Origin of the sequence: Nonomuraea sp. SBT364 (genome assembly GCF_001083785.1) — a bacterium.
In the GTDB taxonomy this organism is placed as follows: Bacteria; Actinomycetota; Actinomycetes; order Streptosporangiales; family Streptosporangiaceae; genus Nonomuraea.
Genome location: NZ_LAVL01000051.1, coordinates 1 through 51050, shown reverse-complemented (window position 1 = coordinate 51050; position 51050 = coordinate 1). Strand labels below are relative to the sequence as shown.

General features: G+C 73.3%; 44 protein-coding genes. 13 read left to right on the top strand and 31 right to left on the bottom strand.

The window, feature by feature from the left end:
* Positions 1-2181 (bottom strand): AAA family ATPase (locus ADY59_RS23145; protein ID WP_049565396.1); only part of this gene is annotated, 2181 nt, incomplete at its 3' end.
* Positions 2182-3303 carry an exonuclease SbcCD subunit D gene (locus ADY59_RS23140; RefSeq protein WP_049565394.1) on the bottom strand — a complete coding sequence of 374 codons (1122 nt, stop codon included), beginning with the start codon at positions 3301-3303 and terminating at the stop codon, positions 2182-2184.
* Between the two features lie 259 nt (positions 3304-3562).
* On the opposite strand from ADY59_RS23140, the gene ADY59_RS23135 reads away from it, so the two are divergent.
* Positions 3563-4891, top strand: coding sequence for an alpha/beta hydrolase family protein (locus ADY59_RS23135; protein ID WP_231618843.1), 1329 nt, complete (start codon positions 3563-3565; stop codon positions 4889-4891).
* Here ADY59_RS23135 and ADY59_RS23130 read toward each other — a convergent pair.
* Positions 4864-5790 (bottom strand): alpha/beta hydrolase, encoded by a 927-nt coding sequence (locus ADY59_RS23130; protein WP_053175063.1) that lies wholly within the window; start codon positions 5788-5790, stop codon positions 4864-4866. The genes ADY59_RS23135 and ADY59_RS23130 overlap by 28 nt on opposite strands.
* 1 nt (position 5791) lies before the next feature.
* A complete protein-coding gene (locus ADY59_RS23125) occupies positions 5792-6655 on the bottom strand; it encodes a crotonase/enoyl-CoA hydratase family protein (RefSeq protein WP_049565388.1) in 864 nt (287 codons plus the stop codon).
* Positions 6656-6797: 142 nt separating this feature from the next.
* On the opposite strand from ADY59_RS23125, the gene ADY59_RS23120 reads away from it, so the two are divergent.
* Positions 6798-8264 (top strand): LCP family protein, encoded by a 1467-nt coding sequence (locus ADY59_RS23120; RefSeq protein WP_231618842.1) that lies wholly within the window; start codon positions 6798-6800, stop codon positions 8262-8264.
* On the opposite strand, the gene ADY59_RS23115 is transcribed toward ADY59_RS23120, so the two are convergent.
* The 4 genes from ADY59_RS23115 to ADY59_RS23100 are packed head-to-tail and all read right to left on the bottom strand — an operon-like array spanning position 8239 to position 11552.
* The gene (locus ADY59_RS23115) at positions 8239-9195 is read right to left on the bottom strand and encodes an asparaginase (RefSeq protein ID WP_049565387.1); all 957 of its coding nucleotides are present in this window, start codon (positions 9193-9195) and stop codon (positions 8239-8241) included. The two genes, ADY59_RS23120 and ADY59_RS23115, sit on opposite strands and share 26 nt — an antisense overlap.
* Positions 9188-10009, bottom strand: coding sequence for an amino acid ABC transporter permease (locus ADY59_RS23110; RefSeq protein WP_049565385.1), 822 nt, complete (start codon positions 10007-10009; stop codon positions 9188-9190). Before ADY59_RS23110 ends, ADY59_RS23115 begins: the two co-directional genes overlap by 8 nt.
* A complete protein-coding gene (locus ADY59_RS23105) occupies positions 10006-10650 on the bottom strand; it encodes an amino acid ABC transporter permease (RefSeq protein WP_049565384.1) in 645 nt (214 codons plus the stop codon). The genes ADY59_RS23110 and ADY59_RS23105 overlap by 4 nt, the downstream gene beginning before the upstream one ends.
* The gene (locus ADY59_RS23100; protein WP_049565381.1) at positions 10650-11552 is read right to left on the bottom strand and encodes a glutamate ABC transporter substrate-binding protein; all 903 of its coding nucleotides are present in this window, start codon (positions 11550-11552) and stop codon (positions 10650-10652) included. Before ADY59_RS23100 ends, ADY59_RS23105 begins: the two co-directional genes overlap by 1 nt.
* Positions 11553-11668: 116 nt before the next feature.
* Between ADY59_RS23100 and ADY59_RS23095 the strand changes: the two genes are divergently transcribed.
* On the top strand, positions 11669-12808 hold the full coding sequence (locus tag ADY59_RS23095) for an ROK family transcriptional regulator (protein ID WP_049565379.1): 1140 nt from the start codon (positions 11669-11671) through the stop codon (positions 12806-12808).
* Positions 12809-12974: 166 nt separating this feature from the next.
* Here the strand turns inward: ADY59_RS23095 and ADY59_RS23090 are convergent, their stop codons facing one another.
* From ADY59_RS23090 to ADY59_RS23065, 6 genes are all read right to left on the bottom strand, one after another.
* On the bottom strand, positions 12975-13358 hold the full coding sequence (locus ADY59_RS23090) for a VOC family protein (protein WP_049565413.1): 384 nt from the start codon (positions 13356-13358) through the stop codon (positions 12975-12977).
* Positions 13359-13425: 67 nt separating this feature from the next.
* Positions 13426-13977 carry a TOPRIM nucleotidyl transferase/hydrolase domain-containing protein gene (locus tag ADY59_RS23085; RefSeq protein ID WP_231618844.1) on the bottom strand — a complete coding sequence of 184 codons (552 nt, stop codon included), beginning with the start codon at positions 13975-13977 and terminating at the stop codon, positions 13426-13428.
* 112 nt (positions 13978-14089) lie between these two features.
* Complete coding sequence (locus ADY59_RS23080; RefSeq protein WP_049565375.1) at positions 14090-14746, bottom strand: class I SAM-dependent methyltransferase; 657 nt, start codon at positions 14744-14746, stop codon at positions 14090-14092.
* Positions 14747-14895: 149 nt separating this feature from the next.
* Complete coding sequence (locus ADY59_RS23075; protein ID WP_049565374.1) at positions 14896-15900, bottom strand: enolase C-terminal domain-like protein; 1005 nt, start codon at positions 15898-15900, stop codon at positions 14896-14898.
* Between the two features lie 10 nt (positions 15901-15910).
* Positions 15911-17284, bottom strand: coding sequence for an MFS transporter (locus tag ADY59_RS23070; protein WP_049565373.1), 1374 nt, complete (start codon positions 17282-17284; stop codon positions 15911-15913).
* Between the two features lie 62 nt (positions 17285-17346).
* Positions 17347-18066: a TetR/AcrR family transcriptional regulator C-terminal domain-containing protein gene (locus ADY59_RS23065; protein WP_049565372.1), complete on the bottom strand. Its 720-nt coding sequence runs from the start codon at positions 18064-18066 to the stop codon at positions 17347-17349.
* A 100-nt stretch (positions 18067-18166) separates the two neighbouring features.
* Here ADY59_RS23065 and ADY59_RS23060 point away from each other — a divergent pair, with 100 nt between their 5' ends.
* A complete protein-coding gene (locus ADY59_RS23060; protein ID WP_049565371.1) occupies positions 18167-19612 on the top strand; it encodes an MFS transporter in 1446 nt (481 codons plus the stop codon).
* Here the strand turns inward: ADY59_RS23060 and ADY59_RS23055 are convergent.
* From ADY59_RS23055 to ADY59_RS23035, 5 genes are all read right to left on the bottom strand, one after another.
* Positions 19581-20729 (bottom strand): vWA domain-containing protein, encoded by a 1149-nt coding sequence (locus ADY59_RS23055; RefSeq protein ID WP_049565369.1) that lies wholly within the window; start codon positions 20727-20729, stop codon positions 19581-19583. The two genes, ADY59_RS23060 and ADY59_RS23055, sit on opposite strands and share 32 nt — an antisense overlap.
* Complete coding sequence (locus ADY59_RS23050; protein WP_049565364.1) at positions 20722-22935, bottom strand: DUF5682 family protein; 2214 nt, start codon at positions 22933-22935, stop codon at positions 20722-20724. The genes ADY59_RS23055 and ADY59_RS23050 overlap by 8 nt, the downstream gene beginning before the upstream one ends.
* 472 nt (positions 22936-23407) lie before the next feature.
* Positions 23408-24472: an ATP-binding protein gene (locus ADY59_RS23045; protein ID WP_049565363.1), complete on the bottom strand. Its 1065-nt coding sequence runs from the start codon at positions 24470-24472 to the stop codon at positions 23408-23410.
* The gene (locus ADY59_RS23040) at positions 24469-25851 is read right to left on the bottom strand and encodes a DUF5691 domain-containing protein (protein WP_082310335.1); all 1383 of its coding nucleotides are present in this window, start codon (positions 25849-25851) and stop codon (positions 24469-24471) included. Before ADY59_RS23040 ends, ADY59_RS23045 begins: the two co-directional genes overlap by 4 nt.
* Entirely contained in the window at positions 25848-27167 is a 1320-nt protein-coding gene (locus tag ADY59_RS23035) for an SWIM zinc finger family protein (protein ID WP_049565362.1), read from the bottom strand. Before ADY59_RS23035 ends, ADY59_RS23040 begins: the two co-directional genes overlap by 4 nt.
* A 142-nt stretch (positions 27168-27309) precedes the next feature.
* On the opposite strand from ADY59_RS23035, the gene ADY59_RS23030 reads away from it, so the two are divergent.
* The 3 genes from ADY59_RS23030 (at position 27310) to ADY59_RS23020 (ending at position 29924) form a co-directional block, all read left to right on the top strand.
* Complete coding sequence (locus ADY59_RS23030) at positions 27310-28710, top strand: hypothetical protein (protein ID WP_156325671.1); 1401 nt, start codon at positions 27310-27312, stop codon at positions 28708-28710.
* A gap of 43 nt (positions 28711-28753) precedes the next feature.
* The gene (locus ADY59_RS23025; RefSeq protein WP_082310334.1) at positions 28754-29299 is read left to right on the top strand and encodes a cupin domain-containing protein; all 546 of its coding nucleotides are present in this window, start codon (positions 28754-28756) and stop codon (positions 29297-29299) included.
* 133 nt (positions 29300-29432) lie between these two features.
* A complete protein-coding gene (locus tag ADY59_RS23020; RefSeq protein ID WP_197093801.1) occupies positions 29433-29924 on the top strand; it encodes a sigma-70 family RNA polymerase sigma factor in 492 nt (163 codons plus the stop codon).
* A 5-nt stretch (positions 29925-29929) separates the two neighbouring features.
* Here the strand turns inward: ADY59_RS23020 and ADY59_RS23015 are convergent, their stop codons facing one another.
* Both ADY59_RS23015 and ADY59_RS23010 read right to left on the bottom strand, forming a co-directional pair.
* Positions 29930-30586 (bottom strand): sulfotransferase family protein, encoded by a 657-nt coding sequence (locus ADY59_RS23015; protein WP_049565360.1) that lies wholly within the window; start codon positions 30584-30586, stop codon positions 29930-29932.
* A complete protein-coding gene (locus ADY59_RS23010) occupies positions 30583-31614 on the bottom strand; it encodes an alpha-hydroxy acid oxidase (RefSeq protein WP_082310333.1) in 1032 nt (343 codons plus the stop codon). The genes ADY59_RS23015 and ADY59_RS23010 overlap by 4 nt, the downstream gene beginning before the upstream one ends.
* A 111-nt stretch (positions 31615-31725) precedes the next feature.
* On the opposite strand from ADY59_RS23010, the gene ADY59_RS23005 reads away from it, so the two are divergent.
* Entirely contained in the window at positions 31726-32943 is a 1218-nt protein-coding gene (locus tag ADY59_RS23005; RefSeq protein WP_049565358.1) for a hypothetical protein, read from the top strand.
* Here the strand turns inward: ADY59_RS23005 and ADY59_RS48930 are convergent.
* Positions 32930-33223, bottom strand: a complete 294-nt coding sequence (locus tag ADY59_RS48930; RefSeq protein WP_049565356.1) for an AMP-binding enzyme — start codon at positions 33221-33223, stop codon at positions 32930-32932. The two genes, ADY59_RS23005 and ADY59_RS48930, sit on opposite strands and share 14 nt — an antisense overlap.
* Positions 33220-34461 carry a class I adenylate-forming enzyme family protein gene (locus ADY59_RS22995; RefSeq protein WP_049565354.1) on the bottom strand — a complete coding sequence of 414 codons (1242 nt, stop codon included), beginning with the start codon at positions 34459-34461 and terminating at the stop codon, positions 33220-33222. Before ADY59_RS22995 ends, ADY59_RS48930 begins: the two co-directional genes overlap by 4 nt.
* 147 nt (positions 34462-34608) lie before the next feature.
* Between ADY59_RS22995 and ADY59_RS22990 the strand changes: the two genes are divergently transcribed.
* Positions 34609-34974 carry an STAS domain-containing protein gene (locus tag ADY59_RS22990; RefSeq protein ID WP_049565352.1) on the top strand — a complete coding sequence of 122 codons (366 nt, stop codon included), beginning with the start codon at positions 34609-34611 and terminating at the stop codon, positions 34972-34974.
* A 3-nt stretch (positions 34975-34977) separates the two neighbouring features.
* On the opposite strand, the gene ADY59_RS22985 is transcribed toward ADY59_RS22990, so the two are convergent.
* From ADY59_RS22985 to ADY59_RS22975, 3 genes are all read right to left on the bottom strand, one after another.
* On the bottom strand, positions 34978-35460 hold the full coding sequence (locus ADY59_RS22985) for a MarR family winged helix-turn-helix transcriptional regulator (protein WP_049565345.1): 483 nt from the start codon (positions 35458-35460) through the stop codon (positions 34978-34980).
* 25 nt (positions 35461-35485) lie between these two features.
* Complete coding sequence (locus tag ADY59_RS22980; protein WP_053175057.1) at positions 35486-37105, bottom strand: arylsulfatase; 1620 nt, start codon at positions 37103-37105, stop codon at positions 35486-35488.
* 94 nt (positions 37106-37199) lie between these two features.
* Positions 37200-38093: a sulfotransferase family protein gene (locus tag ADY59_RS22975; RefSeq protein ID WP_049565344.1), complete on the bottom strand. Its 894-nt coding sequence runs from the start codon at positions 38091-38093 to the stop codon at positions 37200-37202.
* Positions 38094-38214: 121 nt separating this feature from the next.
* Between ADY59_RS22975 and ADY59_RS22970 the strand changes: the two genes are divergently transcribed.
* Positions 38215-39204, top strand: coding sequence for an LLM class flavin-dependent oxidoreductase (locus ADY59_RS22970; RefSeq protein ID WP_049565400.1), 990 nt, complete (start codon positions 38215-38217; stop codon positions 39202-39204).
* 1 nt (position 39205) lies between these two features.
* Here ADY59_RS22970 and ADY59_RS22965 read toward each other — a convergent pair whose 3' ends face one another.
* The gene (locus tag ADY59_RS22965) at positions 39206-40810 is read right to left on the bottom strand and encodes an FAD-binding oxidoreductase (protein WP_049565343.1); all 1605 of its coding nucleotides are present in this window, start codon (positions 40808-40810) and stop codon (positions 39206-39208) included.
* Positions 40811-41169: 359 nt separating this feature from the next.
* Here ADY59_RS22965 and ADY59_RS22960 point away from each other — a divergent pair, with 359 nt between their 5' ends.
* Positions 41170-42783: an ABC-F family ATP-binding cassette domain-containing protein gene (locus tag ADY59_RS22960; RefSeq protein ID WP_049565342.1), complete on the top strand. Its 1614-nt coding sequence runs from the start codon at positions 41170-41172 to the stop codon at positions 42781-42783.
* Positions 42784-42817: 34 nt separating this feature from the next.
* Positions 42818-44353 carry an aldehyde dehydrogenase family protein gene (locus ADY59_RS22955; RefSeq protein ID WP_049565341.1) on the top strand — a complete coding sequence of 512 codons (1536 nt, stop codon included), beginning with the start codon at positions 42818-42820 and terminating at the stop codon, positions 44351-44353.
* A 67-nt stretch (positions 44354-44420) separates the two neighbouring features.
* Here the strand turns inward: ADY59_RS22955 and glnII are convergent, their stop codons facing one another.
* The 3 genes from glnII to ADY59_RS22940 form a co-directional block, all read right to left on the bottom strand.
* Positions 44421-45440, bottom strand: coding sequence for a glutamine synthetase (gene glnII / locus ADY59_RS22950; RefSeq protein ID WP_049565340.1), 1020 nt, complete (start codon positions 45438-45440; stop codon positions 44421-44423).
* 113 nt (positions 45441-45553) lie between these two features.
* Positions 45554-48424, bottom strand: coding sequence for an AAA family ATPase (locus ADY59_RS22945; protein WP_231618841.1), 2871 nt, complete (start codon positions 48422-48424; stop codon positions 45554-45556).
* A gap of 11 nt (positions 48425-48435) precedes the next feature.
* Positions 48436-49113, bottom strand: a complete 678-nt coding sequence (locus ADY59_RS22940; protein WP_049565336.1) for a hypothetical protein — start codon at positions 49111-49113, stop codon at positions 48436-48438.
* Between the two features lie 220 nt (positions 49114-49333).
* On the opposite strand from ADY59_RS22940, the gene ADY59_RS22935 reads away from it, so the two are divergent.
* Positions 49334-49660: a carboxymuconolactone decarboxylase family protein gene (locus ADY59_RS22935; protein ID WP_049565334.1), complete on the top strand. Its 327-nt coding sequence runs from the start codon at positions 49334-49336 to the stop codon at positions 49658-49660.
* Here the strand turns inward: ADY59_RS22935 and ADY59_RS22930 are convergent.
* The gene (locus ADY59_RS22930; RefSeq protein WP_231618840.1) at positions 49620-50786 is read right to left on the bottom strand and encodes a PQQ-dependent sugar dehydrogenase; all 1167 of its coding nucleotides are present in this window, start codon (positions 50784-50786) and stop codon (positions 49620-49622) included. The genes ADY59_RS22935 and ADY59_RS22930 overlap by 41 nt on opposite strands.
* Positions 50787-51050 lie beyond the last annotated feature (264 nt).

Below are 51050 nucleotides of genomic sequence, written 5' to 3'. Positions count from 1 at the left end.
GGGGTGGCGGGCGCGTTCGGCCAGCAGGGGGGTGGTGTGGGATCGGTGCGCGGCCAGCGCCTCGCCGATCTCGCGGGCCCGGTCCCTGACCGAGTCACGCTCGGCCTCGACCCGCTCCACCTCGGCGGCCAGCGCCGGCTCCCGGTCGGCGACCGCGTGCAGGCGCGCCAGCTCGGCCTCCGCATGAGCCGCCGCCGCCTCCGCGTCGGGGACGTCGAGGCCGCCGGTGGCCTCCTCGGCGTCGGCGAGCCGCGACTCCAGCGACGCCAGCGAGCGCTCGGCCGCCTCCCGGTCGGCGAGCGCGACTTCGTGATCGCGTTCGGCCGCCAGCTCGTCGTCCGGGGAAGGCGCGCTGGCCGCCGGGGAGGCCGGATGCGGGTGGTGGTCGGAGCCGCACACCGCGCACGGCAGCCCGTCGGACAGGTCGCGCGCCAGCTCGGCCGCCATGCCCTCGATCCGCGCCTGCCGGATGTCCAGCCACCGCTCGCGCAGCCCCTGGGCGCGGTCGACCAGCGTCTGGTGGTGGGCCGCCGCCGACTCCAGCTCCGCCGCCAGCGCGTCGCGCCGCCGGGCCGCCGCCAGCGTCGCCGTGGCCGCGTCGAGCGCGGCCGAGGCCGCCGGGATCGCCGCCGTCCCGGCCCGTACGCCATCGAGCCGGGCGGCGGCGTCGGCCAGCCGGCCGGGCAACTCGGCCTCGGCGGCGGCCACCTCGGCCTCCAGCTCCGTCAGGCCGTCGAGCTCCGCCGCCAGCCGGGCCAGCTCGCCGTCGACGCCGATCAGGTCGGCGGCGGCGTCGCGTACGGCCTCGACGGCGGGAATCCTGGCCGCGTCGGCCCGGGCCCGCGCGAGCTCCGCCTCGGCCTGTCCGGTGAGCCCCGGCAGCTCGGCCAGGCGCGCGCCGGCAGCCTCGTCGTCGCGCGCCAGCGTGGCCAGGTCGGCCTCGACCCTGCTCAGGTCACGGCGTACGACCAGGAGCCGGGCCTCCTCGGTGAGCAGCTCCGACAGGCGGGCGCTCTCCGCCTGTCGCTGCCTCTCCAGTAGGGCGAGCCGCTCGGGCTCCACCCACGTGGGGGCGCCGGGATCGGTGGCCGCCAGGAGAGGGTGGGCGCGGGTGAGGGCGTCGGCGGCCATGGTGCGGGCCTTGGCGGCGGCCTCCGCGCGTTGCCGGGCGGCCATGATCAGCGGAACGACGCGGTCGGCGCGGGCGGCGTCGTCGAGGATCGCCTGGAGCTCGGCGCGTTCCTCGGCGCGCTCGTCCAGGGTGCGGCGCAGGGTGAGGGCCTCGGCGTGCCGGCGTTGCCGGTCGGCCAGCGCGGACGCCTCCTCGAAGCGGGCTCCCGCCGCCCGCCACGCCCGCTCCGCCTCCGCGTGCCGCTCACCGGTGTCACGCACCGCGGCCTCCGCCGCCCCCAGCAACGCACCGGCCCACTCGACCGGATCGTCCTCCGGCGCAGGCGGGCCGCCTACGGCGGGCGGATCAACCGCGGTGGGCGAACCGGGCGGGCCGGGGAGGTCGCCGGCGGCTTCGTGGAGGCGCTGCACCGAGTAGGCCACCTGCTGGTGCAGCTCCTGCTGCGCGCGCCAGGCGCGTTTGCGGTGGTCGGCGAGCCAGGACTCGGCCTGGGTGAAGACCTTGACGGTGAAGAGCCGGCCGAGCAGCTTGTGCCGATCGTCGCCGGAGGCGCGCAGGAAGCGGGCGAAGTCGCCCTGCGGCAGCATGGCCACCTGGCAGAACTGGTCGGCGTTCATGCCGAGCAGCCCGCCCACCAGGTCGCCGGCCTCGTCGGCGCGGGTGGTCAGGCCGTACCAGGCGGCGCCGGTGCGCTCCTCGACGATGACCTTGGCCTTCTCCTCGGTGTGGCCGCTGCCGCGCAGCTTGGGCCGCAGCCAGGCCGGGGAACGCCGGATGCGCAGCAGGCGGCCGCGGAGCGTCACCTCCAGGGTGACCGACGGCCCGGTGCCGGCCGGCGCGTGGTCGCAGCGCAGGCTGCGGGCGCTGTTGCGCTGCCCGGGGACCTGGCCGTACAGGGCGAAGCAGAGCGCGTCGAGGACGGTCGTCTTGCCCGCGCCGGTCGGCCCGTGGATGAGGAACAGGCCGGACTCCGCCAGGGAGTCGAAGTCGACCGTCTCCGCCCCGGGGAAGGAGCCGAACGCCGTCAGCGAGAGCCGGTGCGGCCGCATCTACGCCATCGTCTCCTTTGCCCGGGATGCTTCGATCGCCTGTCTTAGCAGCTCTTCCTCGTCCGGTGCGGCAGGCTCGCCGCGCACTTCCCTGACGAAATCGAGCGCGACCTCCGCCTCGGGCCGCCCGCTGAGGCGCACCGGGGCGGGGGCGGCCCGGTCGCCCTCGGGGTCGAAGGAGAGGGCCAGCGTGTGCGGGAAGCGGGCGCGCAACCGGTACATGGCGGAGCGGGGGCGTACGGGATCGGTGAGGACGACCTGCAGCCAGTGATCCTCGCGGTCGACGTAGCGGGGCGAGGTGAGCAGGTCGTCGAGGCGGCCGCGGAGCACGGCGACCGGCCGGGGCACGGGCGCGGGCACGAACTCGGCGCCCGTGAAGCCAGAGTCTTCGAACGTGACCAGCCACATGCCCTTGACCTGGCCCGCCTCGGAGAAGGAGTAGGCCAGCGGGGAGCCGGAGTAGCGGACGGTCTCCGACATCCGCTGGCGGCCGTGCAGGTGGCCGAGCGCGACGTAGCCGACCCCTTCGAACGCCGTGAGCGGGACGTGCGCGACGCCGCCCACGCTGATGTCGCGCTCGCTGTCGCTGGCCTGCCCGCCGGTGACGAAGGCGTGGGCCAGGACGACGGAGTGGCGGTGGCGGGCGGCGTCGGCGCGGACCCGGTCCATGGCGTGGGCGATGGCCGCGGTGTGGCCGCGCGAGGCCAGCTCCCACGGCCCGCGCACCAGCTCGGGCTCCAGGTAGGGGATGCCGTAGAAGGCCACGTCGCCGACCGGCACCGGCTCCCACGCCCGGTCGGGGTCGGTGCGCAGGTGGACCCCCGAGGCGTCGAACAGCGACGCGCCGAACCCGAGCCGCCGGGCCGAGTCGTGGTTGCCGCTGATGAGGATCGTCCGGGCTCCGGCGTCACGCAGCCGGCCGAGCGCCTCGTTGCACAGCGCCACTGCGTCGACCGGCGGCAGCGCCCGGTCGTAGACGTCGCCCGCGACGGCGACCACGTCGACCTCCTCGGCGCGCACCGTGTCGACCAGATGGTCGACGAACGCCGCCTGCCCGGACAGCAGGCTCTCGCGGTGGAACGAGCGCCCCAGGTGCCAGTCGGAGGTGTGCAGGATCCGCATTCCCAGGAAGCTAACAGGCCCCACCGACACATGGAGCCACACCGGCTGGGAGTAGGCTGGAAGATCAGCGGGCAAACCAACGCACATGGGGAGGCCGATGCGGTCTGGCCGTGGCACTTTGAGCGTTGCCGCCGGTCTGTTACTGGTGGTTCTCGCATCGGTGGGTTACGTGTTGCCTCCCGCGTTCGACCCGCCGCCGCTCAAGGTAGACGCCGCTTTACGTGCGCTGCCGCCGCAGCCCTCAGGGGAGCTGCGCCGCGTGAACGCCTCCTCGCTCTACGGCGAGGAGGAGATCTCGATCCCGGCGGAGGGGCAGACGCTGGAGGGCACCGTACGGGCGCCGCTGACGCCGGGGCGTTATCCGGCTCTGGTGTTCGTGTCGGGGTCGGGCAACGGGTCGCGGACGGAGTTCGAGCCGCAGGCGGAGTTCCTGTCCATGACGGGCGTGGTGACGCTCGCCTTCGACAAGCGCTCGGTCGGCTACAACTTCCGCGACCGTGACTTCGGGCTCCTGGCCGACGACGCGCTGCGCATGGTGGAGTACCTGAAGACGCGCCCCGACGTGGATCCCTCCCGCATCGGCGTGTGGGGCGTCAGCGAGGGCGGCTGGGTGGTGCCGATCGCCGCCGCCAAGAGCGACAGCGTCGGGTTCGTGATCCTGGTGTCGTCGCCGAACGTCTCCCCCCTCAGGCAGGTCGCCTGGGCGCTGAACGAGCAGCTGCTGCGGCTGCGCGCGCCGATCGGCGTGCGCGACCTGCTGACCCGGGCGATGGGCGTGGTCGGCTTCGACTTCCTGCGTTACGACGCCCAGCCCGCGCTCGACGGCATCACGCAGCCGGTGCTGGCCTTCTACGGCACGACGGACCCGTCGATCCCGTTCGTGGAGTCGACCAACGCGCTCATGAAGGCCATGAAGGAGGCGGGCAACGAGCAGTACACGATCCGCTTCATGGGCCGGGGCGACCACGCCATGCGGATCAACGGCGGCGATTTCACCGCCGGCTACCTGGACACGATGGCCAACTGGATCCTCGGCCTGCCGGGCACGGCGGTCCCGTCGGTGCACGTGGCGGGCGCGACGCCGGTGCAGCGGTTCGAGGCGAGCGACGTGCCGGCCGCGCCGTGGTACGCGGGCGGCACCATGCTGGGGCTGACGATCTGCCTGGCCGCCGTCGGGTACGTGGCCGGGCCGGTCGCGGCGATGGTGGTGCGGCTGCGCGGCCGTCACCACACCCCGGAGGTCAACGCCCGGCTGTGGCCGCCGATCCGGCGCAGGCTGGCGAAGATGGTGTGGACCGGGGTCGGGCTGCTGGCCTCGGTGGTGGCGTTCATCACGCTGCTGGTGCTGTTCTCGATCAACCAGGCCGGGGCCTGGCCGGCGGTGCTGGCCGGCTGGCTGGTGGTGCGGGTGCTGGCCGTGCTCATGCTCATCCAGGAGGTCACGGCCGTGGCGGCGGTGGTGTGGGGGCTGCGCGAGGGCATGCGGCCGAGCCGCTGGCAGCACGTGGCGATCGCGGGCGTGCTGGGCGGCACCGGGCTGCTGCTGGTGGCGGCCGCCTACTACGGCCTGTTCTCGTTCCCCTGGTAGACGAAGGCCGTCATCCAGCGGTCGATCTCGGCGAAGACCTGCTTGCGGACCGGCTCGGCCGACAGCACCAGGTCGTGCACGCCACCGTCGAAGCGTACGCAGGTGACGTGCGGGCCGAGCGCGGTGGACCAGCGGGCGATCTGCCGGGGGTCGAGGACGATGTCGGCCGACTGCGCCTCCGGTACGAAGTCGCGTACGCGCAGACCTGAGGCGGAGGCGAGCACGAGCACGGGCACGTCCACCGAGAGGCCCGCCTGCAGCCGCCGCTGCGCGCGCCGGATCGCGGCCAGCCACATGGCGTGCACGTGGAAGCCGCCGTGCGGCTTCAGCTCCAGGTCGTAGTCCCATTCGCCGTGGTGGTCGCGGTGCAGGGAGTGGCCGTAGGCGCTGCTGGAGCCGAGCGGCAGCGGCCGGCCGATGTAGGACAGCGGGGTCTTGAGCAGGTCGGCGGCCAGCCGGAGCGGGGCGGGCACGTTGAGGTCGAAGAACGGGCTGTTGAGCACGAGCCCCTGCAGCAGGCCGCGGCCGCGGGCCCGATCGGCCCACAGCGAGGTGATGAGGCCGCCGGTCGAATGGGCGTTGATCGTCAGCTCGTCGTGGTCGCGCCGGATGATCCGGACGGCCTCGTCGATCTCCGGGAAGTAGTCGGTGACGCTCCTGATGAGCCCCCGGGTCTGGTGCGGAAGCAGCGATCTTCCGTATTTACGCAGGTCGAGGGCATAGAAGTCGATGCCACGGGTGACGTAATGATCAGCCAGGTGGTCCTGGAAGAAGTAGTCGGTGAAACCGTGCACGTAGAGCACCGCCCTGCGGGACGACTCGGCGCGCCGGCACAACAGCGTCGCGACGACCTCGCCTTCGAAGTCGGGCGGCATGGGGAGGACGGTGGTCTCGTACATGCTAGACACCATAGAGATCGTCGGGCCAGGACGGGAGGCCCGGGGGCAGGTCGCGGCTGACCTTCATCGGGAAGTCGGCGGGCCGCTTCTCCAGGAACGCGGTGACGCCCTCGGCGGCGTCGGCCGACGGGCCGAGCTCGGCCATCAGGCGGGAGTCGGCGGCGTGCGCCTGCCACGGGGAGGCGGCCGACAGCCCCGACCACATCAGGCGGCGGACGGCGGCGACGGAGACGGCCGAGGTGTGGTCCGCGATCTCGCGGGCCAGCGCGTAGGCGGCGGGCAGCAGCTCGTCCGGCGGGTACACACGCGACACCAGCCGGCCGCGCAGCGCCTCCTCCGCGTCGAAGACCCGGCCGGTGGCGGCCCATTCCATGGCCTGGGCGATCCCGGCGATCCTGGGCAGGAACCAGCTGGAGGCGGCCTCGGGCACGATGCCGCGGCGGGCGAAGACGAAGCCGAACCGGGCGCTGCCGGCGGCCAGCCGGACGTCCATGGGCAAAGTCATGGTGACGCCGACGCCGACGGCCGCGCCGTTGATCGCGGCGATCACGGGCTTGAGCGAGCGGGCGATCCGCAGCGCGACGGTGCCGCCGCCGTCGCGCGGGTGGCCGTCGACGAGCTCCTGTCCCTCTCCCGACCTGCCGAACGTGCCGCCGCCCGAGCCCAGGTCGGCCCCGGCGCAGAAGGCCCGGCCGGCGCCGGTGACCACGACCGCGCGGACCTCGTCGTCGGCGTCGGCCAGGTCGAACGCCTCGATCAACTCACCGCGCATGGTCAAGGTGAAGGCGTTGAGCCGTTCGGGGCGATTCAATGTGACAGTCGCGATCCGGTCCGTCACCTCGTACTCGATCTCAGAGAACGCCATGGACCGAATCTTATTCGGTCGAAGAAGTTCACTCATTCATAAACGTAGATTTCGTATTTTGTCCGTAGGCTGCCGCCTCGATCTCGGCCTACGGTGAGGCCGTCGGGGAAGCGGGGATGGTGTGGTCCAGGGAGGGATTCGGGTGGGTGCCGTCAAGGTTCTCGGCTGGCTGGCGCTGTCCGCGCTGGCTCCGGGAGCAGCGCACCTGCGCGCGGGCTGGCGCAGGACGGGCCTGGTGCTGCTCAGCTGTTACGCGGCGCTGCTGCTGGGCCTGCTGTGGACGGTGCTGACCTCCGGCAGCCTGGCGAGCCTGGCCGGCACGCTCGTCGACGACGCCTCGCTCACCACGGCCGCGGTCGGCTCCGCGGTGCTGGGCGTCGCGTGGTTCGCGATGATGGTGCACTCGTTCGTGGTGCTGCGGCCCGGCTCGCTGCGCCAGGCCGAGCAGATCGTCACCGGCACCGTCGCGGGGCTGCTGACCGTGGCCGTGCTCGTGCCGTTCGGCGCGACCGCCCAGTACGCCTGGACCTCCCGCGACCTGATCAACAGCATCTTCAAGAACCCCACGACCGACCCCCAGGCGCGGCAGGGCGAGCCGGCGCCCCGCCCCGAGGACCCGTGGGCCGGCCGGGAGCGGGTCAACATCCTGCTGCTGGGCGGCGACGCCGACGACCACCGCCCCGGCGTGCGCACCGACAGCATGAACCTGGCCAGCGTCGACGTGGCCACCGGCAGCACGGTGCTGATCAGCCTGCCGCGCAACCTGGAGGAGGTGCGGTTCAAGCCGGGCACGCCGATGGCCGAGCGCTTCCCCGGCGGCTTCCGGCTGCCTCCCGACCCCGGCGGCGGCCGCAGCGACCTGCTCAACAGCGTGTGGGAGTACTCCGACGCGCACCCGGAGATCTTCGGCGGCAGGCGGCACCAGGGCGCCCGGGTGCTCATGGAGACCATCGGCTACACGCTCGGGCTGGACGTCGACTGGTACGCGCTGGTCAACATGTGGGGGTTCGCCCGGCTGATCGACGCGATCGGCGGCGTCACGCTCACCGTCGAGCGGGACGTGGTGTTCGGCAGGTACAACGAGGGCCTGGTCAAGGCGGGCGCGCGCAAGCTGAAGGGCGCCGACGCGATGTGGTACGCCCGCTCGCGCACCAACAGCGACGACTACACCCGGATGCGCCGCCAGCGCTGCGTGCTGGGCGCGCTGCTCGACCAGGCGGACCCGGCCACGGTGCTGACCCGGTTCAACCAGGTCGCGGCGGCGACCAAGGAGCTGATCCAGACCGACATCCCGCGTGACATGCTCACGCACCTGGTGCCGCTGGCCATGAAGGTGCAGCAGGCCGAGGTGACGAGCATCCAGTTCGTGCCGCCGCTGATCAACACCGGCAGCCCCGACTGGGACAAGATCCGCACCCTGACGCGCAAGGAGATCCGCCAGTCCACGGGCGCCGCCCCGGTGGTGGCCTCGGCGGGCCCGACCGCGACCTCGACCGCGACCTCGACCGCGACTCCGACCCCGACCCCGACGAAGTCCAGGAAGAAGGCCGCCCAGCCTCAGGAGGACGACCCGGCCAGGGCCCTCACGGACGGGTGCGGTCAGCTGTGACGATCCGGCCCACGGGCACGCCGCCGCCGAGCACGTCCACGGTCGCGAAGGCGGCGGCGGGCGTCACGTCGCAGCCCATCCGGCGCAGCACGTCCAGGGCGATGACGGTGGTGGCGCGCGGGCTGCCGTCGATCACCTTGACCGCGGCGGCATGACCCGAGGCGAGCGCCACGACCAGCACGCCCTCCGCGCCGCCCTTGACGACGGCGCCGGGCAGGGCGCGCATCAGCTCGGTGTTCTGGTGCCCGGTGCCGCCCACGTACTCGGGGTGCTCGCGCATCGCGTCGGCGACCTGGCGCGGGGCGCTGCCGGGCGCGGCGCTCACCAGCGCCCGCACGGCCCGCGCGAGCCCGGTCAGCGACAGCCCGAACAGCGGCGCGCCGCAGCCGTCCACGGCGACGTGCGCGGCCTTCTCCCCCGCCAGTTCCTCGGTGACGGCGCGAACGGCCTGCTGCAGCGGGTGGGCGGCAGCCAGGTAGGAGGCGGTGTCCCAGCCGTTGGCGACGGCCGAGGCCAGCATCGCGGCGTGCTTGCCCGAGCAGTTCATCCGCTCGCGGGACGGCGTCCCACCTGCCCTGACGAGCGCGTGCAGGGTGGCCTCGTCCTCCGGCCAGGACGCCGGGCAGGCCAGCGCGCCGAAGCCGAGTCCGTACTCGGCGAGCAGTTCGCCGACGAGCCGGACGTGGAAGTCCTCGCCGGTGTGGCTGCCCGCGGCGATCGCCAGGCTCGGCCCGCTGAGCGCCGCGCCGGCGGTCAGGCAGGCCAGAGCCTGGAACGGCTTGGCGGACGAGCGCGGCAGCACCGGCGCGTCCACCGGGCCGAGCGCCACCTCGGCGCGGCCCGACGGGTCCAGCCCGACGGCGGCGCCGTAGTGGACGCTCTCGGTGAAGCCGGAGCGTACGACCTCGGCGAGGACGGCGAGTTCAGGCACGGGAGAGTCTCCTCTTGGGTACGGCGAGCCGCTGACGGGCCTCCAGCGTGCGGGCCAGCTTGGACAGCGACAGGTTGACCAGCAGGTAGATCAGCGCGACGACCAGGTACGTCTGGATGAGCAGCCCGTTGTAGGCGGCCAGCACCTTGCCGCTGTAGAGCAGCTCGGCGTAGCTGACGACGAAGCCCAGGGAGGTGTCCTTGAGCAGGCCGACCGACTGGCTGACGATCGACGGCAGCACGCGGCGCGCGGCCTGCGGCAGCACCACCAGGCGCATCGTCTGGAAGCGCGTGAGGCCGACGGCCAGGCCCGCCTCCGTCTGGCCGCGCTCGACCGACAGGATGCCGGCGCGGAAGATCTCGGCGAACGCCGCCGCGTTCGACACCGCCAGCGGCACCACCAGTTTCCAGAACAGCGGCAGGTCCAGCCCGTACCGGGGCAGCGCGAACAGCACCACGTACACCAGCAGCAGCGCCGGGATGGTCCTGACCACCTCGACGTAGGCGGCGGCGGGCAGCCGCACCCACCGGCGGTGCGACAGCCGGCCGAGCGCGAGCATGATCCCGGCGGCCATGGCGAGCGCGGCGGTGACGACGGCGGCCAGCGCCGTGGACCACAGCCCGTCCAGCAGGTAGCGCCACATGGGCCAGGTCGCGTACGGCTGCCAGCGGGCGGCGTCGAGCTGCCCGTTGGCGGCGAACTGCCGCACGGCCAGGGCGGCGAGCGCGATCGCGGCGACGGCGCCGAGCACGGTGGCGACCCGGATCCGGCGGCGTGCCCTGGGGCCGGGCTCGTCGAAGAGCGCGGTACTCATCGGAGGATCACCAGCCTGCGTTCGAGCCGCCCGGTGACAAATCCGGCACACGCGGCGATCAGCGCGTAGGCCAGGCCCGCGCCGACGAAGATCGGGATGGGCTGGGCCTCGGCCAGGTTGACCCGGTTGGCCGCGGCGGTCAGGTCGACCACGCCCACGGCGGCGGCCAGCGAGGTGTTCATGGCGGTGGCGATGAAGATGTTGCCGATCGGCTGCACGACCGTGCGCAGCGCCTGCGGCAGGATGACGTGCCGCAGCGACTGGGAGAACGTCAGCCCGATCGCCCGCGCCGCCTCGCCCTGGCCCTTCGACACGGCGTTCACGCCGGAGCGCAGCGCCTCGGCCAGGTAGGCGGCCTCGTACACGGCGATGACCACGATGGCCGTGGGCAGCAGGCCGGCCTGGATGCCGATCTCCGGCAGGCCGAAGACCGCCAGCACGAGCAGCACCAGCAGCGGCAGGTTCTGGAACGCCTCCACGTAGGCGGTGCCGATCGCGCGCAGCACCCGCACCGGGCTCACCCGCAGCGCGGTGACGAGCACGGCGAGCACCGCCGCGCCCGCGAAGGACGCGGCGGTGAGCTGCAACGTGACGATCAGGCCCTGCCAGAGCTCGGGCAGGTGATCGAACAGGACGGACATCAGGACCCCGGCACGGAGCCGATCTGCGGCGGCGCGGGCGCGTCGCCGGTGACGACGGTGCCGATGGAGTTCTTCCAGATCCGCTGCCAGACCCCGGTGTCCTGGGTCTTCTTCAGCCAATCGTTGAGGAACTTCTTGAAGTCCTCGTCACCGTGCTTGAGCCCGATCCCGTACGGGTCCGAGGTGAACGGCTTGGTGACGATCTCGATCGACGGGTCCTTCTGCGCGTTGGCCACCAGCAGGGTCTCGTCCTGCACGTAGGCGACGCCGCGGTCCTGCTTGAGCGCCTGCATGCACTCCGGGTCGCTGCCGAACGTGATGATCTCGGCCTGCGGGGCCAGCTTCTTGATCGCGGGGATGGCGGGGGTGTTCGCGCCCGCGAGCACCTTCTTGCCGTTCAGGTCCTCCGGCTTGGTGATGCCGGTGGTGCCCTTCTTCACCGCGATGGTCAGGCCCGAGGTGTAGTACGGCCCGGCGAAGGAGACCTGCTCGGCCCGCTCCGGCGTGATCGTGTACGTCTGGAAGACGACGTCCACGGTGCCGTTGGCGAGCAGCGCCTCCCTGGTCTCCGACGCCGAGTTGACGATCTTCACCTTGGGCTCGCCGATGATGTACGTCGCCAGCGCCTTGCCCAGGTCCGCGTCGAGCCCCTCGACCTCACCGGTGACGGGGTTCTGCTGGGACAGCAGGGGCGCGTCCAGCGAGCCGCCGACGATGAGCTCGCCGCGCTGCTTGATCTTCTCCATGGTGGAGCCGGGCAGGATGTCGGCCGCGGCGGCCACGGGCGCGCCGGCCAGCACGTCGGCCTTCTTCGACGCCCCCGGCACCGCCGGGCTGCTCGCCTCTCCGCAGGCGGCTAGTCCTAACACGGCCACGGCGAGCGCGGCGACCATCCTCTTCATGTCCAACTCACTTCCTATCTTCGTTCGATATCGAAGACAAGGCGGACGCTAGTGGCCTTTTTCGGAGCAAGTCAAGCGATTGTCGAACTTAGACGACACGTGATATTCATCTGCTCATGGACCAGCGGCTGCCCGTACACGGGGCGCAGGGCGACCTGCTGAGGCTCGTCGCCATCGGCGAGGCCGAGTCGCGCGCCGACCTGGCCCGGTTATCGGGGCTGGCTGCCTCCAGCGTGTCGCTGCGGGTGGAGGAGCTGATCGAGGCGGGCCTGCTCGCCGAGGAGGGCTCCGGCGCCTCGCGCGGCGGCCGGCGGCCCCGGCGGCTGCGCCTGTCCCCCGGCGCCGGCGTGCTGGCCGTCGCCGACCTGGGCGCCCATCACGCCCGGCTCGGCCTGCTCGACCTGAGCGGCGTGCCCTTCGTGGTGGAGGAGCGGCCCTGCGAGATCGCCAAGGGGCCTGAGCACACGCTCGGCTGGCTGGCGGACGCCTTCGACGACCTGCTCACCTCGCACGTGCCCGCCGCCGTGCCGCTGCGCGGCGTCGGCACCGGCATCCCCGGCCCCGTCGACCCCGCCACCAGCCGCGTCGTCAACCCCTCCCGCATGCCCGGCTGGAACGACTACCCCGTGGCCGAGCGGCTGTCGGCCCGGTACGACCTGCCGATCCTGGTGGAGAACGACGCCAATCTCATGGCCGTCGGCGAGGCCCGCTCCTGGCCGGGCAGCGAGAACCTGATGGTGCTCAAGGCCGGCACCGGCATCGGCTGCGGCATGATCGTCAACGGCCGCCTGCACCGGGGCCGGGGCGCGGCGGGCGACATCAGTCACGTCCCGGTCCGCTCGGCCGCCCCGGTGGTCTGCGCGTGCGGGCACGCCGACTGCCTGGAGGTGCACGCCAGCGGCGCCGCCCTGGCCGCCGCGCTGGCCGCCGCCGGCATCGAGGTGGAGCGCACGGCCGACATCGTGGCGCTGGTCAACGACGCCGTCCCGGAGGCCACCAGCCTGGTGCGCGGCGCGGGCCGGCGCATCGGCGAGGTGCTCACGGCGCTGGTGAACTTCTTCAACCCCGACGTGGTGGCCGTCGGCGGCAGCCTCTCGGCCGCCGAACCGCTGGTCACCTCGATCCGGGCCACGGTGTACGAGCGGTGCCTGCCGCTGGCCACCCGCGACCTGGAGATCGCCCCGGCCCGCGCCGGGCGGGACGCCGCGCTGCTGGGCGCCGGGGCCCTCCTCCTGGACGCCGCCCTGTCGGCCTGACCGGCCTCGGCCGCCGATGGACCCCGGCATCAGGTGAACCTCCGGGGTCGACCTTCAGGCCCAGGCCGGGCCGGCCCAGCCAGTCGGGCCGCACCCCGGCCGCCTCCGCCCGCACCGCCTCGCCGCCCGGCCACGACCTCACCCAGCTCGTACGCCGTCACGCCTCCTACGAGAGTGCGGCCGCGCGCTCGGACTCACTGCGCAGGACGCAGAACTCGTTGCCCTCGGGGTCGACGAGAACCACCCAGCCCGTGCCGTCGGAGTGGCGCCGATCGGCGACGAGGGTGGCGCCCAGGCCCAGCAGCCGGCCGACCTCCTCCTCGCGCGAGCTCCGCGGGCACAGGCACAGGTGCAGCCGGTTCTTGCCCGTCTTGGGCTCCGGCACCTGGTTGAAGTGCAGGATGGGGCCGTCCGGGAGCAGCACCTGCGTCTCCTCGTCCCCCGGCCTGTCCTCGGGATGCAGGGGACGACCGGTCACCTCGCTCCAGAACCGGGCGAGTTCGTAGGCGTTCGCACAGTCGATCGCCATGTTCTGAACAACAGACACCATGGTCCCGATCATGCCCCCGCCGTCGTCGTCGCGGCCACCGGATTTCGCCCGCGCCGGCGCTGCCGGCTCATACGTGAGCCAGGAGCCTGTCCAGTGGCCGCGGCACGCGATCGAGATCGAGCGCCGCGACGAGCGGGCCGGAGTAGCGGAGCTTGCGGCCGCCGCGTGATCCCATGAACCGGCGCAGCTGGGCGTGAGTGGTGCCGCCGCGCCAGGCGGGCTGCCTCTGAAGCGTGCGGAACGAGCGGAGCTCGCCCTCGGCGTCGACGACCCGCTCGACCGTGGCGGTGCCGAGGGCGCGGATCAGCTCGTCCTCCAGGTCGGCGACGCACACGAAGAACCCGAGCGCCTCCAGGTCGCCCCGGCTGAGGCCGGAGCCGAAGCCGGCGCGCTCGAGAACCCGCCGGAAGTCGCGTTCCTCCCTGGCGTCGCACAGGCCGGCCAGTCGTAGATTGCGGCCAGTAGGGCCGTACTTGTCGATATACGTCCCGATGTTCGTGGCACCGCCCATCGCCACCAGGGAGACGCCTTCGGCCGCCAGGTCGCGGCCACGACGCTCGGCCAGCGCTTCGACGGCCGACTTGTCGCTGGCGCCCTCGACCAGGACGACGGTTCGCATGTCGCTCACGTGCCCAGCCTCGCACCTGGCCCGGAGCGCTTTCATCCCCTTTTTGCGGGTGTCACATCCTCTTACGGGTGTTCCATCCTCTTTGCGGGCCGTCAGCCCCGGTTCACGGGCGGTGGAAGGTGGCCCGGCAGCGGTGCCGGAGCCCGTCGCGGAACTCCTCGGTCTTGCCCGCCGCCAGCCCGCCCGTGGCGAAGGCCGCGAGCTCCGACGGGGTCAGCGGCCACGGCGGGGCGGGCACCGGGCCGCCCTCGTCCCGCGCCATCGCGATGACCAGCAGCGTGCCACCGGGCCGGACGAAGGAGGCGACGCGCTCGATGGCGGCGGCGTGCAGCTCCTCCGGCAGCGCCTGAACCGTCATGATCTCCACGACCAGGTCGAACGCCCGCTCCCACTCGGCGGGCGGCGCCAGCAGATCGGCCGCCCGATAGCGGACGCGCGAGCCGGGGAAGCGCTCGCGGGCCAGCCGCACCGCCGACTCGCTCACGTCGAACGCCACCGTCTCGAAGCCGAGGCCCGCGACGTACTCGGCGTCGTCGCCCAGCCCGGCGCCCACCACGAGCGCCGGCCGCCCCTCGCCCCGCAGGTCACCGGCCCATTCGACGAGCAGTGGGTGCGCCGCGCCGGAGTCCCACGGCACGATCGCGTCCCCGCTCCCCGACTCCGCGTAGAGCCGCTCGAACCACCCCACCGCGTCGCCTTCCGCCAGCGACTCAGCCGCCAGCCGCCGCGCGTCGGCGTCGGGATCGCGCTCCTCGCTCATACAGTCCTTCCCTCGTATATCCAACCGATCGGGGCCAGGTGCCCCTCAGGCATCCCACCACGACCCGGCCAGGTGCCTCCTCAGGCATCCCACCTCGATCGGGCCAGGTGCCCCCTCAGGCATCCCACCACGACCGGGCCAGGTGCTCGTCAGGCGTGGAAGTAGTCTTTGGCCAGGCGGCGGACGCGTGCTTCGTCGACCGTGTGGCCGAGGCCGGGCTGGGTGAGGGGGACCGCGATCACGCCGGCGTTGGCGCCGACGATCGGGTCGACGATCTGGTTGTTGCGCGGCGGCTGCGTCACGTCGCAGGGCAGCGTGCAGCCGGGCAGCGCGGCGACGGCGACCGTGGCGGCACGGGCGGGCCCGGCGCCCTCGCCGCCGGTGCACTGGATGTCCCAGCCGGCCGCAGCGGCGCGGTCGTGGGCGCGGCGGGCCTCGCTCAGCGACGGGAACGCGGAGGGGCGCAGCAGCAGGACCTTGGCGGCCCGGACCGTCAGGTAGTCGTCCAGGTCGGCCGTGCTGCGCAGCTCGACGGCCACCGAGGCGGACACCTGGTCCTGGAGGGCGGCGTGGGCGAAGACGTCGGTGGCCGGGAACGGCCGCTCGATGACCTCCACCCCGTAGGAGTCGAGCGCCACCAGCTGGGCGTCCTCGGTGTAGGTGCCGGCGCCGTCGACGGCGAGCGTGAGCGCCGGGTAGGCGGCGCGCACGGCGCGGACGGGCTCGACGTCCCAGCCGGGCCGCACGTCGAGCGTGACGTGCCCGTAGCCGGCGCACACCTGCTGGTTGACCCGGGTCACCAGGCTCTCCAGGGACGCGTCGGGCGTGAGCCGGACGGTGGCCACCAGCGACGTGCGGGTGCCGCCGATGGCGTCGGCCAGAGGCACGCCGCGCATCCGGGTCCACAGGTCCCAGCAGGCCAGGTCGACGGCCGGATCGGTGCCGGGAACGCTGTCGGGATGCTCCCAGTCGACGCCGACGAGCTCGGCGCCGAGCGTCTCCTCCAGCCGGGACCAGGCTTTGGGGGCCGGTGTCACGGCCTCACCCCAGCCGATCATGCCGCCGTGATCCGTGAGCTTCACCAGGAGGCTCTCCGTGCGCCTGCCGAACGGCAGGACGACACGGAACACCTCAAGCTCGCGCACTCGCGGCATGTACCCCCCTTTATGACGCGGTCCCCTCCAGTGTGCCCGCCCCGGCAGGCTGGGCAAAACGCGGGGCCAGGATCGCGGCCAGGAGGGCGAGCGCGACGGTGAAGCCCAGTCCGACAAGGTACGCCTCTCCGGTCGCGGTGAACAGGGCGCCGGTGATCGCGACGGCGACCACGGTGAAGACGGACTCTCCGACGCCGAGCGCGGCGCTGTTCTGGCCTTCCTCGCCGGCCCTGGACATCTCCAGCACCATCACGGACACCGTCGGGTGCAGGGCGCCGATGCCGAGCCCGGAGACGGCCATGGCCACGTACGCCAGGGCGATGGGGACGGCGTCGATCAGCACGAGCGAGATGAGGCTGATGCCGGCGGCGACCATGAGGGCGCCGCCGCGCAGCGCGGTCAGGTTGCCGATCGTGCCGCGGCCCTTGAGCCAGGAGCCGGCGGACCAGCCGAGGGCGCCGATGGTGAGGACGACGCCGGCGCCGGTCGGCGTCAGGCCGCGCTCGTTGATGAGCATGAGCGGGATCAGCACCTGCGCGGCCATGAGCGCGCCGTAGGCCAGCCCGCGCAGCACGGGCGCGGTCGGCAGACCGCGGGCGGCCCGGAGCGCGCCGGCCGGCAGCAGTCTGGGCAGGGCGACGGCCAGCAGGACGACCCCGGCCGCGAGCAGCGGGACGCCGCCGAGCTCCAGCGCGCTGCCGTACTGGATGAGGGCGGCGGCCACGGCGGTCAGCGTCGCCCAGACGAGCTTGCGGCCGAGACCGGGGGCGGGCCCGGCACCGCCGTCGCCCGCCGCCTGGCCGCCGGAGCCGCGCCACAGCAGCAGCGCCGCGGGGATCACGATGAGGGAGACGCCCCAGAAGATCCACCGCCAGTCGATGTTCTCCACGACGAGCCCGGCGATCGTCGGGCCCACCATCGACGGCACCACCCAGGCGGCCGAGAACAGGGCGAACACCTTGGGATGCAGCTCCCCGGGATAGACCCGGGCGACCAGCACGTACAACGCGACCTGGATCAGCCCGGCGCCGAGCCCCTGCACGAACCGGCCGGCGACCAGCACCTCCATGGTCGGCGCGAAGCCGGCGATCAGCAGCCCGGCCACGAAGCCCACGACGCCGGTCGCGATGGGCTGCATCGGCCCCCGCACGTCGCTCCACCGGCCGCCGAGCACGGTGGCGATCACGCTGGCCGCCAGCGTGGCGCTGAAGGCCAGGTTGTACAGGTGCATGCCGCCGAGCTCACGGGCGACCACGGGCATGGCCGTGGCCACCGCCATCGCCTCGAACGCCACCAGCATGACCAGCGCTACCAGCCCGACGCTGACGGCCCGGTAGCGCGTGGAGACCACGCTCACGGGAGGCGATTCAACAGTAGTAGTCATGATCGGAAACTACAGCGAAGCTCCAGGTCAGCACATCGGGCGCAGGGCGTAGGCCGTTCGCCCTAGGGCAGCTTGGCCGCCAGCCCGGCGATGATCAGGTCCAGGCCGTACAGGAAGCGCGCCTCGCCGTCGTCGGCGATCAGCGCGTCCACGTTCGCGCTGATGTACGGGAAGCGGTCGGCGGGCAGCGAGCCGAAGTAGCGGGCGAGGCTGCCGATGAACTGGGTGAAGTACTCGCCGGGGCCGGACATCCCGGCCGCCTTCATCCTGGCGTAGTGCACCGAGCCCTCGTAGGCGTCGGAGCTCACGTAGAGGCTGAGGCGGTCCAGGCCGAGCGAGGCGTCCCTGGGCGTCAGGCCGGCCCCGATGAGCAGCCCCAGCACGTACTCGGCCACGCGCAGGGAGTTGGGCCCCGAGGGGATGCTGGCCATGGCCGCCCTGGCCACGTCGGCGTGCGAGGTCAGCACCCGCTGGGCCTCGATCGCGTAGGCGCGGATCTGCTCCTGCCAGCGGGCAGGGTCGGGGTCGGGGAGCCGGATCTCGCCGAGGACGCGGTCGTAGATGAGCTCCAGCAGCTCGTCCTTGCCGGCCACGTGCGCGTAGAGCGAGGCGGGGCCGGTGCCGAGCTCCTGGGCGACGCGGCGCATGCTGAGCGCGTCGAAGCCCTCCGCGTCGAGGACCCGCAGGCCGGTGTCGACGATGAGCTCCTGGCTGAGCTGCTTCCTGACCTGCGCTCGCGCCTTCCGCCACGGCGGGGGCGGCACCTCCGTGTTGCTTCCCATGGCGAACAGCGTACTTGACACGAACAGTGTTCGCGCTTAAAACAGTGTTCGTGACGAACACTGTTCGTCGCGAGAACATTGTTCCCCCAGAGGAGTTCCCATGACTGTCAGCGCCGCGGTAGCGGCTCCACGGGTCCAGCCGTACCGCTGGCGGTGGATCGCCCTGTTCGTGATCCTCGCCGCCGAGGTGATGGACCTGCTCGACGCGCTGGTCACCACCATCGCCGCACCGACCATCCAGCGGGAGCTGGGCGGCAGCGGGAGCATGGTGCAGTGGCTCGGCGCCGGCTACACCCTGGCCATGGCCGTCGGCCTGATCACCGGCGGGCGGCTCGGCGACCTTTACGGGCGCAAACGGATGTTCGTGATCGGCGCGCTCGGCTTCACCGCCGCCTCACTGCTGTGCGGAATCTCGATGAGCCCCGAGATGCTCATCGCCAGCCGGGTGCTGCAGGGGCTGTGCGGGGCCGTGATGATCCCGCAGGGGCTCGGGCTGATCAAGGAGATGTTCCCGCCGCACGAGCTCGGCAAGGCGTTCGGCATGTTCGGGCCGGTCATGACGATCTCGTCGGTGGGCGGCCCGGTGCTGGCCGGCTGGCTGGTCGACGCCGACTTCTTCGGCACCGGCTGGCGCATGATCTTCCTGATCAACCTGCCGATCGGGCTGGCCGCGGCACTGGCCGCGATCCGCTTCCTGCCCGAATGGCGTACGGCCGACGCCACCAGGCTCGACCTGGCCGGCATGCTGCTGGTGTCGGCCGCCGCGTTCCTGCTGATCTTCCCGCTGATCCAGGGCCGTGAGCTGGGCTGGCCGGCCTGGTCGTTCGCGTCGATGGGCGCCTCGCTGGTGATGTTCGCGCTCTTCGGCCGCTACGAGGTGCGGCGCGTCCGCGCGGGCAAGGATCCGCTGGTCACCCCCGGGCTGTTCCGCAAGCGGGCGTTCACCGGCGGGCTCGTGGCCGGGCTGGCGTTCTTCTCCGGGCTGATGGGGCTCGGCCTCGTCTTCGCCCTCTACACGCAGATCGGGCTCGGGTTCAGCCCGCTCAAGGCGGGCCTCACGGGGCTGCCGCAGGCGCTCGGCGCGGTGCTCGGCTTCGGGCTGGCCATGTCGGGGCTGCAGGAGCGGCTGGGGCGCGGGCTGCTGCAGATCGGCACCGCCGTCATGGCCGCCGGCGCCGTCGTGCTCGCCTCGACGATCCAGCTGGCCGGGGCGGGCATCGGGCCGTGGCACCTCGCCCCCGGCCTGGCACTGATCGGCGTCGGGATGGGGCTGGCCATGGCGCCGTTCTTCGACATCGTGCTCGCCGGGGTCGAGCCGCGCGAGTCGGGCTCCGCCTCCGGCACGCTCACCGCCGTGCAGCAGCTCGGCGGCGCACTCGGCACCGCGCTGCTCGGCACGCTGTTCTTCAACCTGCTGGCCGCCCACTGGGAGTTCGGGGGCGCCATGCGGGCGACGATCTGGGGCGTCGTCGGGCTGCTCGCCGTCACGTTCGGACTGTCGTTCCTGCTCCCCCTCAAGGCCCGCCCCGACCAGCAGGGGCACTGACGTTCCGCTCGGCCCACCGGCCGATGTCGCGCCGCTCGATCGCGGCCGCCATCAGGCCGGGGAAGGCGTCGGGGGTGCACGCGAACGCGGGCACCCCCAGCGCCGCGAGCGCCGCCGCGTTCTCGCGGTCGTAGGAGGGCGCGCCCTCGTCGGAGAGCGCCAGCAGCACGACCACCTGGACGCCCGCCCGCGTCATCGCGCTGACCCGGCGCAGCATCTCCTGCCTGACCCCGCCCTCGTACAGGTCGCTGATCAGGATGAAGACCGAGTCGGCCGGCCGGGTCAGCAGCCCCTGGCAGTAGGCGACGGCCCGGTTGATGTCGGTGCCGCCGCCGAGCTGGGTGCCGAACAGCAGCTCCACCGGATCGCGCAGCCGATCGGTCAGGTCGGCCACCGCCGTGTCGAACACCACCAGCGACGTCTTCAGCGACCGCGTCGAGGCCAGCACCGCCCCGAACACGCTCGCGTACACCACCGACGACGCCATCGACCCGCTCTGGTCGACGCAGAGCACCACCTCCCGCTGGACCGCCCGCTGCCTGCGGGCGTGGCCGACGAGCCGCTCCGGCACGACCGTGTTCCGCTCCGGCAGGTAGTTCTTCAGATTGGCGTGGACCGTCCGGTTCCAGTCGATGTCGGCGACCCGCCTCGGCCGCCGCGTCCTGGCGGCGCGGTCGAGCGCCCCGGCCACGGCGGCCCTGGTCTTCTGCGCGAGGCGGCGTTCGAGCTCGGCCACGACCGAGCGGATCACCGCCCTGGCCGACTCGCGCGCCCGGTCCGGCATCACGCGGTTGAGCGCGATCAGCGTGCCCACCAGGTGCACGTCCGGCTCGACCGCCTCCAGCATCTCGGGCTCCAGCAGCAGCCGGGTCAGGTCGAGCCGCTCGATGGCGTCGCGCTGCATCACCTGGACGACCGTCGCCGGGAAGTACGTCCTGATGTCGCCCAGCCACCGCGCCACCCTCGGCGCCGACGCGCCCAGCCCGCCATCACGCCCCTCGTAGACGGCGGCCAGCGCGCCGTCCATGCCCAGGTCACCGCCCCCGAGCGGGAACCCGGTCACGTCGGCCTCCCCGCCGCCCAGCACCAGCCGCCACCTGCGCAGCCGCTCATCCATGCCGCCTCCCGAGAATCGCCAGCACCGTCGTGGCGGCCGCCGCCGCCCTGTCCTCGTCCAGTTCCCGCGCCTGCCCGCCGGGCCTGCCCGCCGACCGCACCCGCTCCCCGACGGCCCTCCTCTCGGGTACGGCTAAGCCGCCGAACGTCCGCCTGAGCAGCGGCAGCACCTCCACGAACTGTTCGCCGCCGAGCCCCGCCAGCCAGTCGTCGACCAGCTTCAGCAGGCGCTGATCGTGCACCAGCAGCAGCCCGCCGCCACCCAGGAACCCCTCGATCCACGCCGCCGCCCGGACCGGCGGCTGCCCCCGCGACATGGCCCGCGACATCCTGTCGCCGGCGTCGCCGATCTCCCCGGCGTCCAGCAGGATCCTGGTCAGCCGCCCTTCCACGAGACCGTGCAGGCCCGCCCGGTCACACACCCCGCGCAACGTCCCCAGCCAACGGCCCCTCGGCCCGGCATCCTCCTCCGGACGGACGCCGTCGTCCGGCCTGGTGGCGGTGGCTTCGGCGAGGAGGGCGACGGCCGCGTGCACGGCGTCGACGTGCTCCAGCAGGGCGGCCGCCGCCCCGTCGTCCAGGCCGGACGCCGAGACGGGCAGGCCCACGCAGATCCGGTCCAGCATCGAGCGCACGATCACCGCCAGCCCCTCGGCCGGCGTCCCCCGCACGTCCCCGTAGCGGTGCGCGCGCGCCATCGCGGGCAGCGCCGCCATCAGGTGCGTCACGTCGGCGTCGACCGCGGCCCTGGCCGACAGCGCGCCCAGCACCTCGGGCAGCGCCTCCGGCAGATCGGCGAGCAGGCACCGCTCGACCAGCCCGGTCAATCCGGCCAGCGCCAGCCCCCCGGCGGCCAGGTCGCGGGCGTGGCGGGTGGCGGCGGCCGCCACCGTGGTGCCGAGGGCCGCGCGCTCGATGAGCGTCAGGTCGAACTCCGGCCGCCAGCGCAGCGTCCACGACTCCCGGAACGTGCCCTTGCCCCGCGCCTCCTCCGGCTCCCCCCAGCCGACGCCGAGCAGCCGAAGCCGGTGCAGCAGGCGGCTGCGCGCCAGGTCGAGCGCCTTGCGCAGGTCGAGGTCCAGCCGCCGCCCGGCGGCCTCCGGCTTGAGCCGCGTCACCCGCTGCTGGTCGCGCAGGTCGCGCTGGAGCGGCACCATCGGTGTACCGTCGCTGACCCGGCCCAGACGGTCACCGACGACCAGGCGCCGCTGCACGAGCTCGACGGCCAGGTCGTCACCCTCGCACAGCACCGCCCTGACCGCCTCGGTGACCTCGCCGAGCCCGGCCAGCGGCCTGCCGCGCAACGCCGCCAGCCCCTCCGCGAGCCGTACGGCCTCGATCACGTGCGCGGGCGACACCGCCAGCCCCTCCTCGCGCAGCACCGCCGCCGCCCCCGCCAGCCACCGCTCCACCGGCCGGTCCGCCGCCGTGAACAGATGGTCGTACCACCCGGGCGAGGTGATCCCCGCGCCGTAGCCGCTCCACCACGCCAGCCGCCCGTACGTCCACGGCACCCACGTCACCACCGCCTTCACCCGGGGCATCCCGCGCAGCACGGCGTCGTCGTCCTTGACCGGCGGCAGCGGCCCGGCCAGCGCGGGCACGTGCCAGGCGCCGCACACGACGGCGATCCGCTCGTGGCCCTCCTTGACGGCCGCGCGCAGGGTTCTGCGCATGTACGCCTCGCGCCTGGCCTCCCGCTCGTCCGGCGCGTACCCCTCCCGGACGGCGGCCATGGCCTCCGCGATCACCTCGAACGGCGTGTCGCCCCGGTGCTCGACGACGTCCTCCCACCACCGCTCCGGATCGTCGTAACCGGCCGCGGCCGCCAACGCCCCGATCGGGTCGACCCGCGCCTCCTCCCCCGGCCGCGTGTCCTCGTCCGCCGCCGGGGTGGCCGCCAGGGTGTACGCCGCCGGAAGGTCGCAGAAGCGTACGGGTATGCCGGCCTCGACCCCGTACAGCATGGCCTGCCATTCCGGCGAGAACCGGGCGAACGGCCAGAAAGCGGCGGCGGCCGGCTTGCCGGGCACGTGCGCCAGCAGCGCGACCGGCGGCTCCAGCTCGGGCGCGAGCCCCACCAGCGCGTCGGCCTCCGGCGGCCCCTCGACGAGGACCACCCCGGGCCGCAACCGCTCCAGCTCCGCCCGCACCGCCCGCGCCGACCCGGGCCCATGGTGCCGCACCCCGAGAACCGTCACACCCATCGATCCACCACCCCACCAGCCCTCCACTCACCCGACACACCAGACGCTTCCCGGCGACCCGCCCCCTCTCGAAACGGCGCACCTCCCGGTTCCTCGGACGCGACCCCCGCGAGGTCGCGCACACCATCTGGGACAGGGTTGCCCTCCGAGGCGACGCACCGCCCAGCGGAAGGATGCCTCCCCCGGCGAAGACGCGCCTCCCGACAGGGGACACCTCCTTCGGACAGGGCCACCATCCGGCGAGATACGCCTCCCCCGACGAGCGCGCACTCCGCGGAAGAGGCCCCCGGCGGCGAGTACGCGGAAGGAACGCCGACGCCGACGCAAACGCCCGTCCACGGAGGAGGTGCCGATCCCGGTGAGGGCGCGCCGCCCGGGAGGGGCGTCTGCTGGAGGTGATGCCACGAAACGGCGGCCCCCGTGCGCCGGCCCTTCCGTGTGCGGTGGATCGTCGGGAGGTGGCGGCGTGGGGTCATGACACCTCGCGGCAGGCGCGGTAGAAGTCGCTCCAGCCGGGGCGCTCGCGGACGACGGTTTCCAGGTATTCGCGCCACACCACCCGGTCCGACACCGGCTCCTGCACCACGGCCCCGACGATCCCGGCGGCCACGTCGGCGGGCCGCAGGACGCCGTCGCCGAAGTGGGACGCCAGGGCGATGCCGCTGGTCAGCACCGAGATGGCCTCGGCCGTGGACAGGGTGCCGCTGGGCGACTTGAGCTTGGTGCGGCCGTCCTCGGTCATCCCGGCGCGCAACTCGCGGAAGACCGTGACGACGCGGCGGATCTCGGCCGGCCCGGTGCCGGTCTCCGGCAGCTCCAGCGACCGCCCGAGCTGGGCGACGCGGCGGGTGACGATGTCGACCTCCTCCTCGGCGGAGGCGGGCACCGGCAGCACGACGGTGTTGAAGCGGCGGCGCAACGCGCTGGACAGCTCGTTGACGCCGCGGTCGCGGTCGTTGGCGGTGGCGATCACGTTGAACCCGCGTTCGGCCTGGACCTCGCGGTTCAGCTCGGGGATCGGCAGCGTCTTCTCCGACAGCACGGTGATCAGCGCGTCCTGCACGTCGGACGGCATGCGGGTGAGCTCCTCGACCCGGGCGAGCCGGCCCTCGGCCATGGCGCGCATCACCGGCGACGGGGTGAGCGCGTCGACGGAGGGGCCTTCGGCCAGCAGCCGGGCGTAGTTCCAGCCGTAGCGGACGGCCTCCTCGGCGGTGCCCGCGGTGCCCTGGACGAGCAGCGTGGAGTCGCCGCTGATGGCGGCGGCCAGGTGCTCCGAGAGCCAGGTCTTGGCCGTGCCCGGCACGCCGAGCAGCAGCAGCGCCCGGTCAGTGGCGAGGGTGGCGACGGCGACCTCGACGATGCGCCGGGCGCCCACGTACTTGGGCGTGACGCGGTCGCCGTCACCCAGGACGTACGCGGTGACGGCCCACGGCGACAGCTTCCAGCCGGGCGGCCGGGGCCGGTCGTCCTCCTTGGCGAGCAGGGCCAGTTCGTCGGCGTACTGGTCTTCGGCGTGCGGGCGCAGAACGGTCAAGGGGACAGCTCCCTCAGCATGTCGGCTCGGAAACGCAGGAGGGCGGCGACCTCCTGGATGGGCGGCACCGGCGAGAACCCTTCGGCCAGGGCGGCGAGCGCCGGATCGACGCGTTCGCCCGCGAGCCTGACCAGCTCGCCCAGGTTCCACGGCTGGGTGGCGGCGACCCTCAGGATCTTGCGGAGGACGGCGGTGGCGAGCCGTTCGCGCCAGCACGGCGCGACGCCGCCGAGCACCATGATCAATTGGCCGTCGAGGTCGTGGTCGGTCACGAACCCGGCGGCCAGCTCCTGCTGCTCGTCCGGCGGCAGCGCTTCGAGCAGGTCGGCGATGGGGTCCCAGGCGAACATCACCCGCGCCCACTCCGGGTCGCGCTGCAGCACCGCCGCGCGCACCCAGGCGGCGCGCACCTCGTCGTGCCAGTCGGGCATGCGCATGCGCAGCATCCGGGACGGCGGCAGCTCCCACATCGACAGCGGCGCGCGGGCGATCACCTGCTGCAGCCACCACGCCCGCTCGCCGATGCCGCGCGGCGGCTTGGGGCGTACGCCGTCGCGTTCCATCGCCTTGTCGCACGCCTCGGGCGCCTCGACGCTGATGAGGCCGCGCTCGACGGTCACGCAGCGCCGGGCGCGCTCGGCCATCCGCCGGGCCAGCCGCGAACCGGGCAGCCGGGTGAGCAGGTTGGCCGCCTCCTGGCGCACCTCGCGCCTGCGGTCGTCGAGCGCCGCCTCCAGGAACGGCTCGTCGTCCATCGACAGCCCGCCGGCCATCAGCGCCATGAACGCCGCCCGGTCGTCGGGCGTCTCGCGCTCCCAGGTGCTCTCCAGCAGCCGCCTGGCCTCGCCGGGGTCGGCCGCCCGCAGCCGCCGCAGGTAGGCCAGCCGGTCGGCGGCGCTGCCCAGCTCCCACGTCTCGCCGGTGGGCTCCTCCAGCAGGTAGGCCCATCGCTCGGCGCGCTCGGCCAGCCACCGGCCGCGCCGTCCGGCGAGCTGCCCGATGTGCGCCCGGATCGACCGGTCGGACAGGCCGTGCTCCAGCAGCTCCGGCAGCACCGCCGGCGGAACCCTGCGCCCGGTGGCCGCGGCGGCGTCGAGCCATTCGGCCAGCAGCCTGCGCTGCTCCCCGCCCATGATCCGCACCAGCCGCCCGGCCGCCGCCCGCTCCACGACCTCCTGCTCCTCCTCCGGCGCGGCCTGACCGGCGCGTCGGTCCGGGGGCGTCGCGGCGGTGGTCTGCTCCTCGGGCGACGGGCGGGCGGGGCGCCAGCCGGCGCGACGGCGGGCCACCTCGACGGCCGCGCTCGCCAGCAGGTCTCCTCGGTACGGCCTGCGGTCGGTGCCCACGAGCGCGGTCGAGGCCAGGTCGTCCCAGTTCACAGGATCACCGCCATTCCGTCGTCGTCCCAGGTGGTGAGCAGGTTGAGCCCGTACGGGGTCCATTCGGCGGCCACGGTCACGGGCCGCCCGCCGGAGACCGCCAGCAGCCGCCGGCAGGCCCGCGTGACCCTCCGCAGCGGGAACCCGCCCACCGAGGACGCCCCAGGCACCACCCCCGCGAGCATCAGCGGCCACGAGTCGGTCCACGGATCGGCGGCCAGGGCGGCGGCCACCTCGCCCATCGCCTCGTCGGGCGACACCCCGGGCGGCACCCGCCCCGTACCGCCTTCACCGCCGGGCGGGCGGCGGGTGGCGACCAGGGCCCGCAACGGGGCGGCGCCCGGGTAGAAGGCCAGGTCGGCGTCTATCGTGGTGCCGGTGACCAGGGAGGCGTCCAGCGGCTGCCCCGGCGGCGCGAACGACAGCACGAGCGCCGGGCGGCCCGTGCGGCGCCCCCGCAGCCACACCCGGCGCGCGGTGAGCCGGTCCTGCGTCTCGTCGCGCAGGCCGAGCACATCCCACCGGTCGCGCACGGCCGGCCTGGCCAGCACGGCCTCCCGGGTGACGGGGAAGCCGGCGCGCATCAGCACCGTCTCGGCCAGCTCGGGGGGCAGCGCGGCGCGCCGGCGGTAGGCGACGGCCAGCAGGTTGAGCAGCGCGTACTCCTCCAGGAGCCGACCCGGCCAGCCGTCCTCGGACCGGACCCGCGCCAGCCGTGAGACGACGCCCGCGACCCCGGGGGCCTGCGCGTCGACGAGCCGTTTGGCCATGCCTTCCCACTCGTGCTCCCCGGCGGCCGCCAGCCCCTGCCGCACCTGGTCGGCCAGCCACCGCTCCAGCTCGGCCATCCCGGCCGCCACCCGCGCGTGCCGCGCGGCCCCGGCACCCGCCCGCCGATCACTCGCGGCCGCCTTCGAACCGGCCCCCTCCGGCACCAGCACCGGCCCCCCGCCCGGAAGGGCCGCCGGGTCCGCGGCTGTCCGCGCGTCCGCTCCCTGTGACGGCCACTCACTCGCCCACCGTGGGAGGGCGGCGGCTTCGGGCACGTGGCCGGCGGACCAGAGGAGCAGCAGGCCGAGCGCGTGCTTGCACGGCGACTTGCGGCTCGGGCAGCTGCACCGGTAGGCGGGCTCGCCGAGGTCGACGCACGCCCGGTAGGGCGCGGGCCCGCTGCCGCGGCACGCCCCGAACAGCACGCCGCCCGCCACGCCCGGCGACGTCCACATGCCGGGCGCCGCGACCGCTGAGGCGGCCGCGCGGGAGGGCGCGTCAGGGGCCAGGGCGAGCACCTGATCACGGCTCCACCGTTCGATCACCTGAAGCAGACTAGCCAGCCGCACCGACATTTCCGGCCCCCCGGAACGCCGGGAAACCGGCGCGGAGCAGGCCGGCGGAGGCGCGCCATACCGGCGGCATACCGGTGATCACTACGCTGACGCACCCGCCGGAAGGAGCCCCATGTTTCGCGTAACCCTCGTCGTGATCGCCGCCTTGCTGCTGGCGGCGCTCCCACGTGTCGCCCACGCCGAGCCTCCCGGTGTGGTCGGGACGGCGGCGAACCTGGTCCGGGAGGCGGAGCCGAGGGCCGACGGAGTCAGGCACGTGGACTCCAAGGCGATGGTCGCGGCGTTGAAGGCCCTCAACGTGAACACCTACGCCTATCCCATGGCCGGGGACAACCATCACTGGACCGATCTGCGTGACGAGTTCCTGCCGCTCGCCGCGGCCGCCGGGATCGACGTGTGGGTCCTGGTGGCCGCGCCGAGCCAGACCTGCTGCGTCTCCCGGCCCCACCGGCACGACTACGTGGCCTGGGCCCGCGACATCGCCACGCTCTCCAAGAGTCACCCGAACCTGGTCGGCTGGTCCGTGGACGACTTCGGCTACGACCTCAGGACCTTCACCCCGGCCTACGTGGGTCAGATGCGCGCGGCCGCCAGGGCGGTCAACCCTTCGCTGAAGTTCATCCCGATCGTCTACTACGCCCAGTACACCGACGCGTTCATCGCCGAGCACGTGCCACTGCTGGACGGCGTGATCTTCCCCTTCTGGGACGACCCGGTACGGGACACGTCGTGGACGTGGAGCCTGTCCTACCAGGTCAAGCAGCTCGCCGCGCGCCTCCCCGGCACCCCCGTGTACGTGATGCCGTACGCCTATCCGCTGAGCCACGCCGCCCAGAGCCCGACCGTCTCCTACGTCGAGGCGATCACCGAGAAGGCCCTGGAGCTCGTCCGCACCGGAGAACTCGCCGGGGTCGTGCAGTACAAGCTCCCCTACATGCCGGGCACCTCGGGATGGACGCGTCCGGCGACCGGCAACCTGGCCCATACCGGTGACGGGCGGCTGAGCTTCGTCGTCCAGGCGGGCACCGCCACCCGCGCCGGGATGTGGTGCGCCGCCACCCGCAAGGCGCAGCTCGTCCCCGGCGCGACCAGGCGCACGGTGAGCTTCTGGCATCGGGACGACCGGGGGCCGGGCGATCCGGCGGGCTACCACGTGAAGCAGCTCCTGCTCAACGGCCGGGTGGTCTGGGAGCGGGACGTCGCCGCCGACCAGGACGCGTGGCAGCGGGCCACGATCGACCTGACGGCCGCCCTGAAGGGGGCGGCGAGCGCGACGCTGCAGTGGCGGCTGTACGAGCGCAAGGGCGTGGCCAACTACTTCACCGACACGCGGGTGGACGACATCGCGGTCACCGGCCTGCGGCTGAGCGACCCGGGCGTGGAGGACGCGGCCACGTGGACCGCCGGTCTGACCCGGCGGGGTGGTCCTGTGTACTGCTCGGCCCAGGTCCATCACCAGGACTACGGCGCCGAGGTGAGCGCGCGCGTCGCCGAGCTGTACGCCGCCGGATAGGCGGCGGGCCCTGGGGCCGGATCTTCCGCCGTAGGATCGCCCGATGGAGTTGAAGACCTACCCCGACGGCCCGGTCATCGAGGTCGCCGACGAAGCCGAGGCGCTGGCCAGCGGCCTGGACGGGCAGCTCGTGCTCGACGGCGCCCGGTTCCTGCGGCGTGACGTCACCGGAGCCCCCGTGGGGTTCGTGACGCGGCCGCCGATCGCCCGCGCGCTGGACCTGCTGCCCCATCCCGAGGGCGGCTGGTTCCGTGAGACGTGGCGGTCGGCGGTGGAGTTCCGCCCGGCGGGCTACGGCGGCGAGCGGGCCAGCGCGACCGGCATCTACTTCCTGCTCCAGCCGGGCGAGGAGTCGGTCCCGCACCGGGTGCGCTCGGACGAGGTGTGGCTGTGGCACCGGGGCGGCCCGCTGGAGCTGACGATCGGCGGCGCGAGCGTCGTCCTGGGCCCGCTGGTGGAGGAGGGCCAGGTGCCGCAGGCGGTCGTGCCGGGCGGCGTGTGGCAGTCGGCGCGCCCCGCCGGGGATCAGGAGGTGCTGGTGAGCTGCGTCGTCTCGCCGGGTTTCGACTTCGCCGACTTCACGGCCTGAGCCGGGCCCCGGCAGGGCCGGAAGCGGACCGCCCGGGACACCTGCGGCAAATGACCGAAAAGCGCAGTTCGTTGATCCGCGGGCCGGGCTGTGCCTGTGATGGGCGGTGTGGTCTCTCTCGGATGAGTCGCTCATGGCCGCCATGGCGGCCGGCGAGGCTGAGGCGACGGTCGCGTTCGTCCGGCGCTTCCAGGCGCGGGTGTACGGCCTGGCGGTCAGCGTGGTGGGTGACCCCGGGCTGGCCGAGGAGGTGGCGCAGGACGCCTTCGTCCGGGCCTGGCGGCATGCCGCCCGCTACGATCCCCGGCGCGGCCGGGTGGCGAGCTGGCTGCTGACCATCACCCGCAACCTGGCCGTCGACGCGCTGCGGCTGCGCCGGGACCAGCCGGTGGACCCGGCCCGCCTGCCCTGCCCGCCGGCGGCCCGGGAGGCGCTGGGCGAGGTCGAGCGGGTGCGCGACGAGCTGCGGGTGCTGCCCGCCGAGCTGAGCCGGCCGATCCTGCTGTCGGTCTGCTACGGGCTGACGGCCGCCGAGATCGCCGCCCGCGACGGCCTGCCGCTGGGCACGGTCAAGACCCGGATCCGGCGCGGCCTGGCCCGCCTGCGGCAGGAAGCCGTGCCCTGAACGTTTCAGGATTCCGCCACCCGGGCCGCCACCCGCGCCCAGAACTTGGCCGGGTCGTTCAGGTGCGGGTACGGCTCCTGCGGCACCGGCACGCCCAGGAAGGCGCAGAGCGGCTCCCAGCCCGCGCCCGGCTCGACGACGAGGAGCCGGTCCGCCGGGACCTCGCGGCGGACCGCGTCGTTGTGCTCCCGGTAGACGGCCATCGCGTGGTCCCGGTCGGCGAACCGCCCGCCGAAGAAGCCGTCCCAGATCATCTGCCGGTGGAAGGCGGTGAACACCTCCAGCCCTGGCACGATCCGCCGGGCCTCGGCCACCCGGGGCTCGGCGGGCCCGTCGCCGAACATGCGGTAGACGGTGCCGCGCACGCTCTCGTACCAGTCGCCGGCGTCGCGGACGGTGAGGATCACGCGGGCGGCCGGGAAGGCGGCGAGCAGGTCGCGCCAGAAGGCCGCGCCGGGCCAGTCGACGCTGGCGGCGTATCCGGCGAAGACCGCCTCCCAGGAGACCGGCCGTCCTGCGGCGGCGTCCCGCCAGAGCGCGAGCCGGTCGGGGTGGTCGAGCACGTGGCGGCCGTGGAAGCACGGCCCGTACCCGAGGCGTTCCAGCGCGGCCTTCAGCGACAGGGTGCCGGTGCGGCCGACGCCCGCTCCGATGACCTTCACGTGATCACCAGCTCCCTGGTCACCTCTCCGGGCGCGGCGACGCCGCACAGGGTGAGCGCGTTGAGCAGTTCGGTGCGCAGCAGCGTGAGGACCTTGGCCACGCCGTCGGCGCCGGCCACCGACAGCCCCCACATGACCGGCCGCCCGATCGCCACCGCCCGCGCGCCGAGCGCCAGCGCCTTGATCACGTCGGTGCCGCGCCGTACCCCGCCGTCGAGCAGCAGCGGCACCCGTCCGCCGACCGCGTCGGCGATCAGCGGGAGTCGGTCGACGCTCGCCGGGGTGGTGTCGAGCTGACGGCCGCCGTGGTTGGACACGATGATCGCGGCGGCGCCGTGCTCGACGGCGAGCACCGCGTCGGCGGGGTGCAGGATGCCCTTGAGGACGATCGGCAGCGACGTGATCGAGCGCAGCCAGTCCACGTGCTTCCACGAGACCTCCGGGGAGAGGACGACCTGGCGGACGTTGCCGTCGCCGCGTAGGTTCGCGCAGTGCAGGCCCGGCGGCAGATCGTGGAAGTTGTTGCGGTCACCGCGCTCGCCCCGGCCCAGCGCGGGCGAGTCGACGGTGACGACCAGCGCCTTGCACCCGGCCGCCTCGGCCCGCCGTACCAGGGACGCGGTGAACCCCAGGTCGGGCTGGATGTAGAGCTGGAACCAGAGCGTGGCCCCGGTGGCGGCGACCTCCTCGACGGCCACCGTGGAGAGCATCGCCGCCATCATGATCACCCCGGCTCCGGCGGCGGCCCGCGCGGTCTCGGCCTCCCCTGCGGGGTGCGCCAGCCGGTGGAACGCCGTGGGCGCGAGCAGCACGGGCATCGAGGCGGCCTGGCCGAGCAGGGTCACGTCGAGCGTGGGCCGTTCGACGCCGCGCAGCACCCGGGGCAGCAGCGCGAGCCGCCGGAAGGCCGCCTCGTTGGCGCGGACGGTGACCTCGTCCTGGGCGCCACCGGCGAAGTAGTCGTAGTAGACCGGGTCCAGCTTCTCCCGGGCCACGTCCTCGAAGTCGCGCACGTTGAAGAGGTTCACGACGTCTCCTCGGGCAGTCGGCGGGTGGCAACGATCACGAGGTGGTACGAACCGAATCTCTCTCACACATTCCGGTGAATCCAGAGGCGCGTTCAATTTCGTACAACCGTCATGACTGTCCTGCTGCTCGTGCTGTTCGCGCTCTCCCTGCCGTTCTGGCTGCCGAGGGTGGTGACGGGGCTGCGGATGTGGCTGTTCGCGCGGATCAACGGCGTGGAGGGCGTCGCGGTGCCGGGCGAGCTCGTCGGCGTCCCGCAGTTCCTGGAGGTGTACGGCCATCCGGCAGCCGACGGGCGCAGCAGAGGCGCGGCGTTGTCGGACCTGTTCTGGTACTGGCTCTCCCCCGGCCCCGAGCTGCACCAGGAGCACCTGGAGCCGGGGCCGCTGCACGCCGAGGTGGCCCGGTGCACCCGGCGCGTCCTGACGCTGGGCACGCGGGAGGCCGAGCGGCTGGCGGTGGAGAGCCTGCGTGACGCGCTGCCCGGCGACCGGGGGCTGGTGCGGCTGCGTGACCTGGTGATGCCGGTGTGGGCGGAGTTCTACCACCGGCTGGTGTTCGGGACGCCGTGCCCGCCGGGGGTGCGGGAGCTGATCGTGGCCAGCGCCGACGACGTGGTGACGGCCTTGAAGTGCTGCGGGCTGCGCCACATGGACCGTCGGCTGCGGCTGACCGCCTACCTGGAGAGCGTGGAGAGCCGGGTGGCGCATCCGCTGCCGGCCTCGCTGGGCCCGCGCGAGCGCGCGCTCTACCTGCAGGGGGCGTTCTTCAACACGGCCGTCGTGCAGAGCTCGGAGGCGACCGCGCACGTGCTCATGGCACTGGCCGAGGGCGCGGACGGGCCGCTGGAGGAGGTGGTCGCCGAGACGCTGCGCCGGTATCCGCTGTTCGGGATCGCGCACCGGATCACCTCGGGCGACATCGAGCTCGGCACCGGGACGACGATCCCCGCCGGGTCGGTGCTCTGCTTCAACTATCCGGAATATCACCGCAGCGGGGGGCAGATCCCGTTCGGCGTGGCCGCGAACCGGCCCTGCCCGGCCTGGCGCCTGGCCCCCGTCACCATCCGCGCCGTGGTCGGGGAGCTGCGGGAGAGCTACGTGTTCCGCACCTCGGCCGGGCACGAGCGGGCGCTGCCGAACCGGGGCCCCTGCCTGATGGCGCCGCGCGGCCGGGAGTCCCGGCTGCGGGGCGTGGCGCTGGCGTTCCTGCGGGTGCGCGACCTGTGGGAGGACGTGTGGCGCAGCCTGGTGCAGCTCGTGCTCGGCACCTACATGGTGTGGCACGCCCGCCGCCTGCGGCTGTGCGAGAACCACTTCAACCGGGCCTGAGCGCGGACTTGTCCGGTTTGCCGCTCTCGTTGACCGGCACCTCGGTGAGCGTGGTGATCGTCCGGGGGACGGCCGCCTCGCCCAGCGCCTCGCGCACCAGCGCGGCCAGTTCCTCCCGACCGGCCCGCGCGCGCCCGGCGGGCACCACGTAGGCGTGCACGGCCTCGCCGGTCACCGGATCCGGCGCTCCGACGACGAACGCCTGGTCGACAGCCGGGTGAGCGGCGAGCACCGCCTCCACGGCCCCGGCGTAGCACACCTCGGCGCCCACGATGATCACGTCCCGGTCCGCCCGGTCAGGTACAGCAGCCCGTCGCCGTCCAGGCGGCCGAGGTCGCGGGTGCGCAGCCAGCCGTCGTCGCGCAGCACCTCGCGGGTGCCCTCCGGGTCGCCCCAGTAGCCGGACATCCGGTGCGGGCTGCTCACCCACACCTCGCCGACCTCGCCGGGGCCCACCGGCCGGTCGTCGCCACCGCGCAGGCTGAGCCGGACGTCCGGCAGCGGCCTGCCGACCGACGTCAGGTGCCCGGCCGCCAGGTCTTCGGGGGTGAGCATGGTGATCACGCCCGCCTCGGCCTGGCCGTACCCCTGCCAGATCACCGGGCCGAGCCGCGCGGTGGCGGCGGCGAGCAGGCGCGGGCCGGCGGGCGCGCCGCCGAGCACGAGGGCGCGCAGGCCGCGCGGCCCGGCGTCGAGCAGCGCGCGCAGCCGGGGCGGCGGCATCATGGCCGCGGTGATCGCGTAGCGGGCGATGGCGGCGGCCAGGTCCTCGCCGGGCTCGGGCATGACGACGGTGCCGCCCGCCACCAGGCAGCGGCCCGCGTACGTCATCATGACCGGGCTGGCCAGCGTCTCCTGCACCAGGCAGCGCTCGAACCTGGTCATCAGCGACGCCAGGACCGGCGGCCATCCCCGGTAGGCCAGGCTGTGGGCGCGATAGGTCTGCGCGCACGCCTTCGGCAGGCCGGTGCTGCCGCTGGTGTAGGTGAGCCTGGCGACGTCGTCGGGCCGCGCCCGCGCCCGCGCCACCCCGGCGGCGGCGCCGCGCAGCAGATCCGTAGCACCGGCCAGCGGCCCGAGCGACAGCACCCGCGTACCGCCCGCTCCGGCCGCCACCGTCGCCGCGCGTGTGGCCGCGCGTGTGGCCGCGCGTGTGGCCGCGCGTGTGGTCGCGCGGTGCAGGGCGGGCGTCATGGAGGCGGCGTCGGCGACGAGCGCGGCCGGGGGGTGACGCAGGACGTGGGCGAGCTGGGTGGCGCTCCAGCCGGGGCGCAGGGCCGCCACCCGGCAGCCCAGGGCGTGCGCGGCCAGGTGGACGGCGTAGGTCTCGGGCGAGTTGGCGGCGGCGACGGCCACGCCGTGCCCGGGGCCGAGCCCGGCCGAGCTCAGGTGCCGCGCGACGCGGCCGGTGAGGTCGAGGAGCTCGCCCGCGGTGACGGTCCGCGCGCCGTGCTGGAAGGCGGTGCGGCCCGGATCGGCCGCAAGCGCGTCGAGCACCGGCTGGGGAAACAGGTTCACGACAGTAGTACGAGTGCCGCTCGGTGGAGAGATTCGCGGAACTCGGCGCATGTATCGCCGGATTGCTGGGTACTGCACCAATTCATTGCACTATGCAATGATGGTCATGGGTGAAATGGCACACTTTCACCGCTGGAGGGCGGAAACGTGCAGGCGGGTTTCTCCTGGATCATCACCCCGCACAACGGTGCCGCGGTTCTCAGCCTGTCCGGCGAGCTCGACATCGCCGTCGCGGCCGAGCTTCGGCAGTGCATGGCGGAGGCGATCGCGAGCGCGGAGCCGCCCCGGGTCGTGGTGGATCTCAAGGGTGTGAGCTTCTGCGACAGCTCGGGGCTGAGCGTCCTGCTGTCCGGGCTGAGCGGGGCCGAGGCCGCGGGCGGCGCGCTCGTCCTGTGCGAGCTGCATCCGCGCCTCAAGCGGGTGCTCAACGTCACCGGACTGCATCGGCGCTTCCAGACCTACGACACGGTGACGGCCGCGGTGGCCGCGCTGCCCAGGGCGGTGGCGTCCTGACGATCAGGCGTCCGGCCAGCCCAGCGGATGCATGGCGGTCTCCTGCGGCTCGCCGCCCGCCTCGGTGAAGGCGGTCATCGCCTCGACCAGCGCCCGGCGCTGCCCCGGCGACAGGCGTGCGACGATCGCGCCGATCTCCGCGCGGCGCCGCACGCTGACCTCCTCGACGATCCGCCGCCCCTCGTCGGTCAGCCGGATCAGGCTCTCCCTGCGGTTGTGCGGATTGACCTCCCGCACGATCAGCTCCGCCGCGGCCAGCCGGTCGGCCATCCGCAGCGCGGTGGAGGAGTTGACGCCGAGCATCACGGCCAGCGTGACGAGCTTGGTCTCACCGTGACCGGCGAGCACCACGAGCATCCGGAACTGCGGCAGCGTCACCCGGTCCGCCACCGTGCCCAGCGAGCGGGCGGCGATGCCGACGAGCAGCCGCGTCCCGGTCAGCACGGCCGAGACGGCCGCCGAAAGATCGTCGTGGCGCTCTGACATACACGACCCGGTTCCCGAGAAAGTCTCACGTCAGTGTACGGAGCCGGTGCGCGCGCCGGAAGGTGTGCCGCCTGCCGCCCGTGCCGCCCGTGGCGAACCCGGCCGACGCGGTGACCGCGCCCCGCCCCCGGACGGTGAACACCTCCGAGACCTCCTCGCCCGGCAGCAGCGTCACCTCACGCCGCCCGGCGACCCGCTGCCCCCGGGGCGTCGTCAGCGCCAGCGTGACGCGCCGCCAGGGCACCTTCGAACCGTTCACCAGCGCCACCGTGACCTGGTCGCCCGCGCCTTCCACGCGCAGCCCGTACGGGGTGCGCGGGTCGTCGCCGATCGACGCGTCGAGCAGCGCCAGCAGCTCGGCCACCAGCTCCGGCCTGCGCCCCGCCAGGTCGCGCGTCTCCCCGAGGTCGGTGGCCAGGTCGTACAGCTCGACGCGCCCCTCGGGGCCCGCGCCCGCGATGCCGGGCGCGAACCTGAGCGCCTTCCAGCGTCCCCGGCGGATCGCCTGCGCCTTGCGCGGCCGGTTCCACACCAGGTGGTCGTGGCCCCGGCGGCGGCCGCCGTTGAGCAGCTTCCTGAACGACCTGCCGTCGATCGCGGCCGGCGCGGGCACCTCCGCCAGGTCCGCCAGCGTCGGCAGCACGTCGTAGAGCGTGACCGGCTCGCTCACCACCCGGGCGCGCATCTTCGGCGACCACGCGATCAGCGGCACCCGGATGCCCCCCTCGTACAGGTCACGCTTGTCGGCCCGGTAGGGGCCGTTGGAGTCGAACAGCCAGGGCGTCACGCCCTTCTCCCGGTGCGGCCCGTTGTCGCTGGTGAACAGCACCACCGTGTCGTCGGCGACGCCCGCCTCGCGCAGCGCCCCGAGCAGCGTGGCCACGTCGGAGTCCAGCCGCCCGACCTGCGCCGCGTGCCGGCGGTTGGCCCTGCTCCAGGGCTTGTCCTTGTAGCGCCCGGCGTTGCCCGGGACGACGCTGGGCGCGTGCGGCAGGTTCGTGGCGAAGTACAGCAGGAACGGGTCGTCCGACGGCTGCTTGACGAACTCGACGGCCCGCCGCAGGAACAGGTCGGGGGCGAACGCCTCGCGGCCGAGCGTCACCCGGCCGCCGTTGTGCCAGAGGTAGTCGGGGTAGTACTGGTGGGCGTGGCGGTGACCGATGTAGCCGAAGAACTCGCCGAACCCGCGCTCGTTAGGATGCGACGGCTGATCGGGCAGCTCCGGCCCGAACCCCCACTTGCCGATGCACGCGGTGCGGTAACCGGCGAGCTGGAGTAACTCCCCGAACGTGAGGTCGGCCTCGCTCAGCGAGTGCTGCGGGCCGCCCTCCGGGTTCTCCCGTACGGTCCCGTGCCCCGCGTGCATGCCGGTCAGCAGCGAGCACCGCGACGGGGCGCAGAGCGGCGCCCCGGAGTACGCGGTCTCGAACCGCACCCCCTCGCGTGCCATCCGGTCCAGGTTGGGCGTCGCGATCAGCCGCTGTCCCTGGCTGCCGATCTCCCCCCAGCCCAGGTCGTCGGCCAGGATGACGACGAAGTTGGGCCGCCGGGGGAACGCGGCCCGCGCCGGGGCGGCCGAGGCGGAGACGGTCAGGCTGGCCAGGGCACCCGTCAACAGGGTGCGGCGCGAGGGCGCGGCGATCATGCAGGACACCTTCAGGGCAACGGAAGATCGGCAGGCGAACCACCGGAGAACGGCAGGCGAACTCTGCCGGAGCCTTGGTGCGGAAGGGCGGGGCTCAGCAGTAGTCCCACAGCCCGCAGATCTCCCTGAGCTCGGGAGGCAGCTCGTCGTCTGTCGGCAACGGGCGGCCAGCGACGACCGTACCGCTACGGATCTTGTCGCGCCAGTCGCCCACCCCTTTCACGAAACCGCCGTGGTCGCGCTCGCCGTAGTCGAGCATCGACGGCTCCCACTCCACTCCGAGGAAGCCGCAGACCCGCCGCAGCTCGGCCTCGGGATCGGCCACCACGTCCTCGTAGCGGACGGTCAGCCCGTCCAGATTCGTCCGCGCCTCCTGCAGGTAGGTCATGTAGCTGAGCGTGCGCGGCACCGCCTCCTCCATGGGCCGCTTGGCCGGGTCCGCCTCGTGCCACGACTGCACGATCGACATCGGGTGCCGCAGCAGGAACACGAACCTCGCGTCCGGCCAGCAGGCCGCGATCCGCCGCCAGGCGAACACGTTGGACGGCGTCTTCTCCACCAGGATCGGCTTGCCGCTGCGGGCCAGCTCCCGGTGCAGCAGCCGGTCCCACACGAGGTGCTCGATGTCGCTGTGGGTGTGGCCGAGCAGCTCCATGGCCTGCCGGACCGGGTCGGTCGTCAGCCCGACCGTCATCCGGCGGAAGTGCGTCTCGATGGGCGAGTGCACCCGGGAGTGGCTGTTCAGCAGGACGCGCATGAGCGTCGAGCCGGACCGCACCGAGGAGAGCAGGAAGACCGGCGCCCGCAGCAGCCGGTCGTGCGCCGGATCGACCGGTGGCCGCACCTCGTCGCCGGGCAGGCGCTGCAGTTCGGGCGGCGGCTTGGGCACGGGCTTCGGCGCGGGCGCCGGCTTCCCGGCGCGGGCCCGTGTCAGCGTGTATCCGGTCAGTCCCTCGAGCGTCGCGTTGGCCCGGTACTTCCAGCTCATGGCCCGTCAACGTAGACATCACCGGTGAACCCCCGGTTAACCGGTCCTGTGAAATATCCCGGCGCCCGCCGTGGTTACACCTCCTGCTCCCGGGATCTTCACTGCGAAAGGCATGTTCTCCATGGCTCTCCCGCTCTCCATACTCGATCTGGCGCACATCGGCGAAGGAGAGACGGCCGCCGACAGTCTGGCCGCCAGCGTCACGATGGCGCGACGGGCCGAGGAATGGGGCTACCGGCGGATCTGGTACGCCGAGCACCACAACATGCCCACCATCGCCTCTTCGGCCACCAGCGTGCTGATCGCCCACGTGGCCGCGCACACCCGGACGATCCGCCTCGGCGCGGGCGGCGTCATGCTGCCCAACCACGCGCCGCTGACCATCGCCGAGCAGTACGGCACGCTCGCGACGCTGCACCCGGGCCGCATCGACCTGGGGCTGGGCCGGGCGCCGGGCAGCGACCAGCAGACGATGCGGGCGATGCGCCGCAACCCGGCCGCCGCCGACGAGTTCCCCCAGGACGTGCTGGAGCTGCAGGGCTACCTGACCGGCGAGTCGCGCATCCCGGGCGTGGAGGCGACGCCGGGCAAGGGCACCGACGTGCCGCTGTACATCCTCGGCTCCTCCCTGTTCGGCGCCCAGCTCGCCGCCATGCTCGGACTGCCGTACGCGTTCGCCTCCCACTTCGCGCCGGCCGCGCTGGAGGAGGCCGTGGAGCTCTACCGGCGTGACTTCCGGCCGTCGGCCCAGCTCGCGGAGCCGTACGTGATCGCCGGGGTGAACGTGATCGCCGCCGACACGGCCGAGGAGGCCCAGGCGCAGTTCCTGTCGGCCAAGCGCAAGCGGGTGGGCCTGCTGCTCGGCCGGGGCCGGACGTTCACGCCCGAGGAAGCCGACCTGGTCCTCGACTCCCCCGCCGGGCAGCAGATCCTGCAGATGACGCGCTACTCGGCCGTCGGCACCCCGCAGGAGGTCGCCGGCGAGCTGGACCGCTTCGCCGAGCACGCCCGCGCCGACGAGCTGATCGTGGTGTCGGCGGCGCCGGAGCGGGCGGCCTGGCTGCGCTCGCTGGAGCTGATCGCTCAGGTCCGCGGCCTGGTGGCCGCCTGATTCACGCCCTGACCGACAGGGCGTGGCTGAAGACGCCGCGCGGGTCCCAGCGGGCCTTCACCCGCCGCAGGCGCGCGTAGTTGGCCCCGTAGTAGAGCTCCGACCAGGGCACGCCCGAGGTGTTCCAGGCCGGGTCGGCGTGGTCGGCGTCGGGATAGTTGATGTAGGCGCCGCCGAGGTTGCCGCCCGGCACGGGCACGCCCCCGGTCGAGGCGAACGTCTTGCGGTGCAGGTCGCGCACCCACGCCAGCTCGGCCGCGCCGTCCTGCGTCTCGTCCCAGGTCGCCAGGTGGATGACCTTGAGGATCGAGCGGCGCTCCACCGTGGCCGTCGCCTCCGGGGCGACGGTGTTGACCCGTCCGCCGTACGACAGCAGCCACAGCAGGCCCGTCCTGGCGGGGCCGCCGGCGGTCAGGCTGTCGTAGGCGACGCCCGCCTGCTCGTCGGTGAAGCTGCTGCGCAGGTAGGCGGACTTGCCCTTGTACCGGCCCGCCTCTGTCGCCTCGCCCAGCGAGAGCGCCCGTACGGCCTGGAACCACGGCTGGCGCAGGAACGGGAAGACCGTCGCCCGCGGCGTGACGCCCTCTCCGACGGCGGCGAAGAAGTCCGACAGCAGCTTTTCGGCGCCGGGCACGCCCGCGTCGATCTGCGCCGGCAGGATCATGCCGCCCTGGTCGCCCTCCCCCGGCTGGCGGCCGGGGATCAGCAGCGAGCCCCACAGCGAGGCGTACGGCGTGCCGGGGGCGCTGTTGCGCTCGTGCCACTCACCGTAGTTGCGCAGCAGCCGCTGGAACGACTCGCGCGTCATGTCCTTCCACGCCCACGACCCGAGGCCCGACAAGACGGTGGCGGGCGGCCTGGGCAGCAGCGTGCCGGGGTCGTCGCCGCGTGCCCGGGGGTCGCGCATCCAGTAGCGGGTGACGACGCCGAAGTTGCCGCCGCCGCCCCCGGTGTGCGCCCACCACAGGTCGTGGTTCGGGTCGCGGGGGTCACGGGTGGCCACCACGGCGCGGGCCCGGCCGTTCCGGTCGACGACCACGACCTCGACGGCGTGCAGGTGGTCGACGGTCAGGCCGTCGCGCCGGGACAGCGGACCGTACCCGCCGCCCGCGATGTGCCCGCCCGCGGCCACGCCCCCGCACTGGCCGCCGGGGATCGTGACGCCCCAGCCGAGGTAGAGGCGCCGGTACGCCTGCATGAGCGTCGCCCCCGCCTCGATCGCGAACGCGCCGCGCTCCTCGTCGAAGTACACCTCGGACATCTCGCACAGATCGATCACCACTTCGGCGCCGTCGCCGACGAAGTTCTCGTAGCAGTGGCCGCCGCTGCGCACGGTCAGCCGCCGGTTCTCGCGCACCGCCCGGCCGACGGCCTTGACCACCTGCTCCGTCGTGCCGGCCAGGTAGAAGTAGTCGGGCTCCACGCGGAAGCGCAGGTTCGTCCGCCGGACCGCCAGGTCCTCGTAGCGGGGATCGGACGGGGGCACCACGACCGGCCCGAGCGGCTGCGGCCCGTCCGGCTCGCCGGGTAACCCGCCGGCCGCCGCGAGCCCGCCGCCGAGCGCGGCGGTCCCGCCGATGAAGCCCCTGCGCGTGACCTCGCTCATGATCGTCCTCTCGTCGGATGCTCTGCGGCTTCGACGCTACGAGCGGGGACGGGAGGCGGGTAGGCGGCCAGTTGCACAGTTGGGGTGGAGGTAAATGCACTGATCGGCTCCCTTGCCTCCACCTGACTGATCGCGTACAGTGTGCGAGTCCTGTTGCCGTCATCCGAGGTGAACTGTTGGAGATCTGAGGCCGAGACGCCGCGCCCACGTCTGTGGTGTGCGCACGCCCGACCTCAGGTGATCGTCCGACGCCTCGTTCTTCGCGTACGGCCTGCGATCCTCTGTTCCGTAGTTCGGGCGGCCTTTCCGCGGTGTCTCCACGTGTCCTGAAATTCCTGACACGGCGAGGAGCCACCCTTATGTCATTTTCTATCGTCTGCGACGGCCTCTCCTACGAGTGGGCCGACGGCACTCCCGTCCTCGACGGGCTCGACGTCGCCTTCGGAGCCGGGCGCACCGGTCTCATGGGCGTCAACGGCTCCGGCAAGTCCACGCTGCTGAAGCTCATCGCCGGTGAGCTGCGCCCGTCCGCCGGGACGATCAGCGTCGCCGGCGACGTCGGCTACCTGCCGCAGGACCTGCCCCTGGCCACCGGCGCGACCGTCGCCGGGCTGCTCGGCATCGAGCGGCAGCGGGCCGCGCTGCACGCGATCGAGGGCGGCGACGCCTCCCCCGAGCACTTCACCGCCATCGGCGACGACTGGGACATCGAGGAGCGGGCGCACGCCGAGCTGGACCGGCTCGGCCTCGGCCACCTCGGCCTGGACCGGCCCGCCGGCACCCTGTCCGGCGGCGAGGTCGTGATGACCGGTCTCGCGGCGCTGCTCGTGCGCCGGCCCGGCGTGCTGCTGCTCGACGAGCCCACCAACAACCTCGACCTGGACGCCCGCCGCCGCCTCTACGCGGCCGTGCGGTCCTGGTCGGGGGTCCTGGTGGTGGTCAGCCACGACCGGGTCCTGCTCGACCTGGTGGACCAGATCGCCGACCTGCGCGACGGGGCGGTGCGCGTGTTCGGCGGCAACCTGACCGCCTACGAGCAGACGCTCACCGCCGAGCAGGAGGCGGCCGAGCGGATGGTGCGCGTCGCCGAGGGCGACCTCAAGAAGCAGAAGCAGGAGATGGAGGACGCCCTGGTCAAGCTGAGCCGCCGGACGCGCTACGGGGACAAGATGAACGCGAACAAGCGCGAACCCAAGATCATCATGGGTGCGCGCAAGCGGCAGGCGCAGGTGTCGGCGGGCAAGCACCGCAACATGCACGCCGAGAAGCTGGAGCAGGCCCGCGAGCGCCTCACCGAGGCCGAGCAGGCCGTCCGCGAGGACGCCGAGATCCGCGTGACGCTGCCGCGCACCGAGGTCCCGGCCGGTCGCACGGTCCTGACGCTGTCCGGCGTCCCGGGCCTCCACGAGCTGCGCGGCGGCCCCGACGCCGACGGCGAGCCCGTGGCGGAGCTGGTGCTCCGCGGCCCCGAGCGCGTCGCGCTGATCGGCCCGAACGGGTCGGGCAAGACGACGCTGCTGCGCGCGATCGCGTCGGCGGGCGAGTCCGCCGAGGGGCCCGGCGTGCACGTGGGGGTGCCGATGCGCTACCTGCCGCAGCGGCTGGACCTGCTGGACGGCTCGCTCAGCGTGCTCGACAACGTCCGCCGGTTCGCCCCGTCCGCCCCCGTGGGCGAGGTGCGGGCGCGCCTGGCCCGCTTCCTGTTCCGGGGGGCGCGGGCCGAGCAGCCGGCGGCCACCCTGTCGGGCGGCGAGCGTTTCCGTGCCGTCCTGGCGGCCCTGCTCTCCGCCGAGCCGCCGCCCCAGCTGCTGCTCCTGGACGAGCCGACGAACAACCTGGACATGGCCAGCGTCCGCCAGCTCTCCCAGGCGCTGTCGGCCTACCGGGGCGCGCTGCTCGTGGTCAGCCACGACCTGCCGTTCCTGGAAACGCTCGGCATCACCCGCTGGCTGGCCAAGCATCCGGAGGGATGATTGTGTGTCCGGAGAACCTGTGAGGAGGGCACCTGTGAGCCGCAAGATTTCCTCCGTCGTCGGAGGCAAGGACGCCGCCGCGATCGAGACGTACGCATCCACGAACCCCGCCCGCACCGCCGAGGTCGTCGCCGAGGTGGGGCTGGCCGACGCCGAGACCTTCGCCGCCGCCGCGGCGACGGCCAGGCAGGCGCAGCGGGAGTGGGCCAAGGTCCCCGCCCCGGTCCGGGGGCGGGTGATCGCCTCCATCGGCCGGCTGGTCGAGGCCAACACCGAGACCCTGGCCCGGCTGGTCACCCGGGAGATCGGCAAGCCGTACAGTGAGGCACTGGGCGAGGTGCGGGAGATCGTCGACACGTGCGACTTCTTCCTGGGCGAGGGCCGCAGGCTCTACGGGCAGACCGTGCCGTCGGAGATGCCGGACAAGAACCTGTTCACCTTCCGCAACCCGGTCGGCGTGGCGGCGGTGATCACGGCGGGCAACTTCCCGGTGGCCGTTCCGTCCTGGTATCTGGTGCCCGCCCTGTTGTGCGGCAACGCGGTGGTGTGGAAGCCCGCCGAGTACGCGGCCGCCTCGGCGCACGCGCTCTACCGGCTGTTCGCGGCGGCGGGGCTGCCCGACGGCGTGCTGAACATCGTCTTCGCCGATGGTGAGCAGACGTTCCTCGGGCTGGAGCGGGCGCTGGACGCCGGCGACGTGCACAAGGTCGGCTTCACCGGCTCCAGCGAGGTCGGCAGGAAGATCGGCGAGCTGACCGGGCGGCACCTGCAGTCGGCCTGCCTGGAACTCGGCGGCAAGAACCCGATGGTCGTCATGCCGGACGCCGACCTGGACCTGGCGGTGGAGGGCGCGCTGTTCTCCGGCTTCGGCACGGCCGGTCAGCGGTGCACCAGCCTGGGCACGGTCATCGCGCACGAGTCGATCCACCGCGAGTTCACCGACCGCTTCGCCCGGGCCGTACGGGAGGCCAGGATCGGCGACCCCGAGCAGGACGTGCTGGCCGGGCCGCTGCTGGACCGCAAGTTCGCCGACCGCTACGAGCAGTACCTGACCTGGATCGAGCCCCACCACCGGGTCGTCACCGGCGCCACCGGCCGCATCACCGCCGGCAGCCCGCACCGGGACTTCACCGGCGAGGGCGGCCTCTACTACCACCCGGTCGTGGTCGACGGCGTGCGGCCGGACGACCGGCTGTTCCTGGAGGAGACGTTCGGGCCGATCGTCGGCGTCACCGCGTTCGCCACGCTGGAGGAGGCGGTCGAGCTGGCCAACCTGCCCGGCTACGGCCTGTCCAGCTCCATCTACACCACCGACGCCAAGCACGCCTTCCGCTTCCGCGAGGGCGTCTCGGCGGGCATGGTCAGCGTCAACAACTCCACCTCGGGGGCCGAGGCGCACCTGCCGTTCGGCGGCAACGGCAAGTCGGGCAACGGCAGCCGGCAGTCCGGGATGTGGGTGCTCGACCAGTTCACCCGCTGGCAGGCGATGAACTGGGACCACTCCGGGCGGCTGCAGAAGGCCCAGATGGACGTCGCCGACATCACTCCGGACAGGGACTTCCGGCTCTAGTCCGGCGCCCCGGGTGCCGCAACGACGACGGGACGCGGATGCCCGCGTCCCGTCGTGCGAACGGCCGTCAGACCTGGCCGGCCTTCTCCAGGGCGGCGCAGCAGGTGTTCACCAGCAGGCGGGTGACCACGTACGGGTCGATGTTGGCGTTGGGGCGGCGGTCCTCGATGTAGCCCTTCTTGTCCACCTCGACCTGCCACGGGATGCGGACCGAGGCGCCGCGGTCGGAGACGCCGTAGGAGTACTTGTTCCACGGGGCCGTCTCGTGGGCGCCGGTCAGGCGGCTCTCGATGTCGGCGCCGTACTGGGAGACGTGCTCCATGGGCTTGTCGCCCTCGCCGAGCGCCTCGCAGGCGGTGATGATGGCGTCGTAGCCCTCACGCATGGCCTTGGTGGAGAAGTTGGTGTGCGCGCCGGCGCCGTTCCAGTCGCCGCGGGCGGGCTTGGCGTCGAGCGTGGCCTCCACGCCGAACTCCTCGGCGGTGCGGTAGAGCAGCCAGCGGGCGATCCACAGGTGGTCGGCGACCTCGACGGGACCCGCCGGGCCTACCTGGAACTCCCACTGGCCGGGCATGACCTCGGCGTTGATGCCGGAGATGGCCAGACCGGCGTCCAGGCAGCGGTCGAGGTGCAGCTCGACGATCTCGCGGCCGAACACGGCCTCGGCGCCCACACCGCAGTAGTAGTGGCCCTGCGGAGCCGGGAAACCGCCCTCGGGGAAGCCGAGCGGGCGGCTGCCCTTGAAGAACGTGTACTCCTGCTCGATGCCGAACCAGGACTCCTGGTCCGCGTAACGCTCGGCGATCGGGCGCAGCAGCGCGCGGGTGTTGCTCTTGTGCGCGGCGCCGTCGATCTCCTCGACCTCGCACAGGACCAGCACGTGCTCGCCACCGCGGATCGGGTCCGGGCAGGTGAACACGGGGCGGAGCACGCGGTCCGACGAGTGGCCCTCGGCCTGGTTGGTGCTGGAGCCGTCGAAACCCCACACCGGCGGCTCTGCCCCGTCGGCCAGGATCTTGGTCTTGGAGCGCATCAGAGCCGTGGGCTCGGTGCCGTCGATCCAGATGTACTCAGCCTTGTAGCTCACCGGCGATCCTTTCAGGGTTTCTCTCAGCCACGCCGAGTCTTAAGGACAGCCGTTTCCACCTTTTTGCCCGAATGTGAACGGCGTGTTAAGCCGGTCGTCCCTCCTTCGCCGGATCAGGCCCCTTCCCGCCTGGCGTGGCCGTCGTAGCCCAGCAGCCGCATGGCGGTGTCGGGGTCCAGGGCGGCCGCCAGGAGCTGGGCCCTGGCGTGCGCCTGGTCGCGTTCGTGCTCGGCCTTGGCCTGGGCGGCACGCAGGCTCTTGACCGCGACCGCCGCCAGCCCGGTGCCCACGATCACCGCGACCACGACCACGAACAGCACCGCCAGCAGCCCCGGCGAGGCGATCCCGCCGCCGGGCTCCGGGTCGCCGGTGCCCGCCAGCGCGCCGCTGACGGCCAGCCCGCTGATGAGCGCGAGCACCACCAGGGCGAGCACGCTGCCGCCGGCCATCCACCAGCGCCGCCGCGCCGCCTCACCGCGCGGACGGCCGTTCGCGGCGACCGCGCCCTCGAACACGGCCGCCGGTTCGCCCGCCCACGGCACGAACTCCGGCCGCGCCACGTCCGCCTGCACCGGCACCGGCACCTGCGCCTGGGCCTGGGCCTGGGCCTGGGCCTGCGCCGGGATGATCACCATGGGCCCCGCCACCTCGTGCGGTGGGGCGGGCTCCTCCTGCGGAGCGCTCCGCGCGGGCGGGGCGGCGTCGTCCGGGACCGGCAGGTCGCGTTCGATGCGGCTGTGCTCCCGGTGGGCCCGGACCGCGTCGCGGTGGTAGTCCTCCAGTTCCCGGTAGAAGTCGTCGCCGGCGTAGACGGTGCCGTCGACCAGCGGCCCGCGGGCCCGCTCGATGATCGCCACCACGTCCTCCCCGTTGAGCGTGCGGTGCGTCTCCAGCGCGTGGGCCAGGCACAGGACGTCCCTGCGGCGCTCCTCCAGCAGCCGCTCGGTCTTCTCCAGCAGCCGCGCCAGGTTGTCCTCGATCCGCTCCCCCAGCACGCCGGGGTCCGGGCCGGGCTCGCGGCGCGGCGAGCGCCGGCGTGCGCCCCTGCCCCCGGTGATCTCCAGCTCCTGCAGCGCCGGCAGCGAGGTGACGCCGGAGCCCATCCCCCAGTACGACTCCATGAGCGCCGTCAGGAACGTCGCCGAGTGGAGGTCGCCGGAGACGCCGGAGGAGTTGTCCTCGCCGAAGAACATCCGCTCCCCGGCCAGCGACGCGAGCGAGACCATGATGTCCGCCTCGTACTCGGACTTCCACCGGGTGAACTGGTCGTCGGGCCTGATGGAGGCCACCAGGCCCAGGTGGTCGGCGCCCTTCTCGATGGTGGCGACGTCGATCTCCAGGTGGAAGCGGGTCACGTACGCGACGACCGCGTGGCAGGCCTCGTGCACGGCCACGGCGTGCCGCTCGCGCTCGAGGTACTCGACGTCCTCGGGCGGCCCGAGCTGCTTGAGCCGTTTGGCGCGCAGCACGTCCGGCCAGGTGATGACATCGCGCCCGTCGCGGACGGCGGTGATGAGCGACTCGTTGACCAGGTCCTTGATGGTGGCGCCGGTCGCGTACGGGGTGATGGTGGCGAGCCTGTCGATCTGCTCGGCGGTGAGCCGGTGCGCGACCTTGGCGAAATAGCCCTGGTAGGTGCGCACCCGCCCGGCCTTGGACGGATGGCCGACCTTGTAGACGCGGTCGATGCGGCCGGGCCGCAGCAGCGCCTCGTCGAGGGCGTCCGGCCGGTTGGTGGCCATCATGACGAGGACGCGGTAGCGGGGCGGCGGCTTGGGCCGCATCCCGAGCGTCCGCCGGACCAGCCGGTTGAAGAGCCCGCGCGGCTTCTTCAGCGCTGACAGCTCCGCGAGCAGCGCCTGCAGGGTGCCGGCGTCGCCGTTGCCGGTGCCGCCGCCCCCCGTGAAGAACCGGTTGCCGTGGCCGGGGTCGCGGAAGGCCAGGGCCATCCGGCTCTCCTCCGACAGGTACGTCATGCCGTGACAGGCGGAGAAGCCGCTCCCGGGCGGGCCCTGCCGGACGGGACGGCCGCGCCTGCCGAGCGAGTCGGCCCCGTCGAAGAAGACGATCACCCCGCCGTAGCGGAGGGCGAGCTTGCGCAGCCTCCTGAAGAGCGTCTTGACCTTGAGGACGCCGACGCCCATGAACAGGTTCGCGAACGCGCCAGGATCGACGTACACGTACGGTTTGCCGGTCTCCCCCGCCACGGCCTCGGCCATGAGCGACTTGCCGGTGCCCGGTGGCCCCCACAGCAGCAGCCCGCCGGGCACGTAGCCGCCGCGCTCCTCGATCTCGCCGGGCCGTTCCAGGAGGACGACGTTCTCGCGGACCCGCTCGACCACGTGGTCCTGCCCCCACACGTCGGCGAAGCGGGTGCTGATGTCGTCGGGGAAGTACGTCTCCACCCCGCCCCTGGACAGCGCCCAGAGCAGGCCCGCGACCGGGAGGACGAGCGCGAGGAGCCCGACGGCGACCTGCGCGACGGACGGCAGCGCGGCGAGGACCAGCGCGGGCGCCCGGAACACCGCCAGGAACGGGCTGGTGCCGAGCACCGCGCCGAGCACGAGCCCGGCCAGCGTGATCCAGAACGCGGCCTTGGCCAGCCGGGCCAGCCGGAACCTGGCCCAGTCGCCGAAGCGCCGGTGCGACCATCGCTCGAACCCGCCGAAGACCCGCCCGCTCCAGAACCGGTGGTAGCCGGGCGATACCTCGCTCACCAGGAAGTGCCCCTGCCGGACGGCCTCCGCGCCGAGCAGCCAGAAGATCCACTGATGGTCCCGCGCGATCACCAGCATCGCGTCGGAGTAGGGCACGATGCCCGGGAAGTCGGCCATCACCTTCCACGTGAGGACGAGGTAGGCGACGGCCAGGCCGGTGAGGAACTTGCCCCTGTCCCAGAACCGCGCCCGCGGGCGGGTGGCGAAGCCGGGGACGGCGGGCCCGCTGCCGGGTGCGCGCAGCCCTTCGTGGAGTGTGCTCTTCACGCGGTGCTCCCTCATCCGGGCAGCCGGAGCAGCTTGAACGAATTCGCGATCTCGTCGAACTCCGCCCTGCGCTCCAGGTAGCAGGTCGGCCGGCAGGCGATGAGCATGACGGAGACGGTGGCGCCCGAGCCGTCGAGGATGGCGGTCTGGTCGAACGTCTGGTGGGTGGCGCCGATCCGGTAGCTGTAGCGGACCCGTACGCCCCGGGCGCCGCCGTCGAGCCGGATGGGCTCGTCGCTGAGCCGCTCGAACCCGCTGAGCACCGGCGGCCTGCCCGACCGCAGCACCCGGCCCAGGTACGCGCCGCGCGACTCCTCGGTCACCGGCAGGATGAAGTCGCGCAGCCGGTCCAGCGACACCGTGTCGCGCTGCTCGCCGGTGAGCCGGTGCACGGTGGCGTAGACGAACGGGTCCCGCGAGCCGAACAGGTGGTCGACGCCCGGCTCCCGCGACCGGTCGAAGGCGACGGACCAGACCCGCTGCTCGCGCAGCCGGGCCGCCTCGGAGCCGGGCGGGTCGCCGCTGAGCACGGTCTCCAGCGGGGCCGGGTCGATCCTGGCGAAGGAGGCGGGCACCTTGAAGTAGGTGGTGCCGTCCCTGTCGCGTACGTAGGTGAACTCCGGCTGCCCGCACGCAACCGGCAACAGGACCGCGGCGATCAGCGCGATCCACGCCCGTCTCTTCTTCACCGGGGGCCTACCTCCAATGACGAGGCACCGACGTTGTTGTGCCCGTTTTCGCATCGAGTGAGCCCGGTGCACGGTGACAAATCTTGACCAAATCTTGGCCGTACGTCGGCCTCGCTTGTTACAGATCAACAGGAAACCGTGGCTTTGGCGCGCCCCCATTGGTGTGCGGCGAGAAGTAGCCGAAGATGGAGGTTCTCCTCACGCACGACCGGAGCCAGCCATGACAGAACCGGCCGTCGACTCCTACGGCATGGCCGCGGAGCGCGCCTTCGCCGAAGTGTGGTCGCGCGACGCGCTCTCGGTCAGGGAGCGCCGCCTCGTCCTGCTCGGGCTGCTCGTCGGGCAGGGGCTCGACGACCAGGTGGCCGAGCAGCTCGACGCCGCCCTGCGCACCGGCGACCTGAGCGAGAGCGAGCTGCGCGAGGTGGTCGTCTTCCTCACCCACTACGCCGGCTGGTCACGCGGCGCCCAGCTGAACGCGCAGGTCGAAGACCTGATCGAGCAGGTCAGGCAGGGTCGATCCGGTAGACCGGGCCCTGCAGGCTGAGCGCGTAGAGCTCGCCGTCGTGCCCCTGGCCGAACGACGAGAGCTGATCCACTCGCCCGATCTCGTCCCCTCGGGCGGGCTCGGCCGCCGGCGCCGCCTTGACCCAGCCCGCGCAGAAGTCGCCGTACAGGAACCGCCCGCGCAGCCAGTCGATCTTCGTGCCCCGGTAGACGTAGCCGGCGATCACCGAGCAGTTGCCGCCCTCGCCCAGCGGGTAGGCGATCACCGGGTCGACCAGGTCGCGCGCCTTTCCGCCCGCGCCGAACGGGTGCTCGCCCTCGCGCAGGTTCCAGCCGTAGTTCTCGCCCCCCTTGGAGCCGGCCGGCTGGTGGTCGACCTCCTCCCAGGCGTTCTGGCCGACGTCGCCGATCCACAGATCGCCGCTCTCCCTGTCGAACCCGAACCGCCACGGGTTGCGCAATCCGTACGCCCAGATCTCCGGCCGCGCGCCCGCCCGGTCCGCGAACGGGTTGTCCTCGGGGATCTTGTATGCGGAGCTGAGGAGCTTGCGACGATACGGGGTTCCGCGCGGGTCGATGCGCAGGATCTTGCCGAGCAGGGTGCTCAGGTCCTGGCCGTTGCCCTCCGGGTCGCCGCCGCTGCCGCCGTCGCCGAGGGCGATGTAGAGGTGGCCGTCGGGGCCGAAGGCGAGCTGGCCGCCGTTGTGGTTGGCGTACGGCTGCTTCTGCGTGAGCACGTCACGCCTGGCGGTGGCCTCGTTGCCGTCGTAGGCCCACTCGGTGACGTGCGTGGTGCCGTCGGCGTCGGTCCAGTCGAGGTAGAGCCAGCGGCCCGTCGGGTGGAACGCCACGCCGAGCAGGCCCTGCTCGTTGCCGTCGCTCACCTCGCCCGACAGGTCGACGATCGTCGCGCCGTCGGTGGTGCGCAGCTTGCCGCCTTGCTCGGCGACGTAGAGCCGGTCGTCGCCCTTCCGCACGGCGAACGCCACCGGCCGGTCCAGCTCGGCGATCCGCGTGAACCGCACCCTGCCTTCCGCGGCCGCGGACGGTTCGGCCGGCGTCCCGGCGGACGTGCCCGCCTCCGACGCGGCCGGCGACCGCACCTCCCGCTCCGGCACCCCGGCCGAGCACGCGACCAGCGCGACGGCGAGTAACCCGACCGGCACAGCCCCAACAAGACGCACCCCCTCATCCTGCCACCCCCCCGCCTCAAGCGCCGCACCCACGGCATGGGGGCGCGCCCCCTCACCCCATGGCACGGGGGACGCCTCCCGACCGAAGAGCCGCCCCTCCGAAGGCTGGGGCCTGCCGTCCTCTGAAGGGCGGCACCTCCGAGGCGTGGAGGCCCCCCTCTGACGAGCCGCACCCCCAGGCATGGGGCGGCGGGGGCGGTGCGTGGTCTGTCTCTTACACACATCGGGCCCTGCCGA

Bases quoted from the DNA above. Each gene is read 5' to 3' on its own strand.
- ADY59_RS23125 (WP_049565388.1), bottom strand. From the start codon at position 6,655: ATGGCGTTCTCTGAGATCGAGTACGAGGTGACGGACCGGATCGCGACT.
- ADY59_RS23140 (WP_049565394.1), bottom strand. From the start codon at position 3,303: ATGCGGATCCTGCACACCTCCGACTGGCACCTGGGGCGCTCGTTCCAC.
- ADY59_RS23085 (WP_231618844.1), bottom strand. From the start codon at position 13,977: ATGCGAACCGTCGTCCTGGTCGAGGGCGCCAGCGACAAGTCGGCCGTC.
- ADY59_RS22965 (WP_049565343.1), bottom strand. From the start codon at position 40,810: ATGAGCGAGGTCACGCGCAGGGGCTTCATCGGCGGGACCGCCGCGCTC.
- ADY59_RS23065 (WP_049565372.1), bottom strand. From the start codon at position 18,066: ATGGGAAGCAACACGGAGGTGCCGCCCCCGCCGTGGCGGAAGGCGCGA.
- ADY59_RS23075 (WP_049565374.1), bottom strand. From the start codon at position 15,900: ATGCCGCGAGTGCGCGAGCTTGAGGTGTTCCGTGTCGTCCTGCCGTTC.
- ADY59_RS23060 (WP_049565371.1), top strand. From the start codon at position 18,167: ATGACTGTCAGCGCCGCGGTAGCGGCTCCACGGGTCCAGCCGTACCGC.
- ADY59_RS23030 (WP_156325671.1), top strand. From the start codon at position 27,310: ATGTTTCGCGTAACCCTCGTCGTGATCGCCGCCTTGCTGCTGGCGGCG.
- ADY59_RS22960 (WP_049565342.1), top strand. From the start codon at position 41,170: ATGTCATTTTCTATCGTCTGCGACGGCCTCTCCTACGAGTGGGCCGAC.
- ADY59_RS23020 (WP_197093801.1), top strand. From the start codon at position 29,433: ATGGCCGCCATGGCGGCCGGCGAGGCTGAGGCGACGGTCGCGTTCGTC.
- ADY59_RS23025 (WP_082310334.1), top strand. From the start codon at position 28,754: ATGGAGTTGAAGACCTACCCCGACGGCCCGGTCATCGAGGTCGCCGAC.
- ADY59_RS22935 (WP_049565334.1), top strand. From the start codon at position 49,334: ATGACAGAACCGGCCGTCGACTCCTACGGCATGGCCGCGGAGCGCGCC.
- ADY59_RS23090 (WP_049565413.1), bottom strand. From the start codon at position 13,358: ATGGTGTCTGTTGTTCAGAACATGGCGATCGACTGTGCGAACGCCTAC.
- ADY59_RS23095 (WP_049565379.1), top strand. From the start codon at position 11,669: ATGGACCAGCGGCTGCCCGTACACGGGGCGCAGGGCGACCTGCTGAGG.
- ADY59_RS22985 (WP_049565345.1), bottom strand. From the start codon at position 35,460: ATGTCAGAGCGCCACGACGATCTTTCGGCGGCCGTCTCGGCCGTGCTG.
- ADY59_RS23105 (WP_049565384.1), bottom strand. From the start codon at position 10,650: ATGTCCGTCCTGTTCGATCACCTGCCCGAGCTCTGGCAGGGCCTGATC.
- ADY59_RS23080 (WP_049565375.1), bottom strand. From the start codon at position 14,746: ATGAGCGAGGAGCGCGATCCCGACGCCGACGCGCGGCGGCTGGCGGCT.
- ADY59_RS22970 (WP_049565400.1), top strand. From the start codon at position 38,215: ATGGCTCTCCCGCTCTCCATACTCGATCTGGCGCACATCGGCGAAGGA.
- ADY59_RS23005 (WP_049565358.1), top strand. From the start codon at position 31,726: ATGACTGTCCTGCTGCTCGTGCTGTTCGCGCTCTCCCTGCCGTTCTGG.
- ADY59_RS23100 (WP_049565381.1), bottom strand. From the start codon at position 11,552: ATGAAGAGGATGGTCGCCGCGCTCGCCGTGGCCGTGTTAGGACTAGCC.
- ADY59_RS23110 (WP_049565385.1), bottom strand. From the start codon at position 10,009: ATGAGTACCGCGCTCTTCGACGAGCCCGGCCCCAGGGCACGCCGCCGG.
- ADY59_RS23050 (WP_049565364.1), bottom strand. From the start codon at position 22,935: ATGGGTGTGACGGTTCTCGGGGTGCGGCACCATGGGCCCGGGTCGGCG.
- ADY59_RS22980 (WP_053175057.1), bottom strand. From the start codon at position 37,105: ATGATCGCCGCGCCCTCGCGCCGCACCCTGTTGACGGGTGCCCTGGCC.
- ADY59_RS23130 (WP_053175063.1), bottom strand. From the start codon at position 5,790: ATGTACGAGACCACCGTCCTCCCCATGCCGCCCGACTTCGAAGGCGAG.
- ADY59_RS22975 (WP_049565344.1), bottom strand. From the start codon at position 38,093: ATGAGCTGGAAGTACCGGGCCAACGCGACGCTCGAGGGACTGACCGGA.
- ADY59_RS23070 (WP_049565373.1), bottom strand. From the start codon at position 17,284: ATGACTACTACTGTTGAATCGCCTCCCGTGAGCGTGGTCTCCACGCGC.
- ADY59_RS23055 (WP_049565369.1), bottom strand. From the start codon at position 20,729: ATGGATGAGCGGCTGCGCAGGTGGCGGCTGGTGCTGGGCGGCGGGGAG.